Source organism: Streptomyces sp. NPDC059002 (genome assembly GCF_042740435.1).
Taxonomy (GTDB): domain Bacteria; phylum Actinomycetota; class Actinomycetes; order Streptomycetales; family Streptomycetaceae; genus Streptomyces.
This window is the reverse complement of record NZ_JBHYJI010000018.1, coordinates 53,174-107,963: the sequence shown is the minus strand read 5'-3', so window position 1 is coordinate 107,963 and position 54,790 is coordinate 53,174. Positions and strand designations below refer to the sequence as shown.

The window sequence follows — 54,790 nt, the reverse complement described above, 5'->3', positions numbered from 1 at the left end:
TGGGGATCACTGCTTCTTTCGAAAGGGAAGTGCGAGGGTCGCTGATTGGCCGCGGTCAGCGGCCCGTCTTGGGGGCCTTCCAGCGGGCGATGCCGCGAGCCGCCAGGTTGAGGATCATGATGAAGGCGATGAGCGCGAGGGCCGCGGCCCAGGCCCGGTCGTACGCCGCGTCGTTGCCCGCCTGGTACTGCTGGTAGATGTACAGCGGCAGCGATGCCTGCGAGCCCTCGAAGGGGTTCGTGTTGATCAGGGGGTTCACCCAGACCAGCAGCAGGACGGGCGCGGTTTCACCGGCGATGCGGGCGACCGAGAGCATGATGCCGGTCGTGATGCCGCCGATCGCGGTGGGCAGGACGACCTTGAGGATGGTCCGCCACTTCGGTACGCCGAGGGCGAGCGAGGCCTCGCGCAGCTCGTTCGGGACGAGCTTGAGCATCTCCTCGGTGGAGCGCACGACCACCGGCATCATCAGGATCGCGAGCGCCATGGCGCCGGCCCAGCCGGAGAAGTCGAAGCCCAGGATGAGGATCCAGAAGCTGAGGACGAACAGGCCCGCGACGATCGACGGGATGCCGGTCATCACGTCGACGAAGAACGTGACGACCTTGGAGAGCTTCCCGCGGCCGTACTCGACGAGGTAGATCGCGGTGAGCAGGCCGATCGGCACGGCGATCACGGAGGCCAGGAGCACCTGCTCCAGGGTGCCGATGATCGCGTGGTAGATGCCGCCGCCGGGCTCGTCGTCGGCGACGACGCCCATCGAGTGGGTCAGGAAGTAGATGTCGAAGACCTTGATGCCGCGCTGCACGGTCTCGTAGACCAGCGAGGCCAGCGGGACGACGGCCAGCAGGAACATGACCCACACCAGCGAGGTGGCGAGGCGGTCCTTGGCCTGGCGGGCGCCCTCGACGGTCCTCGCGATGACGTACGACGCGACGATGAAGAGGACGGCGGCGATCAGGCCCCACTGGACCCGGCTGTGCAGTCCTGCCCCGGCCCCGACGGCGACGGCCGCGGCGGCCGAGCCGAGGGCGACGGCCAGCGGCGTCCAGCGCGGCAGGGTCGCGGCCTTGAGGGTCGAGGCCCGCTTGACGAGCGGGTTGGGCGGGGTGGGTGTCGTGGTGCTCATGCGTTGGCCCCCGAGTACTCCTTGCGGCGGGCGATGATCATGCGGGCCGCGCCGTTGACCAGCAGCGTGATGATGAAGAGCACCAGGCCGGAGGCGATGAGCGCGTCCCGGCCGTACTCGCTGGCCTCGTTGAACTTGCTGGCGATGTTCTGCGCGAAGGTGCCGCCGCCGGGGTCGAGCACGGACGCGCTGATGAGGAAGGTCGGGGAGAGCACGGTGGCGACGGCGATCGTCTCGCCGAGCGCGCGGCCGAGGCCCAGCATCGAGGCGGAGATGATGCCCGAGCGGCCGAAGGGGAGCACCGACATGCGGATGACCTCCCAGCGCGTGGCGCCGAGGGCCAGCGCGGCCTCCTCGTGCATCTTCGGGACCTGCAGGAAGACCTCGCGGCTCACGTTCGTGATGATCGGCAGGATCATGATCGCGAGGAGGATTCCGACGGTCATCAGGGAGCGCGGGGCGCCGCCCTGGTACTCGAAGATGCCGGTCCAGCCGAAGTAGTCGTCGAGCCAGCTGTAGAGGCCGGTGAGATTGGGGGCGACCACGAGGGCGCCCCACAGGCCGTACACGATCGAGGGCACTGCGGCGAGCAGGTCGATCACGTACGCGATGGGGGCGGCCAGCTTGCGCGGCGCGTAGTGCGAGATGAAGAGCGCGATGCCGATGGCGACGGGGACCGCGATCGCGAGGGCGATCAGCGAGCTCACCACGGTGCCGAAGACCAGGACGGCGATGCCGAAGTACGGCTTGCCGCCGGTGGTGGCACCGGCCGGGTCCCACTCGAAGGTGGTGAGGAAGTTGCCGGTGTTGTCGGCGAGCGCCAGGGCCGTGCGGTACGTCAGGAACGCGGCGATCGCGGCCATGATCACGAGGAGCGTGATGCCGGATCCCCGGGAGAGGCCGAGGAAGACCCGGTCGCCGGGGCGGGTGGCGCCGCGGGCGACGGCCTTGCTCACCGGGGCCGCCGGCCGCACGTCGTCGACGGGGCGGGGTGCGGTCGTATTGCTTGGTATGTCCATGGGGGTTCTCCGGTCTGCGGAGGCGCCGTGCGCTGGGGCAGGCGCTCCGTGGCGGCGGTGCACCGGACGGTGCGGCCGGCCCGGTGGTGGATACGGGGGGCCGGCCGCACTCGGTTCAGCTAGCTCAGGCTCGCGACGGTGGAGCGGACCTTGGTGATGATCTCGGAGGGGATCGGCGCGTAGTCGTTCTCCTTGAGGACGTTCTGGCCGTCCTCGCTGGCGATGTAGGTCAGGAAGGACTTGGTCGCGGCGAGCGTGTCCTTCTTGTTGCCCTTCTCGCAGACGACCTCGTACGTCACCAGGGTGATCGGGTAGGCGCCCTCGGCGGTGGGCTTGTAGTTCAGCTCCAGGGCGAGGTCCTTGCCCTTGCCGACGACCTTGGCCTCGGAGATGGCCTTGGAGGCGTTGTCGACGGTGGCCTTCACCGGGTCCTTGGCCCCGGTCTTCAGGTCGACGGTCTGGACGCCGTCACCCGCGTAGGAGAGCTCGAAGTAGGAGATGGCACCGGCGGTCTGCTTGACCTGGCCCGCGACACCGGCGGAGCCGTTCGCGGACTGGCCGCCCTTGGCCTCCCAGGACTTGCCCGGCTCGTACGGCCAGGCGCTGGGGGCGGCGCCCTTGAGGTACTTGGTGAAGTTGTCCGTGGTGCCGGACTCGTCCGAGCGGTGGAACGCCTGGATCTTGGTGCTGGGGAGCTTGGCGTCGGGGTTGAGCTTCTCGATCGCCTTGTCGTCCCAGGTCTTGATCTTGTCGTTGAAGATGTCGGCCAGGGTCTTGGCGTCCAGGACGAGGTTGTCCACGCCGGGGACGTTGTAGCCGATGGCGATCGGGCCGCCGACCATCGGCAGGTCGATGGCCTGGCTGTTCGTGCAGATCTTCTTCGACTTCTCGATCTCTTCGGGCTTCAGCGCCGAGTCGGAACCGGCGAACGCGGTCTGGCCCTGCAGGAACGCGGTGATGCCGGCGCCCGAACCCGTCGGGTTGTAGTTCAGCTGCACGTCCTTGCAGTTGGTCGTGTAGACCTTCCGCCAGGCGTCGATCGCGTTCTTCTGCGCGGACGAGCCGGAGGCCGCGAGCTGGCCCTTGGCGTCGTCGCACTTGATGTTGGCGTTGGCGTTGGTCTCCTTGCCGCCACCGCCGTTGCCGCTCGTGTCGTCGGAGCCGCACGCCGTGAGGGCCAGGGCGCCGGAGACGGCGATGGCGCCGAGAGAGAGGGCGCGGAGCCGGTTCTTGCGCTGAAGCTTCACTTTCGGGTCTTCCTTCCGGGAGCCGCCGGCCCTTTGCTGGCGGCGTGCGATGTCGTACGTCGATGCCTTGCGGCGGTATGTCTCGCCAAGACCTCTTCGGTGTCTTGTAAGCCCGAAATTAGGCAGGGCAAGTGAAGCGGCCGATGGGCACGAGTGAACGGGGGGTGAACCTCGGCGGTCGGCCTGGTTAGGCGATGGGCCACGGAAAGTAGCGTGCTGGCTACGCTGGGTTAAGCGTGCTGAGCAGGGCGTCGACCAGCTGGCGGTCGCGGAGCTGCGTGAGGCGGTTGCGGGCCGCGGCCGGGGGCAGCCAGAGGATGCGGTCGACCTCGCGGTTGGGCGTGAAATGGCCCGTCGTGGCCTCGGCGGCCCAGTACGTGACTTCCTTGGGGCGGCCCTGGGCGAGGTAGCGGACCGTGGGCAGCGGGGCGCCCGGGGCGCAGCGGAAGCCCGTCTCCTCCTCGACCTCGCGCAGCGCTCCGGCAAGGGGCTCCTCGGAGCGCTTCAGCTTGCCCTTCGGGTGCGACCAGTCGTCGTACTTGGGCCGGTGGACCAGGCAGATCTCCAGGCCCCCGTCGACGGAGGAGCGGCGCCAGAGGACGCAGCCCGCCGCGCGGACGGTGCCCTTGCCGTTGTTGCCGTTGCCGCCGCTCTCGTCGTCCTTGTACGTCACCGCGTACTCACCGCCTCGTGGAGCCAAGCCTGCTGGAACGCGAACCTCGCCGCCTCGACCTCGTGGCGCTGGTCGGCGTGCAGCACGCCGAGGGCGTACGCCGTGGCCGGGGCGATCCGGGGGGTCCTGGCCGCGTGCGCCGCGGCGGCCGCGGCGGCCGCCGCCTCGCGGTGGACGTTCAGGGCGTGGCTGGCCTCCGTGATGCGGGGGTCCTGGCCCGCGTGGCCGAGGAGGACCTCCTGGGCGTACCGGTGCAGGCGCAGCAGCGAGCGGACCTTCAGCCAGGGGGCGTCCTGGGCGTCCGGGGCGGTGTCCGACGCGAGGCCGTGGACGAGGGCGCCCGCGTTGTAGGGGTGGCCCGCCTGGCCCAGGGGCAGGGCGGAGACGGCCTCGGTGAGGTCCGACTCGGCTTGCGCGGCAAGGGGTTTGAGGTCCTCGCCGGTGCCTCGGAGGGGGACTTCGCTGGCCAGGACCGCGACGTTGTCTGCGACGGCGTGGAAGCGGGAGGAGCCGAAGGCTTGCAGGGCGGTGGAGTGGGCCCTCGTTCGGGCGAGTGTCAGTTGCCGCTCCAGGAGCGCGGCGGCCTTGGCTGCGCCGACCGCCAGGCCGCGAGGGGTGCCCGCCTCCGTATGGGCGCCCTGCACCGGGGGCTGTGCCCACCCGTTCCGCCCTGCGGAACGACTGCCCACAGCGGTCTCTACTGCTGGCGGTGGTACCGGAGGCTGGCCCGACAAGCGGTGGAGGGAGTCCAGGAGGCGGTCCAGGCGGGTGGCGTAGGCGTGTTCCTGGGCCAAGGTGCCGGAGAGCCAGGCCAGTTCGGGGCGCAGGGACGTGGCCCACTCCGGGTCGAGGAGGGGGCGGAACGTGTGCAGGGTGGCGCCGATGCGGCGGGCGGCGCGGCGCAGGGCGCGGGCCGCCTCCAGGGCCTCCTCCGCGCCCTGTGCGTCCGTCGTGGACTCGCGGTGCACCCGCAGCGCGCGGAGGAACTCCGTCGCCTGGGCCTGGAGGTGGGCGGCGAGGAGTTCGCCCGCGTCCCCTCCGGGGCCCGTCCCCGTACCCGTCATCTCATGGTGTTGCTGTGCCACGCCGGCGCCTCCGGGCGTCTATGAGCATCTCCTGTACGTTCCGCAGGGGCTGGCCTTCCGGGTCCACCGAGTGGCGGGTCCAGTTGCCGTCCGCGCCCAGGTGCCAGGAGGCGGTGGTGTCCGACATGCCGGTCTCCAGGAGCCGGCTGAGGGCCGCACGGTGCGCCGGGTCCTGGACCCGGACCAGTGCCTCGATGCGGCGGTCGAGATTGCGGTGCATCATGTCGGCGCTGCCGATCCACACCTCCGGTTCGCCGCCGTTGCCGAAGGCGAAGACGCGGGAGTGTTCCAGGAAGCGGCCGAGCACGGACCGTACGCGAATGTTCTCCGAGAGCCCCACGACGCCGGGCCGCACCGCGCAGATGCCGCGTACCCACACGTCCACCTCGACGCCGGCCTGCGACGCCCGGTACAGCGCGTCGATCACGGCCTCGTCGACCATCGAGTTGACCTTGATGCGGACGTAGGCGGGGCGGCCCGCGCGGTGGTGCTGCATCTCCTTGTTGATGCGGGAGACCAGGCCGTCGCGCAGGGACTTGGGGGCCACGAGGAGGCGGCGGTAGGTCTCCCTGCGGGAGTAGCCGGAGAGGCGGTTGAAGAGGTCGGAGAGGTCCGCCCCGACCTCCTGGTTGGAGGTCAGCAGGCCGAGGTCCTCGTAGAGGCGGGCCGTCTTGGGGTGGTAGTTGCCGGTGCCCACGTGCGAGTAGCGGACCAGGGAGTCGCCCTCCTGGCGTACGACGAGGGAGAGCTTGCAGTGGGTCTTCAGGCCGACCAGGCCGTAGACCACGTGGCAGCCGGACTCCTCCAGCTTCCTCGCCCACTTGATGTTGGCCTGCTCGTCGAAGCGGGCCTTGATCTCCACGAGGACGAGGACCTGCTTGCCGGACTCGGCGGCGTCGATGAGCGCGTCGACTATCGGGGAGTCGCCCGAAGTCCGGTACAGCGTCTGCTTGATGGCGAGGACGTCGGGGTCGGCGGCGGCCTGTTCGAGGAAGGCCTGCACCGAGGTGGAGAACGAGTCGTACGGGTGGTGCAGGAGTACGTCGCGTTCGCGAAGGGCGGCGAAGATGTCGGGTGCGGACGCCGACTCGACCTCGGCGAGGTCGCGGTGGGTGCCCGCCACGAACTTGGGGTACTTCAGCTCGGGCCTGTCCAGCTTGGCGATGCTGAAGAGTCCGGTCAGGTCGAGCGGTCCCGGCAGCGGGTACACCTCGGCCTCGCTGATCTTCAGCTCGCGCACCAGCAGGCTGAGGATGTTCGGCTCGATCGACTCCTCGACCTCCAGGCGCACGGGCGGGCCGAAGCGGCGCCGCATGAGCTCCTTCTCCAGGGCCTGGAGCAGGTTCTCGGCGTCGTCCTCCTCGACCTCCAGGTCCTCGTTCCTGGTGAGCCGGAACATGTGGTGCTCCTGGATCTCCATGCCCGGGAAGAGCTCCTGGAGATGCGCGGGCGCGGCGATGACGTCCTCTATGGGGACGTAGCGCTGCGGGGAGGCCTCAAGGAAGCGGGAGAGCAGCGGCGGAACCTTCACGCGTGCGAAGTGCTGGTGGCCGGACACCGGGTTACGCACGACGACGGCGAGGTTCAGGGAGAGCCCAGAGATGTACGGGAAGGGGTGCGCGGGGTCCACGGCCAGCGGGGTGAGGACCGGGAAGATCTGCTGGCGGAAGAGCGTGAAGAGCCGGGACTGCTCCTTCTCGGTCAGTTCGTTCCAGCGGACCAGGTGGATGCCCTCGTCGGCGAGGCCGGGGGCGACGTCGTCCTGGTAGCAGGCGGCGTGCCGGGCCATGAGTTCGCGGGAGCGGTTCCAGATGAGTTCCAGGACCTCGCGGGGCTGCAGGCCCGAGGCCGAACGGGTGGCGACGCCGGTCGCGATGCGGCGCTTGAGACCGGCCACGCGGACCATGAAGAACTCGTCCAGGTTCGAGGCGAAGATCGCCAGGAAATTCGCCCGTTCGAGGAGGGGGGTGTGGGGATCCTCGGCGAGCTCGAGCACGCGCTCGTTGAAGGCGAGCCAGCTGCGCTCCCGGTCCAGGAACCGGCCCTGGGGCAGTTCCGCGCCGTCGTGCCCTATCTGGGCGTCCTCGTCGTACGCGTCGAGATCGGCGTCGATGTCGGGGTCCAGGTCGGAGACCGTGGCGGCGATGGTGTGGGGCCTGTGCGCGGCGATCGAGCCGACGGAGGGCTGGGCGTGCTGGACCTGTCCTTGCGTGTTCGGCTGGCTCATGGACCCATTCTTCCGCGCGGGCATGCCGACGGGCGCGTCGGAGAGCGCGGGAGAGAGGCGGAGCTTCCCGTTCACTGAGGATGGCTTCCCGGTTTCCGGGGAAGGGTCGGGCACGGCGGGCTGCATTGAGTGAGCGTCGCAAGCCTGTCTGAATCGCTGGTTACGGCGACATGACGTGCGGGACATCGACCGACGACCCCCGGGCGTCTACACGGCGGGGGCCGTCGGCCGATCGTACGGTTCAAGCCGATCGTACGGTTCAAGCCGCGCGGCGGCTCGTGGGGTTCAGGCCGTGCGGCGGCGCAGCAGCCGGAACGCGGCGTAGATCGCGGCGGCCGCGAGGGCCAGCACGATGCCGGTCTCCACGAGCTGGAGCGGCCAGAAGTGCGACGCGGGGTGGAACTCGTTGTACCAGCCGGTGACTTGGTGCTCGGCGAGGCACTGCTGGTAGCCCTCCGCCCTGTCCGTGCACAGCGACTCCGGCAGTCGGCCTCCGTCGGCGGTGAGCATGCCCCGGCCCACCGGATAGCCGGAATCGGGGGTGGCCATCGGGTACGGGCGCGACGAGGTGACCGTTTCGGTCGCCCACAAGTGGGCCCGCGCCAGCGGCAGCGCGATCACCGCGCCCGCCGTGACGGCCGCCGCGGCCGCCATCGCGGGCAGCGTGCGGCGCAGCAGCAGCCCGACGAGCGCGCCGATGGCGAGGCCCAGCAGGGCGTATCCGACGCCGACCGTGCCCACCGAGCCGTACATGGCCCGCTCGTACCAGGGCGCCCGGACGTATTCGAGCTCGGGCCCCGTGGTCCACGCCCAGCGCTGGACCGCGGTGAACAGGACGGTTCCCGTCACCACGAGCGCGGCGCACACGGTGAGTCGGGCGGCGAGCCAGCGGGCCGGGGTGACCGACTGCGTCCAGGCCCACTTGTACGTGCCCGACTCCAGGTCCTTCGCGACGAGCGGGCCCGCGACGAACGCCCCGATCAGACAGGGCAGCGCGAGCATGGCCATGCCCGCGTAGTCGAGGTTCCTGCCGAACTGGTACTCGGCGTCGAGATAGCCGCGGACCGATCCGCCGCAGCCCGGCGTGGTGTTCCTGATGACGCAGTCGGTCGCCGTGAACACGTCGGCGGCGTGGGCCACCCACAAGCGGTCGGCGGCCAGCGCGGCGGTGCCGAGTGCGAACAGGCCGACCAGGAACCACAGGGCCGTGCGGTGCTGGCGCAGCACCATGCGGTACGGGCCGGGGAGGGCGAAGGCGGCGCGCAGGCCCGGCCGCTCGGTGGGGGCCGTCGTCGTCGCGGTCACGCGGACACCTCCAGTTCCCGCGGCGTGCTGCCGGGGGAGAGGAGCGGCGGCGCGTCCGGGGTGCGCAGATGGGCCAGCAACAGCTCCTCCAGAGAAGGCTCTTGGACGTCCCAGTCGTCGCCGACCGGTCCTTCGGGGCGGATCAGGGCCGTCAGGCCGCGTCCGGTGGCGCGGGACTCGACGACGATGTGCGGGTGCAGGCGGTCGACCGGGCCGCGTCCGGTGACCAGGCGGTGCGCGCCGATCAGATCGTCGATGCCGCCGCCGAGCCGGACCCGACCGTCGGAGACGAGCAGCAAGTGGTCGCAGGCCTCGGCGAGTTCGCCGATGATGTGCGAGGACATCACGACGGTCGTGCCGTGCTCGGCGGCGACGGCCATGAGCGCGCCCATCAGCTGGTGCCGGGCGAGCGGGTCGAGGTCGGCCATCGGCTCGTCGAGGAGCAGCAGCTCGGCGCGCTTGCCGAGGGCGACGGCGAGCGCGACGCGGGTGCGCTGGCCGCCGGAGAGCGTACGGACGCGGGCTTTCGGGTCGAGTCCTCCGCCGCCCATGACGCGCTCGGCCGCCGCCATGTCCCAGCGGCCCGGGTTGAGTTCGGCGCCGAGCCGCAGGGTGTCCGCGATGGTCAGCTGCGGATAGAGCGGCTTGTCCTGGGCGACGTACGCGACGCGGGCGCGGGCCTTTGCGGGGCTGGTGCCGAGGACGGTGAGCGTGCCGTCGGTGGGGCGGCCGAGGCCCGCGGCCAGGGCGAGCAGGGTCGACTTGCCCGCGCCGTTCGGGCCGACGACCGCGCAGACGCGCCCGGCGGGCAGGCGGAACGCGCAGTCCTTCAGGGCGTCGCGGTGTCGTCCGTAGCGTTTGGTCAGTGCGGTCGCCTCTATGGCGGTGTCGGTCATGTCAAGTCCCCCCTGGTCACATGCTCTTGGGTCTGCGCATCGCTGAACTGTTCTTCCAGTACGGCTGTGAAGAGCGCCGCCACGTCGTCCTTCTCCAGCCCCGCCCGCCTGGCCCGCGCCGCCCACTCGGCGAGCTCCCCCCGGAGCGGCGAATCGGCCGGTGCCGCGCCCAGCGTCCGGCGGACGAACGTGCCGAGGCCGCGCCGTGCCTCGACCAGGCCCTCACGCTCCAGTTCGCGATAGGCCTTCAGCACCGTGTTCGGGTTGATGGCCGTGGCCTCGACGACCTCGCGGGCCGTGGGCAGCTTGTCGCCGGGTTCCAACAGGCCGAGGCGGAGTGCCTGTTGGGTCTGCTGGACGATCTGGAGGTAGGTGGCGACGCCGCTGCGCCGGTCGATGCGGTACTCGACCACTGCCTTCCACCACCCTTTCACTAATTGAGTAGTGAAAGGGTGGTGGAAGGTGGGGCGTGCCGTCAAGTGGGAGGTTGTGCGGGGGTTTCGGGGAGGGCGGCGGCAGCGGCGGAACCGGGTTTCGGGGAGCGGCCGTCGATCTTGTAGCGTCTGCCGCTCAGCATTGACGTGAACACGTACGAAATTCGGGGGTTCCACCATGTCCCAGCAGCGCCAGTCACCCCTGGTGAAGGTCGCCGCCCTGCTCATCGCGGCGGTCGTCGCGGGCGTCTGGATGTACACGAGCCGGGGCAACACCACAGGCCCGGACAGCGAGAGCGCCAAGCAGCCCGCGGCCGCGGAGATCGGTGACTGCGTGCAGAACACGGGGTCGCAGGACAGCCCCGACATGGAGGTCATCGACTGCGGCGACGCCAAGGCCGAGTACAAGGTCGCGAGCCAGGGCCTTGCCGAGTGCGAGCCCGGCCAGTCCCGCTACGAGCAGACGCGGCGCGGGCGGGTGCAGTTCTCCATGTGCCTGACCGAGGTCGGCGCGAAGTAGCGCGGGCGGTACGAGGGCCGTACCCGGGCGGTACGACGAAGGGCGCGGTGTTCCACGGGGGGAACACCGCGCCCTTCGTGGGCTCTTGGGCGGCCGGGTCAGGACTCCGTGCGGTACATCAGGTCCGTCTCGTGCGTGACGAAGCCGAGCCGTTCGTAGACGCTCACGGCCGCCTTGTTGTCCGCGTCCACGTACAGCATCGCCGTCGGCAGACCCGCCTGCGCGAGATGGCGCAGGCCCGTCGTGGTCAGCGCCTTGCCGAGGCCGCCGCCCTGGGCGCCGGGGCGCACCCCCACGACGTACACCTCGCCGAGCCGCTCCTCCGCGTGCACCTTCGTCCAGTGGAAGCCGACCAGTTCGCCGTCGCTCTCGCGCTCGGCGAGGAAGAACCCCGCCGGGTCGAACCACGGCTCCGCCTTGCGGTCGTCCAGGTCGCGCTGGGTCAGCGAACCCTGCTCGGGGTGGTGGGCGAACGCCTCGGCGTTCACCGCGAGCCAGGCCGCGTCGTCCTGGCCGGGGACGAAGGTCCGCACGGAGACACCGTCGGGAAGCACCGGCTCCGGCAGGTCGAGGTCCGCCAACGGGCGCCGCATCTGCCGCAGTTCGCGGAAGAGCGCGAGGCCGAGGACCTGCGCGAGGTGCCGGGCCGCCGCGTGCCCGCCGTGCGCCCACACCCGAAGGCGCCGCCCGGACTCGCCGAGCAGCGCGGAGCCGAGCGCCCTGCCGTGCCCGCGGCCGCGGTGCGCGGGATGCACGACGAGCTCGGCCGCGGGGGCCTCCACCGGGTCGGTGTCCTCCAGCTGCGCGTACCCGACGAGGCGGCCGTCGACGCTCAGCAGCAGATGCCTGACGCCCTCGCGGGCGCCGCCGCGCAGCTGCAGCCTGCCCTGCTCGGAGACCGCCTGCTGACCGTCCGAGCGGGCGGCCTCCGCGAGGAGCCCGAGCACGGCGTCGGCCTGCGCCGCGGTGAGCGCGGCGAGGGTGTCGATCTTGCGGAGGGGAGCGGGGGCGGCGGCCTCGGCGGGGCGGTCGTCAGTCATGTCCCCGAGCGTATTCTGGCGGGGCGGCTTGGGGGTGGGATTGGGGTGTGGGGTTGGTCGCGCTGCGGGCCTGCCCCCCCCCGGCGCGGGGTCGGCTTTGGCTTCGCGCTTGCGCGCTTGTCCTCAAGCGCCGGACGGGCTGATATCGCGCTGCGCGGGCTGAGCGCTCCGCGGGAAGTGCGGTCCGCATCTGCGGGTGCGTCGTGGCTGGTCGCGCCCACGCGGCGGAGCCGCACATGTCACAGGCCCGCGCCCCTTCGGGGCGCGACCCCCAATGGCAATCAGGATGTAACCGGCAACCCTCTGTTGTGCTACGCGCGTTGAACCTAGGCTGCGGGCGGCGGGAACGCCTTCTTGGTCGGATTACTTTCACCCTCAGGGGGACACGTGTCAGCCACACGTCAGCCACGTCGGCCCGGGCGTCGTGCCTATCGGGTGCTTGCGGCGGCCGCATCGCTCGCCACGGTGGGGGCGTTGGCCGCGGCGCTGCCCGCGAGTGCGGGGGCGGAGCATGCAGGTGGGGGCAAGAAGCGCACGGTGGATGTGCAGTTGCTGTCGTTCAACGACTTCCACGGGAATCTGCAGCCGCCGGCCGGGTCGTCGGGGCAGGTGACGGAGAAGCAGGCGGACGGGACCGAGAAGAAGATCGACGCCGGTGGGGCGGAGTACCTCGCCACGTCGCTGCGGACCGCGCGGAAGGGGCACCCCTACAGCGTGACCGCGGCCGCGGGTGACCTCATCGGGGCGAGCCCGCTGCTCTCCGGGCTCTTCCACGACGAGCCCACCGTCGAGGCGATGAACAAGCTCGACCTGGACGTCACCAGCGTCGGCAACCACGAGTTCGACGAGGGGGCCAAGGAGCTGGCCCGGATGCAGAACGGCGGCTGCCACCCCAAGGACGGCTGCTTCGAGAAGGATGCGAAGGGCCAGGGGAAGACATTCGAGGGGGCCGACTACCCCTATCTCGCCGCGAACGTCACCGACGAGAAGAGCGGCAGGCCCATCCTCAAGCCCTACTCGGTGTGGAAGCACAAGGGCGTGAAGATCGGCTTCATCGGCGTGACGCTGGAGGGCACTCCCGACATCGTCTCCGCCGACGGGGTCAAGGGGCTGAAGTTCCACGACGAGATCGAGACCGTCAACAAGTACGCGAAGATCCTCGACAAGCAGGGCGTGAAGTCCATTGTCACGCTCATCCACGAGGGCGGTTCCCCCGCGAGCCAGGCGTACAACTACGACTGCGACTCCCCGGGCGCGGGCGACGGCATCTCCGGGCCGATCACCACCATCGCCAAGGGCATCTCGCCCAAGGTCGACGCCCTCGTCACCGGGCACACGCACGCCGCGTACGTCTGCACGATCCCGGACCCCGCGGGCAATCCGCGCATGGTGACGTCGGCGTCCTCGTTCGGGAAGCTCTACACGGACACCACGCTGACGTACGACCGCAGGACCAAGGACATCGTGCGGACGAGCGTGCGGTCCGCGAACCACGTCGTCAGCCGCGAGCAGGCCAAGGCGCCCGACATGACCTCGCTCATCCAGCGCTGGGACAAGCTGGCCGCGCCCGTCGCCAACAAGCCCGTCGGCTACATCTCCGCGGACATCCCGGGCCGTGGCGCCGGAGTTCCGGAATCCCCGCTCGGCGACCTCATCGCCGACGCACAGCTCGCGCACGCCAAGTCCGTCGATCCGGAAGCCGATCTGGCGCTGATGAACCCGGGCGGCATCCGCTCGGACATCGTGTACAAGGCGAGCGGCAGCGAGGGCGACGGCGTCGTCACCTACGGCGAGGCGTTCACCGTGCAGCCGTTCAGCAACACCGTCAATCTCGTCGACCTGACCGGCGCGCAGCTCGTGACGGCGCTGAAGCAGCAGGTGAGCGGGCCGAACGAGGCCTCGCCGAAGATTCTGCAGATCTCGGACGGGCTCACGTACACGCTGGACATGACCAGGACCGGCGCCGACCGCGTCGTGGCCGACTCCATCAAGCTGAACGGCAAGGCGATCGACCCGGCGGCCACCTACCGCGTCGCGCTGAACTCCTTCCTCGCGGGCGGCGGCGACGGTTTCCCCGAGCTCGGCAAGGGCACGAAGCCGCTCGTCGGCGCGGACGACCTGAAGGCGTTCAACGACTACCTGACCGCCAACTCCTCGGCGGACAGGCCGATCGCGCCCCCGAAGGCCGACCGCATCAAGATCGTGAAGTGACGCAGCTGACGTTCCGGTGAACCGACCCGCTCCGACCTGGGACGGAAGCGACTCAGGTAGTGGCCTAAACCGTTGGTTACCGGGAGTCAGGCTTGGGGTGGGGTGTGAACGTATGGTGAGATCGGCCGATGCGTTCCCCCCACCGCATAGCCGCGCATCCTTCGGATGCGCCTATTGACGACGACCGCTCCGGAGACACCGCTCAGCTTCCGGCTTCCTCGTACAGCAATCCGTACGACGAGCTGGCCGCCCTCGCGCCCAACCCCCTGGAGGAGTTCCTCCACGAGGAGAAGGACGAGCCCGAAGCGGACGCTCCCTGGACGCCGCCCAACCACCGCCGCGGCAGCCGCCGCCGCAACCGCTTCGCGGGTCTGCCGCTCGCCGCGAAGGCCGTCGTCGCCGTCCTCGTCGCCACCGCGTTCCTCGCGCTCGGCGACCGCTGGGCCCTCCTCTACGCCGAGCACGAGGCCGCGGAGAAGCTCAAGGACCAGATGAAGCTGAGCGCGGCGCCCGAGGTGGAGATCGAGGGATTCCCCTTCCTCACCCAGGTGTTCGACAAGCGCGTCGACAAGGTGAAGGTGACCGTCCCCGACGTCGCCGCCGACCGGATCTCCCTCGCCAAGGTCTCCGCGACCGCCACGGACGTGACGATCGACGGGGACGGGCCGACCTCCTTCACCGGCGCCCTCATCGGCGAGATGAACGGCGAGGTGCTGCTCTCCTTCGAGGACCTCAACCGCGAACTGGGCGCCTCCCAGGTCACGTTCACCGGCCACGGCCGCGACCAGGTCCTCGCACGCGGCACGCTGCCCGTCGCCGGGCACGACCTGAAGGTGCGCGCCGACGCCCGCATCCAGCGCAACGGCGAGCGCGGCATCTCCACCGACATCGGCGGCATGAGCCTGCAACTGGGCGACCTGGCGACGTACCGGCCAGGGACGCGCGAGAAGGAGGGCCTGCACCTGTCGCGCAGCTCCGCCGAACGCGTCAGCGAGGAGACGGCGAAGGCGAAGGCGCTCCTGTCCGTCCCCGCGATCGTCGAGCGGCTCGGCGTCCCCGACTCCGTGGTCCGCGAGGCACTGCAGAGCGACGCCAAGCTGAACGAGCTGACCGGTGCGCCGCGGTTCGTGAACGACGTGATGGGCCTCAACCTCATCGACGTGGCGATGGGCCACCCCTGGCTGCTCAAGAAGCTCGGCCTCGACCCCGCCCTGCTCAAGGGCCTCTCCGAACTCACCCGCCCCGTCCTCGCCGACCGCCTCACCCTCGCCTTCCAGCTCCCGAAGCTGCCGGGCGAGGGGACGATGGCGCTGCAGGACGTGAGCGTGGAGAAGGAGGGGATCAGGGTGCGGATCGCGGGGTCGGGTATCGGGCTCGGCCGCTAGGCCGGGCCCCGTCAGGGGCGCGGGGCTCTGACATGTGCGGCTCCGCCGCGTGGGCGCGCCCAACCACAGTGCGCCCGCAGCCAGGAACGCACCTACTCCCGCCGCCCGTCGCGCAGCGACAGCCGTTCACCCCGAAATCGGTCCCGCAGCCGCCGGTCATGGCTGACGACCACCACCGTGCCCCGGTACCGCGCAAGCGCCACCTCCAGGTCCTCGACCAGCGCGGGGGAGAGATGGTTGGTCGGCTCGTCGAGGAGGAGCAGATCCAGCGGACGCGTGACGAGCCGGGCCAGCTCCAGGCGCCGCCGCTGCCCCACGGAGAGCGCGCGCACGGGCAGCCCGAGGTCCGCCGCGCGGAAGAGGCCGAGGCCGAGCAGCTCGTCGTGCCGCTCGGCGCCGCCGAACGCGTCGAGCACCGAACGTCCGTCCCGCGACGGCCAGTTGTCCTGTCGCAGGAGCCCGACCCGGGCCGGTCGCCGGACCTCGCCCGACGCCGGTGCCAGCTCCCCGGCGAGCACCCGGAGCAGCGTCGACTTGCCTGCCCCGTTGGGCCCGGTGACCAGCAGCCGCCCGCCCGCGCCGATCGTCAGCGTGCCCTCGATGTCGAGCCGTCCCGGTACGCGTACGCCGGTGAGCGCCACGTCGCCCGCGGCCCCGCCGTCGACGTGCGCGGTGAAGCGCAGGGGCCGCGGGGGCGGCGGCACCGGGTTCTCGGTGAGGCGCTGCAGCCGCTCGCGGGCGTTGCGGATCCGGCCCATCGCGCCATGCGCACGTGACCTCGCGCGGAAGGCACCGGCCCCGCTGAAGGCGGCGGGAGCCTTGCGCGGGATCGCGGAGAGCAGCCCGATGTTGGAGTCGGCGAGCGCGGAGTGCCGGGCGACTTCGGCGCGCCACTCCTCGTACTCCCGTTCCTTGCGGGCCCGTTCGGCGGCCTTGGCGGTCAAGTGGCCCGCGTAGCCGTTGCCGTAGCGGCGTACGGTCCGTGCGTCGCCGTCCACCTCCAGGATCGTCGTCGCGACGCGGTCGAGGAACGCGCGGTCGTGGGTGACCGCGACCACCGTGCCGCGGTGGGCGAGCAGATGGTCCTCCAGCCAGCGCACGGCCTTGTCGTCGAGGTCGTTCGTGGGCTCGTCGAGGAGCAGCAGCTCGGGAGCGGCGGCGAGGGTGCCCGCGAGGGCGAGACGGGAGCGCTGCCCGCCGGAGAGCGTGGCCAGCGGCCGTGCGCGGTCCAGCGGCGCCCGCTCGCCGAGGTGGCGCAGGGTGACCTCGACGCGCCGGTCGGCGTCGTGCCCGCCGCGCGCGTCGAACTCGGCGACCAGGGTGGCGTACTGGTCGTACGCCGCGGGGTCCGCGCCATCGAGGGACGACCCGGCGGCCCCGATCCGCCGTTCCAGGGACCGCAGTTCGGCGAGTGCCGTGTCGATCGCGTCGCCGACCGTCGCGGTGTCCGGCAGGCCGGGGGTCTGGGCGAGGTGCCCGATGCCGCCGGGGGCGGTGACGGTGAGGGTGCCGTTGTCCGGGGGCTCCTGCCCGGCGATGAGCCGCAGCAGGGTGGACTTCCCCGAGCCGTTGTCCCCGATGACGCCCGCCCGTTCGCCGGGGCGGACGGCGAAGGAGACGCGGTCGAGGACCACGCGCTCCTCGTAACGCTTGGTGAGGTCGGTGAGGGTGAGCTGGGAGACGGCGGGCGAGGCGGTGACTGGGTACAAGTAGGTCCTCTTCGGTGGGCGGCAGGGCGGTGACTCTTTGGTGAGACGACGCGTCTCGCTTGAAAGAATGTAGCGCTTCGCGGCACGTCCGGCAAGACGTTCCGTCTCGTTCGAGTGAGATTCGAGTGAGATTCGAGTGGGATTCGAGTGAGAAGCGGGAGGCGCGCGCGTCCTAGCCCGGCAGGGACTCCACCGGTTCCGGCAGGTCCTCCGGCGGGGGAGTCGGCGCCCCCGGCAGCTGGACCGTCACCACCGTGCCGCCGCCCTCCGCGGCCTCCAGGCGCACCTCGCCGCCGGACTGCCGCACCGTACGGTCCACGATCGAGAGACCGAGCCCCGACCCCGGCAGGCTCCGCGCCGACGGCGAACGCCAGAACCGGTCGAAGACGTGCGGGAGTTCGTCCGCGGGGATGCCGGGCCCGTGGTCCCGCACCGTGAGCCGGCCGCGGTCCAGCGTGACCTCCACGGTGCCGCGCCGCGGGCTGAACTTCACCGCGTTGTCGAGGATGTTGACGATGGCCCGCTCCAGCGCGGGCGGCTCCACGCGTACGTACCAGGGCGCGAGCTCCGCGGTGATCGTCAGCTCGGGGCCGCGCAGCCTGGCCCGGTCGATGGCGGTCCTTGTCACGTCGTGCAGGGCGACGACCTGGACCTTGGCGCCCCCGTCGCCCGTGTCGGGGCGGGACAGCTCCTGCAGGTCGCCGATGAGGACGGCGAGTTCGGTCATCTGGGCGGTGACCGAGGCGAGCAGCGCCTTGCGGTCGTCGGGCGGGATGGCCCGGCCGGTCTCCTCGCTGCGGGCGAGCAGTTCGATGTTCGTGCGCAGCGAGGTCAGCGGCGTACGCAGCTCGTGGCCCGCGTCGGCGATCAGCTGCTGCTGGAGGTCGCGCGAGGAGGCCAGCGAGGCGGTCATGGAGTTGAAGGACTCGGAGAGGCGGGTGATCTCGTCGTCGCCGTCGACGGGGATGCGGAGGTTCAGGTCCTCGGTGCGGGCGACGTGTTCGACGGCCTCGGTGAGCCGGTCGACGGGGCGGAGTCCGGTGCGGGCCACCCAGAGGCCGGCGGCTCCGGCGCCGAGTACGCCGACGCCCGCGACGAAGACGAGCACGAGGATGAGATTGCTCAGGGTGTCATTGACCTCGCTGAGGGGGCGGGCCATGGAGACCGCGAGACCGGGGCGGCCGTCCAGCGGGTAGGTCAGGACGCGGTACTTCTCACCGTTGGACGCGGTGGCGTTGTGGTACGTCTGCGTGGCCAGGCCCTGCGCGACCTCGGTGTCGGCGGACTCGACCCTGAGGGACTGCTTGCCGATGATGACGCAGTGGCCGCCGCTCTGGTCGACGACCTGGACGGTCTCCTTGAAGATGTCGGGGTTGTCCTTGCCGCCGCTGATGATCGTGCGCGCGCAATTCCCCTCCGCGTCGACGAAACCGGAGACCTGGGCCGGGGTCAGCTTGGCCTCGCTCAACGCGTCGTCCAGCGAATTGACCAGCACGTTCCGCACGACGAACCAGCAGGCCACCGCGCTCGCCGCCACCGCGACCGCCACGGCGGCCGTGACGAGCAGCGCGAGCCGCGAGCGCAGCGGGAGCCCGCGGAACCGTCGGACGACCCTGTTCACTCGCCGCCCCGCAACACATACCCCACACCCCGCACCGTGTGCACGAGCCGAGGTTCGCCGCCCGCCTCCGTCTTGCGGCGCAGGTACATCACGTACACGTCGAGGGAGTTGGAGGACGGCTCGAAGTCGAAGCCCCAGACGGACTTGAGGATCTGCTCGCGGGTGAGGACCTGCCGCGGGTGCGCGAGGAACATCTCCAGGAGCGTGAACTCCGTGCGGGTCAGCTCGACCGTCCGCCCGCCCCGCGTGACCTCGCGCGTCGCCAGGTCCATGCGCAGATCGGCGAAGGAGAGGGTGTCGCCCTCCGTGGCCCGGCCCGCGGCCGCCGCGTACGAACTGCGGCGCAGCAGCGCCCTGATGCGGGCGAACAGCTCGTCCAGTTCGAAGGGTTTGACCAGGTAGTCGTCGGCGCCCGCGTCGAGTCCCGTGACGCGGTCGCCGACGGTGTCGCGGGCGGTCAGCATGAGGATGGGCGTGGTCGTCCCGGTGGCGCGCAGCCTGCGCGCGGCGGTGAGGCCGTCCATGCGGGGCATCTGGATGTCGAGGACGACGAGGTCGGGGCGGTGGGCCGCGGCCTTCTCCAGGGCGTCGGCGCCGTCGACGGCGACCTCCGTGCCGTATCCCTCGAAGGCGAGACTGCGCTGGAGCGCCTCCCGCACGGCGGGTTCGTCGTCCACGATCAGGATGCGCTGCTGCTCGCGGTCACCGGTGCGGTCGCCTTCGGCGGGGCTCATGGGCTTCGGACTTCCTCGGGTCAGGGGGCGGAACGGGGCCGGTATCAGCCTCGCACGCGGGCGCGGGCGGTGCGGGCCGCCGCGGGTCGTACGCGGGTGGAGGTCGCCACCTCGGGCGCGCGGACCTCCTGGGTGCCGTGCAGCTCCTGCGCCACGGCCAGCGGGAGGCCGAGCCCGGCGGGGTCGGTGTCGGGCCTGCCCCAGCCGACGGTGACGGCGAGCGCGTGCCGGGCGCGGTTGACGGTGACGCTGGTGAAGGTGGTGCCGGACATGGCGGCCTCCTGGGGGTGAGGTGCGGGTGGGTCAGGTCTTGGAGCCGGACCGCAGCTTGCTCAGGTCGTCCTTGACGGTGTCGATCGGGATGGCGAAGCCGAGGCCGACGCTGCCGGACGCGGATTCCCCGCTGCCCTGCGACGAGGAACTGGGCGAGTACATCGCGGAGTTGATGCCGATGATGTTGCCGTTCATGTCGATGAGGGCGCCGCCGGAGTTGCCGGGGTTGAGCGAGGCGTCCGTCTGCAGGGCCTTGTACGTGGTCTTCGACGAGCCGGTGTTGCCGTTGAACTCCTGCCCGCCGAACTCGAACGGCCAGCCGCCGCCGGGGCTCTGCGGCTGCTCCTGACCCTCGCCGGTGGAGACGGTGACGTCGCGGTCGAGGGCGGAGATGATGCCGCTGGTGACGGTGCCGGTCAGGCCCTCGGGGGAGCCGATGGCGACGACCTCGTCGCCGACCTTGACGTTGCCGGAGTTGCCGAGGGTCGCGGGCTTGAGCCCGGAGGCGTCCTTCAGCTGGATGAGCGCGAGGTCCTTCTTGCTGTCGGTCCCGACGACCTCGGCGTCGTACGTCTTGCCGTCGTTCGTCCGCACCTTGATCGACGTGGCGCCGGAGATGACGTGGTTGTTGGTGATGATCTCGCCGTCGCTCTTGGTGATCACACCGGAGCCGGTCGACTTGCCCTGCCCGGTGGTGGCGCTGATCTCGACGATGCTGGGGCTGACCGCCTCCGCGACACCGGAGACGGTGCCCTTCTTGCTGGTCGGCACGACGTCCGTGCTGGTGGCGGAGGAACCGCCGTCCTTGTCGGTCAGCGTCTGCACGGCGAACGCGGTCCCGCCGCCCACCGCGGCCGCCGCGATCGCGACGGCCGCGAGCAGGGCCACCGGGCCCCTGGCGCGACGGCGCCGCTCGGGTGCGGGCGGCTGCGGGGCTTCCGGCGCATAGGCGGGCGGGGGCGGGAAGGCGCCCTGCGTACCGCCGGGCGGCACAGGCGCTGACGACTGCTGCTGGTGGTACTCGCCGCTGTGGCGGAAGGTCTCGGTCATGTCATTGAGACTGTCCGCCGTACATGAGAGCTGCCTGAGTACGTCCTGAGAAGCCCGGCAGAAGTGCGTATGCCCGTTATAAAGACGGGCGGAGCGCCTACTGGCAGCCGCAGGACTGGCGCACCACGAGCCGGGACGGGAACAGCTTCAGCCGCTCACGGCGCGACCCCGCGACCCGCAGCCCGTCGTCGAGCACGAGGTCGACCGCGGCGCGCGCCATCGCGGGCCGGTCGGAGGCGACCGTCGTCAGCGGCGGGTCCGTGAGCCCCGCCTCCTTGACGTCGTCGAAGCCGGCGACGGCCAGCTCGCCCGGCACGTCGATGCGCAGCTCGCGGGCCGCCCGAAGCACGCCGATCGCCTGGTCGTCCGTGGAGCAGAAGATCGCGGTGGGCCGGTCGGGCCGGGCGAGGAGTTCGAGGCCCACTTGATACGCGTCGTAGCGGTTGTACGGGGCTTCGAAGAGCCGCCCCTCCACCGACCGCCCGGCTTCCCGCATCGCGCGCCGCCAGCCCTCGACGTGGTCGGAGACGGGGTCGCCGACGGTCGGGGTGTCGGCCGTGCCGCCCACACAGGCGACGTACTCGTGGCCGTGCTCCAGGAGGTGCCGGGTCGCGAGCTGGGCGCCGCCGACGTCGTCCGTGACGACCGCGACGTCGTCGATGGCCTCGGGCCGCTCGTGCAGCAGGACCACGCGCGCGTCCCACGCGTCGATCTCGGCGGCCGCCTGGTCGGTCAGGCCGTGGCTGACGAGGATCAGCCCGGAGACCCGCATGCCGAGGAAGGCGCGGAGGTAGTGCGTCTCGCGCTCCTCCACATAGTCGGAGTTGCCGACGAGCACCATCTTTCCGCGCTCGGACGCCGCCTGTTCGACGGCGTGCGTCATCTCCGCGAAGAACGGCTGGCGCGCGTCCGGCACGATCATGCCTATGAGGTCCGTGCGCCGCGAGGCCATGGCCTGGGCAACCCGGTCGGGCCGGTAGCCCAGCTCCTTGATCGCGGCGAGTACCCGCTCGCGCGTGGCCGGGGCGACCGGCCGGGGTCCGTTGTTGATGACGTAACTGACGACCGCGGTCGAAGTACCCGCCAGTCGTGCGACGTCATCCCGAGTCACCTTGGCCACGCGCGGAGTCTACGCGGATGGAACTACCGCTGGGCAGGGCGTACGGCAGCTTCCTTGGGAGCGGATTTCGCGGGGGCCGCGGCGCCCTCCGTCTTCTTGCCGCCGTTCTCCTCGGCCCGGGGAGCCGCGGCCTTCGCCTTCTCCTCGTCGGCGGCGCGTTCGACCTTCTCCGGGGTGACGAAGCGATAGCCGACATTCCGGACGGTGCCGATCAGCGACTCGTGCTCGACGCCGAGCTTCGCCCGCAGCCGCCGCACGTGCACGTCGACCGTGCGCGTACCGCCGAAGTAGTCGTAGCCCCACACCTCCTGGAGGAGCTGCGCGCGCGTGAAGACCCGGCCCGGGTGCTGCGCCAGGTACTTGAGCAGCTCGAACTCCTTGAAGGTCAGGTCCAGGACCCGGCCCTTCAGCTTCGCGCTGTACGTCGCCTCGTCCACGGAGAGGTCGCCGTTGCGGATCTCCATCGGGGAGTCGTCGGCGGTGATCTGCTGGCGGCCCATCGCGAGCCGGAGCCGCGCCTCGACCTCGGCGGGGCCCGCCGTGTCGAGGAGCACGTCGTCGATGCCCCAGTCGGCGGTGACGGCCGCGAGGCCGCCCTCCGTCACGACGAGGACCAGCGGACAGCCGGGCCCCGTGGAGCGCAGCAGCTGACAGAGGCTGCGCACCTGCGGAAGGTCGCGGCGCCCGTCGATCAGGATGACGTCGGCACCGGGGGTGTCGACGAGAGCGGGCCCCTCCGCCGGGGCGACGCGCACGTTGTGAAGGAGCAGGCCGAGGGCGGGGAGCACCTCCGTCGACGGCTGGAGGGCATTGGTCAGGAGCAGCAGAGAGCTCATCGCTGCCCACCTGCCCGGGTCGACTGACTGTGGTGCACGTTTCGCTCGCCCATAACGTCGGTTCCTCCTCGGTCCCTGCGAGGACGTTTACGGCACTGCTTCGTACTGCGTTCAATGCGTACGCCGCGACTTCCGCGCCCTGGCAGCCGCGACGCATTCCGTGTCTCACGATGCGGTCGTATACGGCCGCCTCAGAAAGCACGAAAGGACCCGGGGGCTTCGCTGCCCGGATCCTCTGCCCAGCAGAATAGCCCACATGACTTCCGGTCCGGCAGGTCGAGCCGAGCGATCTTCTGTGCCTCCGATCACTCGGGGGCAGGGTCGCGTTCAGCAGCGCGCCATGCTTCGTACACGCGACGGCGTGGCCGTCGAAGCCGCCTACGACCCGGGTCCCGATCCCGCGGGCGAGCTCGCGTTCGTCGTCGCGCACGGCTTCACCGGTGACCTGTCGCGGCCCCACGTGCGCCGCATCGCGGGCGTCTTCGCCCAGCGTGCGGCCGTGATCACCTTCTCCTTCCGGGGGCACGGGGCGTCCGGCGGGCGCTCCACGGTCGGTGATCTGGAGGTGCTCGACCTGGCGGCGGCCGTGGAGTGGGCGCGCTCGCTCGGGCACGCGCGCGTGGTGACCGTGGGCTTCTCGATGGGCGGTTCGGTCGTACTGCGCCATGCCGCGTTGCACAGGGGGCGCACGGAAGCGCGCACCGACGCCGTGATCGCGGTGAGCGCCCCGGCGCGCTGGTACTACCGGGGGACGGCGCCGATGCGTCGGCTGCACTGGGTCGTCACGCGCCCGGCGGGCCGCTTCGTCGGCCGCTTCGGGCTTCGCACCCGGATCCACCCGCACGAGTGGGACCCCGTGCCGCTCTCGCCGGTCGAGTCGGTCCCGCTGATCGCGCCGACCCCGCTGCTCGTCGTGCACGGCGACCGGGACCCGTACTTCCCCGTCGACCATCCCCGGATGCTGGCCGCCGCCGCGGCGGGCGGGGCCGAACTGTGGCTGGAGGAAGGCATGGGGCACGCGGAGCACGCGGCCTCCGACGAACTGGTCGGGCGGATCGCCGCGTGGGCCACGGCATCATGGACGTCGGCAACCGCCGACTGAGAGGAGCGTCGCATGGTGAACGGCACCATTCGTTACTGGGCCGCTGCCAAGGCGGCCGCGGGCGTCGCGGAGGAGCCGTACGCCGCGGCGACGCTCGCCGAGGCGCTGGACGCCGCGCGTGAGCGGCACCCCGGGGAGCTGGTCCGGGTCCTGCAGCGCTGTTCGTTCCTGATCGACGGCGATCCCGTCGGGACCCGCGGTCATGAGACCGTACGGCTGGCCGAGGGCGGCACGGTCGAGGTGCTCCCGCCGTTCGCAGGAGGATGAGCGCCATGTCCAATCAGCCGTACGAGGGGTACGAGGGGTACGACCCGTATCAGCAGCAGTACCCGTACCCGTACCCGGAGCAGCAGCAGCCCCCGCAGCAGCAGTACTACGTGGATCCTCAGCAGCAGCAGTACGCACAGCCGTACCCGGAGCCGCAGCAGTACTACGCGGAGCCCCAGCAGTACACCCAGCAGTGGCAGGGGCAGACCTGGGAGACGCAGATGCAGCCGCCGCCCGCCGCCGCGGTGGACATGACCGAGACCGCTTATCTGCCCCCGCAGACGGACGCGTCGTACGACCCGGTGCCGCCCGCCCCGGGACCCGGCGACGGGCAGCCCGCGGCGGCCGACACCTCCTACGGGCCCGCCACCACCACCGGCAATCCGCGGATAACTGATGCCCAGCGGGCCCGGGCCGAGGGGCGGTCGCCCATCATCGAGCCCGGGATGCAGCCCGCCGCGCTGACCGCGCTGCTCGGGCTGCTGCTCGCGGGCGGCGCGGCCGTCGGGTCGTACGCGCTGCTCGTGCCGTTGGTGATCCTGCAGGCCGTGACCGCCGCCGGGTGGTTCCGGCTCAATGGCATGTGGCCCGCCCGGCAGGGCATCGCGCTGGCCTTCCTCGGCGGTGTCGTCGCCGATGCCGCGCTGCTGGGCGTCGGCAAGGAGAACGCGCCCGCCGCGATCCTCGGCACGCTCGGGGTGTGGGTGCTGCTGGTGCTCGTGCTGCAGCTGCGCAGCCACGCGGGTGCCGACGAGCGGATGTACGGGCTGATGGCCACCCTCGCGTCCGCCGCGCTCGCGATCATCGCCACCGGGCATCTCGCGGCCGCGTCCGACGCCGTGACCGTGGGGAGCATCGCCGTCGCCGTCGCGATCCTGGCCCGCGCGCTGCCGCTGCCCACCACCGCCTCCGTCGTCGTCGCGCTGCTCGCGGCCGCCGGGGCGGGGGTCGCCGTCGGCGGCATGACGGACCTGGGCAGCAAGGGCGCGCTGCTGGCGCTCGGCGCCGGGGTCTGCGCGCTGATCGGGCACCGCGTCGCGAGCTACGACTACCCGTCGCGGTTCGTGCACATGACGGCGGGCGTCGCGCTGCCGCTCGCCGCGGCCGCCCCTGCCGTGTATCTGCTCGGCCGTGCCATCGGCTGATCGTCACAGCTGATCGACAGGTCCCCGGCCGAGCCCTTCGGCCGGGGACCTGTCCTTTAGGCTCGCGGAAACGACTGTTGACGCGGGGGACAAGGTGGGGGAACACCGGACATGAGCAAGCGCGCCGTACGAATACTTCTGATCGTCGTCGTGATCCTGGGGGGTCTCTTCGTGGCGGCCGACCGGATCGCCGTGAACTTCGCCGAGGGCGAGGCGGCGGACAAGATGCGTACCAGCGAGGGCCTCAGCCAGACGCCCGACGTTTCCATCAAGGGTTTCCCCTTTCTGACCCAGGTCGTGGGCGGTGAGCTGGACGACGTGGAGGTCGGGATCAAGGACTACGACGCCAGGTCCGGTTCGGACTCCATCCGCATCGACGATCTGAAGGCCCACATGAAGGGCGTGAAGTTCTCCGGCGACTACAGCTCGGCGACCGCCGCGACGGCCTCGGGCACCGCGCGCGTCTCGTACGACGAGCTCCTGAAGGCCAGCAAGTCCGAGCCGGTCGAGCTGCCGCTCGGCGCCACCGGCAAGGTCGTCGGCCTCTCCGACGGCGGCAACGGCAAGATCAAGGTCGAGGTCGAGGTCAGCAAGGGCGGCGTGAAGCTGCCCAAGCCCGTGTACGTGCTGAGCTCGGTCCGCGTCGAGGGCGACAACATCAAGGTCCACGCGGACGAGATCCCGAAGAAGCTCTCGGTGCTCGGCGTGGACATCCCGCTGCCCGAGGGCACGGCCCGCAACGTCACCGACTTCGAGCAGAAGATCGAGGACCTGCCGGCCGGGATCAAGCTGGAGAAGGTCGAGGCGGCGCCGGACGGCGTGGAGATGTCCGTGACGGGCTCGGACGTGCGGCTGGCGGGCTGACCCCCGCCCCCATGGCGGTTCGTCCGCAGTGCGAGACGAAGCTGTCCGGCGGGCGGATGTGACGGGGACGACATCGGACCCCGGGGCCCTTCCCGGCGGCCTCGGGGTTCAACGATTCCCACATCGTGGACGATCGTGTCTCACCATGCGGAGCACCGGTGACACAGCCGCCCCTCCGTCCCTACGATCGGACGCATGCAACGACAGGCGGACCTCACGAAGCGGCGGGCAGTGGACCTGTGCCGCGTCGCCGCCATGCTCTGTCGCACTTTCTAGGGTTCCCCTTCCGGCGGGAGCCCGACCCCCGCCCCCAAGCTCTTAAAGAGCAGGGGGGACCCCCGCCCAGGCCTGTTGACGCCTTTCCGGCAGGCCTCCCCGCGCCGTACGTACGCCACCCGTGCCTCCCTGCACCACCGGCCCGTACCGGCCGCCCCCTCGTGCACCGCAGCACAGCCGCACCGCCGTAACTGCCCCGGAGGAGAGAAGCATGAGCCGCAGCGACGTCCTGGTAGACGCCGACTGGGTCGAGGCCCACATCGAGGACCCCAAGGTCGCCATCGTCGAGGTCGACGAGGACACCTCGGCGTACGACAAGAACCACATCAAGAACGCGATCCGCATCGACTGGACCAAGGACCTGCAGGACCCGGTCCGCCGCGACTTCATCGACCAGGAGGGCTTCGAGAAGCTCCTGTCGGCGAAGGGCATCGCCAACGACACCACCGTCGTCCTCTACGGCGGCAACAACAACTGGTTCGCCTCGTACGCCTTCTGGTACTTCAAGCTCTACGGCCACCAGGACGTGAAGCTCCTCGACGGCGGCCGCAAGAAGTGGGAGCTCGACTCCCGCGACCTGGTCGACGGCGCGCAGGTCCCGAACCGGCCCGCCACCGACTACAAGGCCAAGGCCCAGGACACCTCGATCCGCGCCTTCCGCGACGACGTCGTGGCGGCCATCGGCGCCAAGAACCTGGTCGACGTGCGCTCGCCCGACGAGTTCAGCGGCAAGCTGCTCGCCCCGGCCCACCTCCCGCAGGAGCAGTCGCAGCGCCCGGGCCACGTCCCGTCCGCCCGCAACATCCCGTGGTCCAAGAACGCCAACGACGACGGCACCTTCAAGTCGGACGACGAGCTCAAGGCCCTCTACGAGGACGAGCAGGTCGACCTGGCCAAGGACACCATCGCGTACTGCCGCATCGGTGAGCGTTCGGCCCTGACCTGGTTCGTCCTGCACGAGCTGCTCGGCCAGACCAACGTCAAGAACTACGACGGCTCGTGGACCGAGTACGGCTCCCTCGTCGGCGTGCCGATCGAGCTCGGCGCCAACAAGTAAGCAAGACCGACCTTTCTTTCCCCTAGGAGTACGCATGTGTGGAGCAAAGGCCGGCGGCCCCGACGCTTCGACGATCAAGCCCGGTGAGACCACGATCCAGGGCCAGGTGACCCGCGACGGCGAGCCCGTCACCGGTTATGTGCGCCTGCTCGACTCGACCGGCGAGTTCACCGCCGAGGTGCCCACCTCGGCGACCGGTCAGTTCCGCTTCTACGCCGCCGAGGGCACGTGGACCGTCCGGGCGCTGATCCCCGGCGGCACCGCGGACCGCACGGTCGTCGCGCAGACGGGCGGCCTCGCGGAGGTCGCGATCGCGGTCTGAGTCACCCGACCGCACCATGATCGGCTGAAGGGCCGCACCCCAGGGGGTTGGACGCCACTGGAACGGGGTGCGGCCCTTCGGCTGTGTCCGCGGGGCTACCGACGACGACGCTTGCCGTCCAGCTCGTCCCACCACTCGTCCGACTTCGGATCCCCGCTGGGGTCGTCCCACCAGCGGTCGTCGGGCCCCCGACGGTTCGCCGTCATCGCGGCCAGCGGCGGGATCACCATCGCCACGACGCACATTCCGACGGCGACGGGGATCGACCAGAGCCGCACGACGCCCCAGGCCAGGACGAACAGGCCGATGCACGTGCCCATCATGGCGAAGTACAGATGGCGCCTTCGCGCGTACATGCATCCAGCGTACGTCCCGAGGGCCCTCACAGAGAGGGACGGGCGCCGCCCGACTACAGTGGGACCGGCTCTGATACCTGCCCCAACCGCTCACCGAGGAGCACCCCGTGCTTGAGGCCTTCTTCTCCGCCCTGCTGGTTCTCGTCTGCGTCGGCGTTCTCGCCTTCGCCGGACTGACCGTGAAGAAGCTGTACCAGGGCCAGCGCTGACCGCCCCCACCTCCACCACCACAGATCGCCTGAGCTTCCCATGATCGAGATTCCTTCCGACCTGAACCCCGACCTCGTCCCCCTCGCCTTCCTCCTCGGCAACTGGGCCGGCGCGGGCGTCACCGACTTCCCCGGCGCCGAGAAGGCGAATTTCGGCCAGGAAGTCTCCTTCACCCATGACGGCCGGGACTTCATCGAGTACCGCTCGTACACCTGGGTGCTCGACTCGGAGGGCAACAAGGTCAAGCCCCTGGAGACCGAGTCCGGCTTCTGGCGCATCGGCAAGGACCGCAAGGTCGAGGTCGTGATGGTCCGCGACGACGGCGTCGTCGAGGTCTGGTACGGCGAGCTGGCCGACCAGAAGCCGCAGATCGACCTGGTCACGGACGCCGTCGCGCGCACCGCGGCCTCCGGCCCCTACACCGGTGGCAAGCGGCTCTACGGCTATGTGAAGGGCGACCTGATGTGGGTCGGCGAGAAGCAGACCCCCGAGGTGCCGCTGCGCCCCTACATGTCGGCGCAGCTGAAGAAGGTCGTCACGCCCGAGGAGGTCGCCGACATGGCGCGGAACCTGGGCGACCTGCCGGACGACGGCATCGCCTTCTTCAAGTAGACCTAGACTCTCAGGTGTGGCGAGCACCGACTCCAGGAGCACCGACTCCGACTGGAAGAGCGATCTGCGGCAGCGCGGCTACCGGCTGACCCCGCAACGACAGCTTGTCCTCGAAGCCGTCGACACCCTTGAGCACGCGACCCCCGACGACATCCTCTGCGAAGTGCGCAAGACGGCGTCGGGGGTCAACATTTCCACGGTGTACCGCACCCTGGAGCTCCTGGAGGAGCTGGGGCTCGTCTCGCACGCCCACCTCGGGCACGGGGCGCCGACGTACCACCTCGCGGACCGGCACCACCACATCCACCTGGTCTGCCGCGACTGCACGAACGTCATCGAGGCCGACACGGAGATCGCCGCCGACTTCACCGCCAAGCTGCGCGAGACGTTCGGCTTCGACACCGACCTCAAGCACTTCGCGATCTTCGGGCAGTGCGCGGACTGCGCGGGACAGGGCCCCGCCGACAAGCGGGACCAGAAATAAATCCGGCGCCCGCCTGGTCGTAGTCTTTGTGAACATGAAGAGCCCCCTGCTGTCCCTGCCCGGCGCCGTTCCCGCCGAGGGCGTGGACGAAGGCGTCGCCGCCCACTACGGCGAACTGTTCCGCGAGCAGCGCGCCCTCGCCGACGGCACCGGTTTCGTCGACCTCTCGCACCGCGGCGTGGTCACCGTCACCGGCTCCGACCGGCTGAGCTGGCTGCACCTCCTGCTCACCCAGCACGTCAGCGAGCTGCCGACGGGACAGGCCACCGAGGCGCTGATCCTCTCCGCCAACGGCCACATCGAACACGCCCTCTACCTCGTCGACGACGGCGAGACCATCTGGGCGCACGTCGAACCCGGCACCCAGGACGCGCTCATCGCGTACCTGGAGAGCATGAAGTTCTTCTACCGCGTCGAAGTCGCCGACCGCACCGCCGAGTTCGCGGTGGTGCACCTGCCCGCGGGCTCGATCGCCACGGTCCCCGACGGCGTCGTCGTGCGCGAGACCGCCCACGGACGCGACCTGTTCCTGCCGCGCGCCGACCTGGAGTCGTACGCCGAGGCGAACGGCCCCGCCGCCGGGCTCCTCGCCTACGAGGCGCTGCGCGTGGAGGCCCACCGGCCGCGGCTCGGCTTCGAGACCGACCACCGCACCATCCCGCACGAACTGGGCTGGATCGGCACCGCGGTGCACCTGCAGAAGGGCTGCTACCGCGGGCAGGAGACCGTCGCCCGCGTGCAGAACCTGGGCAAGCCCCCGCGCCGCCTGGTCTTCCTGCACCTGGACGGCAGCGAGGTGCACCTGCCGGTGGCCGGGACCCCGCTGCACCTCGCCAGCGAGGGCGCCGAGGGGCGCAAGCTGGGCTTCATCACGACCGCCGTACGCCACCACGAGCTGGGCCCGATCGCCCTCGCGCTGATCAAGCGGAACGTGCCGGTGGACGCGGAGCTGATCGCCGGGGACACCGCCGCCGCCCAGGAGGTCGTGGTCGAGCCGTAGCCCGGCGCCGCGTCACATCTCCAGCAGCACGGTGAACGGTCCGTCGTTCGTCAGGCCCACCCGCATCTGCGCCCCGAAGCGGCCCGTCGCCACCGTCGCCCCGAGGGCGCGCAGCCGGGAGACCACCTCGTCGACCAGGGGCTCGGCCACATCGCCGGGGGCCGCCGCGTTCCATGTGGGGCGGCGGCCCTTGCGGGCGTCTCCGTAGAGCGTGAACTGGCTGATGACCAGGAGCGGCGCGTCGATGTCGCTGCACGACTTCTCGTCGGCCAGCATGCGCAACGACCACAGCTTGCGGGCCAGTTGGGCCGCCTTCTCCTTGGTGTCGTCATGCGTGACGCCCACCAGGACGCACAGGCCCTCGCCGCTGATCTCGCCGACCGTCTCTCCCGCCCGTCTCCCTCCACCACCCTCAGCCGAGGACCTGCGGTCCGCCCTCTCGCTTTCCACGACGACGCTCGCGCCGTCGACCCTCTGCACCACTGCTCGCATGCCGCCATCATGCCGTGCCGTGCACGGCGCCCGGCACATGCCTCCGATCCCCCCATCCGGGGCCGATTCCGGGCACTCATTCACATAGCGGCCACTCGGGGTGGCACGATGCTCACACGCGGTGTACCGCGTCGGCCGGTCGAGGGGACGGGTAGAGCCACATGAGCACACCAAGCACCGGGCAGTCGCCCGGTCGTATCTCGCTGCTGCGCACGCCGCTTCCGCGGCCGCCCGCGCAGCGCACGGGCAGCCCGCAGCTGCCCGACGTGCCCGAGCACGACCTGGCGGCGCTGCGCCTCCCGGAGCTTCGCGAGCTGCGCAGGGCGGCGCAGCAGGACGAGGCCGACCTGAGCTATGTGCGGCGGCTGCTGCAGGGCAGGATCGACATCCTGCGGGCCGAGATCGCGCGCCGCAGGGATCCGCTGGCGCCGGAGCCCGAGGCGCCGGTCGTCGACCGGCTCCCGGAGATCCTCACGGACGCCCCGGCCCGGCACCGCTCATCGGCCAGGCACGTCACGCTCGGCACCCCGCACAGCGAGGAGTACCGCCTGCTCGCCACCGAGATGCTCGCCGAGGTCGAGCTCTCCGACCTGGCGGCACGCACCGACGACGAGCTGCACACGGCCATGGGCCGCCTCGTGCGGTACGAGCAGCAGGTGTCCCGGCGGCGGCAGTTGCTCCAGCGGACCACCGACGACTGCAGCGCGGAGATCGCCCGGCGGTACCGGGAGGGGGAGGCGCAGGTCGACGACCTGTTGTCGTGAGGCAGGCGCGCGGTGGTCGCGGGGCGGGCGGGCGGGAAACCCGAGTGCGGGGCGTCATGGGCCCGCCCTAGCGTGGGCCCATGAGTGATGTTGACGTACGAGCCGTCGCCGACGCCGAGTTGCCCGCCTGGCTCAGGGCCGTGCAGGCCGGGTTCCTGCAGTCCTTCGCCGCGATGTCGGACGAGGCCGTGGCCAACCTCCGCGGCCGCCGCCCGCCCACCCGGACCTGGGGCGCGTTCGACGGCGGCCGCGTCGTCGGCACCTTCCGGTCCTTCGGCCAGGAGGTCACCGCGGTGGGCGGCGCGCCCGTCGCGGCCAACGCGGTGTCGGGAGTGACGGTGGCGCCCACGCACCGCCGCCGCGGCATCCTCAACCGGATGATGGCCGTCGACCTCGCCGCGGCGAAGGAGCGCGGTGACGTCGTCGCCACGCTGGTCTCCGCCGAGTACCCGATCTACGGCCGGTACGGCTTCGGGCCCGCGACCTGGGTCACCGACTGGTCCGTCGACGTGCTCCGCTCGGGGCTCGACCCGCGCTGGTCGGGGCCCGACGAGCCCGGCGCCAGGATCGACCTCGTCGACGGCGACGACGTGCGCAAGGTGGGACCCGAGCTGCACGAGCGGCTGCGCGCGGTCCGGCACGGCGTGATCAACCGCGACGAGGACTGGTGGCTGCGCAACACCGGGCAGCAGGCCACCCGCGAATTCCCTTGGCAGGAGCCCTTCTACGCCCTCTACCGCGACCCGTCGGGCCGCGTCGACGGACTGGTCGCGTACCGCACCACGAACGACGAGTGGGACGGCTCCCGGCTGCCGCAGAACACCGCGACGGTGCTCTCGATGACCGCCGTCACGCCCGCCGCCGAGCGCGCCCTGTGGCACTACGTCTGCGCGATCGACAAGGTCATCACCGTCGAGACCGGCTGGCTGCCCCCGGACGACCTGCTTCCGCAGCTGCTCCCCGACCCGCGCGCCGCCCGCGTCACCCGGCACGCGGACTGGCTCTGGGTGCGGATCCTGGATGTCGTACGGGCCCTTGAGGCGCGTACGTACGCGGTGCCCGGCTCCCTCGTCCTGGAGATCGCGGACGGGGCGGGGCTCGCCGGCGGGCGCTACCGGCTCGACGCGACGCCGGACGGCGCGGCCTGCGTGCCGACCGGCGCGTCCGCCGAACTCACCCTCGACGTGGCGGAGTTGGCGGAGCTGTGGCTCGGGGACGCGTCCGCGGTGCGGCTCGCGGAGCTGGGGCGGATCACGGAGGGGCGGGCGGGCGCCGCGGCCCTGGCGGACGCGCTGTTCCGTACGCCGAGGCGGCCCTGGTGTCCCGACTTGTTCTGACGAGTGCCGGGGGTGCCGGTGATGGTCCGGGGCACTCCGGCGAGTGCCCGGGGGTGTCCGGGGTTCCCAGGCCCGGACACCCTCCGGGGGGCGTCTGAGCCCCGGCCATCCGCGTACCGGGGCTCAGACTTCCTGATGACTGACCGGACTCCCGGCTCCCCTCCGGATGGGAGCCCGGTCAGCCCGACCTGGTCAGCCCGACTGGGCGAGCAGCAGGACGAGGAGCGCTGCCCCGACCCCGCTGAGCTTGGTGTTCTTGGCCTTGATGCCCACGGTGAGCAGGACGAAGGCGACGATGCCGAGCGGTCCGTACTTCCACTGGATGAGCTGCTCGAATCCGATGGCGAGGGCGGCGACGACGATGGCGATGAGCGGCATGACGTTCCCTCCTTCGGGATCGGGGTGACGGACCCCGTTCAGCCGGTGACCAACTGGCCTGCCTCCGCGGGTGCTTCGCGTCGGTGGGCGATGGCTGGTGGCCAACCCCGGAGGGGTCGGACCATGTCGCCAAAGTTGGCTACCAACTTCAACTGACTTATCTCCGCTGAGGGACGACTCATAACCACCTTCCCTGCAACTCCCCAAAGATGGCGCGAAGTTGTACCGTTTGGTTGTGAACCCGGAACATGCCTCAGTCAATGGGCGGAAGAGGCCCCAGAGGTCCCACCGCGAAGTGGCCGACGTGCTGCGCGACCGGATCAGGTCCGGTTCGCTGCGGCCGGGACAACGCATGCCCACGCAGGCCGAACTGGCCGACGAGTTCGGTGTGGAGCGCGGCGCCGTGCGGGAGGCGCTGCGCATCCTGCACCGCGAGCATCTCCTCGCCAATGTGTCCAAGGGCAGCCCCGCCACGGTCGCCGAGGTGTCCGAGCGCACGCTCGCGGGCCCCGGCGCGGTGCGGCCGCAGCCCACGATGGTCGGGCTCGCCCCGCGCATCGCCGCCGCCTTCGAGGCGCCGCACGTGGAGATAGACGCGCTCTGCCTCACCTCCATCTCCCTCACCATGGCGATCGGCGAACCGCTGCGGCAGATCCACGCCGGACAGCGGAAACCGGCCAAGGTCGACGTCCGGGTGCTCCTGCCGAGCCGCGACATCGACCTCGCCTTCCCGGCGCCGGTCGACGGCGGGGACGACGAGGAGGGCCAGGTGCACCGGCGCTGGCTCGACCAGCGCAACGCGCAGGGGCAGGTCCTGCGGCACAACCTCCTCGCGCTGCGCACCTCGCACGGGATCGATGTGTCCGTGCAGTTCCGGGCGCTGCCGTTCACGCCGCCCGTGAAGCTGTACCTGATCAACGGCGCGGAGGCGCTCTTCGCCTACTACACGCTCACCAAGCGGGACGAGGAGATCGGCCAGGAGTCCCTGGAGATGTACGACGCGCAGGGCACACAGTCGATGCTCTTCCCGTTCAAGCAGGGGGACGGGCTGCGGGACACGACGTTCGTCGAACAGTCCCATCTGTGGTTCAACGCCCTCTGGAATACGATCAGTCAGGACCTGGAGCTGGCGGCGGGCTAGGTCGGACATCGAACGCCCCGGCCGCCGGCTTGGTCAGATCGCGGGTCCTGTCATCATCAGGGCGAGGACTACGGCACCGATGGAACTGCACGTGGGGTTCTTCGCCTTGACGCCGACGGTCAGCAAAAGGAGACCGATGATGCCCATCGGGCCGTACTTCCACTGGACGAGCTGTTCGACGGAGACGGCGACCACGGCTGCGAGGAGGGCTATGACGGGCATGGTGGTTCCTCCTTTTGCCATCTTGAGTCAGTTGGCAACCAACTCTGCTTGAGTTGTCCCCACTTGGTCGGACCCTATAAACAACTTCCCTTCAACTGCCCAGAGATGGCGGTCAGTTGTATCGTCTGGTCGTGACCGAGGAGAACGTGGCAGTGAACGGCAGCAGAAAACTCTCACCCCAGGACATCGCCGACACCCTCCGCGACCGCATCCGGGCGGGCGAACTCAAAGCGGGAGACCGCCTGCCGACCCAGGCCGAACTGGCCGAGGAGTTCGGCGTCGAACGCGGCACCGTACGCCAGGCGATGAAGGCACTGCAGGGCGAAGGCCTGCTCTCCAACGTCAGCAAGGGAAGCCCGCCGCGGGTGGCGGCGGCGGTCACGGAGACGACCGTGAGCGAGGGGCCGCAGCCCTCGATGGTCGCGCTCACGCCGCGCCTCACCGAGGCGTTCACGAAGCCCCATGTGCGGATCGACGTGGTGTCGTACACCGCGCAGACCCTGATGGTCGCCATCGGGGAGCCGCTGAAGCTCATCCACGCGGGAGAGCTCAGTCCCGAATCCATCCATCTGCGGGTCCTGCTGCCGAGCAGCGAGATCGATCTGGCGTTCCCGGTGCCGGTGGAGGGGGACGCGGAGGGCCGGGAGCGGCTCCACGAGCACTGGCTCAACCAGCGCAACACGCAGGGGCAGGTGCTCCGCCACAACCTCCGTGCCCTGCGGCAGTCGCACGGCATCGACGTCCATGTCGCCTTCCGTGCCCTGCCGTTCACGACGCCGATCAAGCTGTATCTGCTGAACGGGGCCGAGGCGCTGTTCGCGTACTACACGCTGGAGCGGCAGACCGTGGATCTGGAGGACGGCGGACCGAGCCGTGGGTCGTTCAAGTACGACGCGGGCGGCATCAAGGTGCCGCTCTTCTCCTTCGCGCGGAAGGGGGAGGCGGCCTCGCGCGACACCATGTTCGTCGACGAGTCGCAGAAGTGGTTCGACGCACTCTGGGAAACCATCACCATGGACCTGACACTCTCTTAGGTGACTTCTGATTCGACGCAGTCTGACGCGGCAAGGTCCAAGGCAGTCGATGAAGAGACCGAGAACCTTCGGTCTCTGATCGATTCTGTCCGCTTCGTGCTGTTCGACTTCGACGGCCCCATCTGTGACCTCTTCGCCGGGCACGCGGCGAAGACGGTCGCGGAGGACCAGGTCCAGTGGCTGGCGGAGCGGGGCCTGCGCGGCCTGCTCACCGGCGGACTCGACGAGGAGCCCGACCCCTACATCGTGCTGCGCGCCGTCGACCGCCGCCGCCCTGGCAGCGATCTGGTCGCCGAACTGGAGGAGCGCCTCACCCAGCAGGAGGTGAACGCCGTGGCGTCCGCCTGGCCGACCGCGTACGTCGACCCGCTGATCCGCACCTGGACGGCCGTCGGCGCCCGGCTCGCCATCACCACGAACAACTCCCCGCGTGCGGTGGCCCGTTACCTCACCTCGCGCGGCATCGCGGAGTGCTTCACCCCGCACATCTACGGCCGCACCCAGGACCTCCGTCTGCTCAAGCCCGACCCGCACTGCGTCCTGCGCGCCCTGAGCGCCATGGGCGCCGACCCGAAGAGCACCCTGATGATCGGCGACGCGCCCTCCGACTACGTGGCCGCGCGGCAGGCCGGAGTGCGCTTCCTCGGCTACGCGCGTAACGAACGCAAAGCACGGCGGCTGCGCGCGGCCGGTGCCGCGCATCTCGTCTCCTCCCTGGAGCCGCTCCTCAGGGTTGTATACGCCGTGGGCGACACGAAGGCCCCGTAAAGGAGCAGGCTGAGCCAGCAAACGCCGCGCCGCTGTCCACAATGCGGCAACTGGCATAAACGGTTCCGTGCACGGGCTACCCTCTGCCCTCATGCCGTCACCTCCGCCTCGATCCCCCCACGAGGCGCCGAAGAGCGGTCGCCGCGAGTCGCTGATCAGACGCCTCGCCGACGCGCACAGGGACCGCCCCGACCGTGAGGTCGTGGCCGGGTACCACAACATCAACTACGTCGTGCCGCTCGGCTGGAGCCTCGCCCTGCTGCTGCGCACGATGCCGTTCCGGGCCCGGGTCAAGTGCCGGATGCCGCGCGACGCGGTGGAGGTGGTGCCGCGCATCTGGCCCAGCGAGACCGAACTGCTCGCGGCGGTGAGCCGCCACCTCAAGGAAGTCCCGCGCTGCTTCCGGGACTTCGGCGACTGGTCGCTGCACTCCTACCGTGCGGGGCGGGTGCTCTCCGAGCTGGTGCCCGTCGGGCCCGTCGGCGATCCGCTGCTGCGGTCCTTCGCCGAGTTCTTCGCCAGGACGGCCGCGGTGCCGGAGGAGGAGCTGCCGCCCAGGCCCGCGGGCTGGCCCGAGCCGGGGCAGAGCCAGCGGTTCCTCGACTGGCTGATCGGCTTCACCGAGGACCGGGTGCACCGCCCGAACCGATGGCGCTTCGGCGACCTCTTCGAGGCGGTGGGCATCCGTGCCGACGCCATGACGGCCTTCAGGGACGACCCGGGCCGCCCGCCGCTCACCCCGCGGCCCTTCTGCCTGCTGCACACCGACGTCCACCGGGCCAACGTCGTCGTCGACCGCAAGCAACTCGCGGTGATCGACTGGGAGTTGGCGATGTACGGCGACGCGTTGCACGACCTCGCCACCCATCTCGTACGCATGGACTACGAGAAGGACGAGGAGGCCCGGATGCGGCAGTTCTGGGCCGAGGAGATGGAGCGCGCGGGCCACGCCGACATGACGGAGGGCATGGCCGACGACCTGCCCGTCTATGTGGAGTTCGAGTACGCCCAGTCGGTCTTCCCCGACGTCATGCGGGCGGCCCTCGACCTGCTCGCGCTGCCCGAAGAACCGGCCGGCGAGGAGTTCGCCCACGCGGCATGGCGCGTCTGCCGGGCGTTGCGGCGCGCGGCCGAACCCCTGAAGCTGAAGGAAGTACCCGACGAGGGTCGCGCGGAACGGGCGTTGCGCGACTGGTACGACGGGCCGTACGGCCGCGCGCAGGAGGAGGCGCGCCGCGTGGCGGACGACGCGCGGCACGGCCGGGACGGCGGGGTCTTCGGCGAATGGGGAGTGGTGGAGGACGAGACGTACGGGGGGCCGGGCGAACGGATGCCCGACCCGGTGGACGGGGAGTCCGAGGTCGGCGAACTCGCCGAAGTGCAGCGGATGTTGGCCGACCCTGCCGGAAGCTGTGTGCTGTTCGACTTCGACGGGCCCATCTGCCGGCTGTTTCCGGGGGGTGCGTCGCGGCCCGATGACGACGAGCTCTGGGAGCGGGCCCGCGCGCGTGGCGTCCACGACATGATCGGCGCCGTGGAGCAGCGGTCCACGGACCTCTACGACGTGCTGCGGGAGGCCGCGCGGCGGCAGCCGGGCAGCGACGAGGTGGCGGCGCTCGAGGCGCTCCTGACGGACGGCGAGGTCCTTGCCGCGCAGCGGGCCCCGGCCACCCGGGGCGCCCACCGGTTCATCCGTGAGCTGTGGGCGCGGGGCTGCCGGATCGCCGTCGTCACCAACAACTCCCCGCGCGCCGTGGCCTCCTACCTCCACCGGCACGGCCTGACCGACGCGTTCGGGCCGCACATCTATGGGCGTACGCGGGAGTCGGACCGGCTCAAGCCGGACCCCGATCCGCTGCTGCGGGCGCTGCGCGGGCTCGACGCGGAGCCCGGTGACGCGGTGATGATCGGCGACACGGTGGCCGACCTCGTCGCCGCGCGGGAGGCGAAGGTCCGCTTCGTCGGGTACGCGCGCGACGCCGACAAGGTCGAGTCGCTGCGGGCCGCGGGGGCCGAGGCGGTCGTCCGCGCGATGGGGCCGCTGATCCGGCTGCTCGACGAGCCGCCCGCCGCTGCCTGGTGAGACGGGCGGGCGCGGGGCGGGGTCACGCGTAGCGCCGCAGGCCCGTCCGGAGTTGGGTGAATGCCTCGGCCGCCGCCTTCGCCGCGTCCGGGGCGGCCTCGGCCGCGGATTCGCCCGCCGTGATCCGGCGCCAGTTCTCCCCGGCGAGGATCCGCTGGACGGCGACGATCTGGGCCGCGGCGATGCGGGCCTCCAGGGGGGTGCCGCCGTGGGCGTTCGACAGGGCGGCGGCCAGGGCCTGTTCGGAGCGGTCCTGGTAGCCGTACAGGCGGGCGACCAGGGAGGGGGTGCCGTAGAGGAGCCGGTGGAAGGCCAGGACGCCGTCCGCGTCGTTGAGGCCGGTGACCGGGTCGCGGCGGGTCAGGCCGTCGAGGAAGTGGTGTTCCAGGGCGTCCAGGGCGGAGTGCCCGGCGGCGCGGGCGGTGACGACGCGGGCCGGCTCGTCCTCGTGGTCGGCGAAGCGGTGCAGTACGAGGTCCTCTTTGGTCGCGAAGTAGCGGAAGAGGGTCGGCTTGGAGATGTCCGCCGCGGCCGCCACCTCGGCGACGGAGACCTTCTCGAAGCCCTTCTCCAGGAAGAGGGCGATCGCCAACTCGGAGACCGTCTCGTACGTCTGCTGCTTCTTGCGTTCGCGCAGGCCGCCGGTGGTCCCGGTCTGCTTCGTCTTGCCGCCGCTGCTGGTCATGGGGGAAGTGTACCCCGCGGGTGAAACCTGGTTACAAATTTAACTCGGTTACATTATTCTCGGTCGTATGACGACGACGCCCGAAGACCTCGCCCAGGAACGCAGCTATCACGACGCCTGCCGCGCCGCCCTCGCCGCCATGGTCGAAGGCGCCCAGGAACAGGTCGTCGTCGGAGCGGACGTCTCCGCCTCCGGCGCCGACGCGGAGGTGCTCGGCTATCAGTTCAGGAGCCGGGCCAAGGCCATGCGGGAGCTTCCCGAGGCGCCGCTGTTCTTCGGACGGCTCGACTTCGCCGGGGACGGGCCCGCGGGGGACGAGGCCGGTGACCACCGCGCGCAGCGGTACCACATCGGCCGTCTGCGCATCACCGAGCATCCCTCGGCCCCGCCCCTGGTCGTCGACTGGCGGGCGCCCGTGTCCCGCGCCTTCTACCAGGCGGGGGCCCGCGATCCGCAGGGCGTCGCGGTGCGCCGCCGGTTCGGCTGGGCGCCCGGCAGCAAAGGGGATTCCGCCGATCTGACAGGACTGGAGGACGAGCACCTCACCTCCGGCGTGGACAGCGCCGGGAGCCGCATCCTCGCCGGGGAGATCGAGCGGCCGCGAGTGGGCCCGATGCGGGACATCGCCGCCACCATCCAGCCCGAGCAGGACGATCTCGTACGCGGTGAACTCGCCGCCTCCGTCTGTGTGCAGGGCGCGCCGGGCACCGGCAAGACCGCCGTCGGCCTGCACCGGGCCGCGTATCTGCTCTACACGTACCCGCAGCGCGTGCAGCGTGCCGGGCTGCTCGTCCTCGGCCCCAACCGCACCTTCCTGCGCTACATCGCCGAGGTGCTGCCCTCGCTCGGTGAGACCGGGGTGCGGCAGTCCACCGTGCGGGACGAGATCGGGCGGCATCCGGTGCGGGCCGAGGACACCGGGGCCGCGGCCGTCGTCAAGCACGACGTGCGGATGGCGGAGGTGCTGCGGCGCGCGCTGTACGCGCGCGTGGTGGCGCCCGTCGAACCGGTCGCGGTGCCCGAGGGGTCGTACCGGTGGCGGCTTCCGCTGGATGTCCTGGAGCGCATCGTCGAAGGGGTGCGGGCCGAGGAACCGCCGTACGCCATCGGGCGCGAGCGGGTGCGGACGCGGGCCGTGCGGGCCGTCCAGGAGCAGGCCGAGCGGCGTTCGGGGGTCAGGAACAACACCTGGGTGCAGAAGGTGTCGCGGGCCCGTTCCGTGAGCGCCTTCGTGGACGCGAGCTGGCCGAGGGTCCGGGCGGACGAGCTGCTCGCCGGGCTGCTCTCGGACGGTGCCGCGCTCGCCGCCGCGGCCGACGGGGTGCTGAGCGCGGGGGAGCAGGCCGCGATCCTGTGGGACAGGGCGCCCCGCTCGTACAAGTCGGCGAAGTGGTCCGACGCCGATCTCGTGCTGATGGATGAGATCGAGGGGCTGCTCGAACGGCCCGCCGGATACGGGCACATCGTCGTCGACGAGGCGCAGGATCTCTCGCCCATGGAGTGCCGGGTGATCGCACGGCGCGCGGACTTCGGTTCGCTGACCGTGCTCGGTGATCTCGCGCAGGGCACGACGCCGTGGGCCGCCCGCAGCTGGCCCGAACTCCTGGCGCACCTGGGCAAGCCGGATGCCTCCGTGACCCCGCTGACCACCGGGTTCCGGGTGCCGCGGGCGGTCGTGGGGCTCGCCAACCGGCTGCTCGGGCAGCTCGACGTGGCGGTGCCGCCCGCCCGGTCGCTGCGCGCGGACGGGGAGTTGGCGGTGCGGGAGGTGCCGGACGTGGTGGCCGCCGCCGTCGACGCCGTGCGGGGCGCGCTCCGCAGGGAGGGGTCCGTCGGGGTCATTGCTGCCGACGGCCATGTCGGGGAGCTGCGTGCCGCACTGGCCGACGCGGGCATCGAGGCCGCGGACCCCGACGAGCCGGGCGCGCGCGTGACGGTGCTGCCCGCCTCCGTCGCCAAGGGCCTGGAGTACGACCATGTCGTCGCCGTCGAACCCGCGGCGATCGCGGAGGGGGAGCTGCGCGGGCTCAACCGGTTGTACGTGGTGCTGACCCGGGCGGTGTCACGCCTTGATGTGCTGCACAGCCAGCCGTTGCCGTGGGCCGGTGACTGAGCGCTCCGCTGGTAGTGCGGTTCTGAACCTGCGGGCCGGTGGGGGCTGGCCGCGCCGTTCCCCGCGCCCCTACGGGGCGCTCAGCGCTCTATGACCGCCTCCATGACCGCCTTCGCGATCGGCGCCCCCAGCTTGCCGCCCGCGATCTCCTCGCGGGCGATGTTCATGTCGGAGGGGTCGACGAAGACGGCGACCGCGACGGGCGAGGAGCCGTCCTTGTTCTTGGCGTAGGAGACGAACCAGGCGTACGGGCGCTCGTCGTTGACGTTCGCGCCGTGCTGCGCGGTGCCCGTCTTGCCGCCGACGGTGACGCCGTCGATCCGCGCCTTGTTCGCGGTGCCGTTCTCGACGGTGTTCTCCATCATGTCCTGCACCGTCTGCGCGGTCTTCCCGGAGACCGCCTGGTTCAGGGTGTCGGGGGAGGCCTTCTCGATCGTCGAGAGGTCGGGGCCGCGCAGCTCCTCGACCATGTAGGGCTTCATGACCTTGCCGTCGTTGGCGATGCCCGCGGTGACCATCGCCATCTGCAGCGGGGTGCTGGTCAGGCTGCCCTGGCCCATGCCGGTCAGCGCGGTCTGCGGCTTGTCGAGGTCCTTGGGGTAGCTGCTGGCGACGGCGCGCACGGGGACGAACTGCTCTTCGTTGAAGCCGAACTTCTCCGCGGTCTCGCGCATCCTGTCCTTGCCGACCTTGAGCGCGACGTCGAGGAAGACGTTGTTGCAGGACCACTGCATGCCGGTCTTCATCGAGACCTTGTCGCACTGGGAGTTGGGCACGTCGTTGCCGATCATGGTCGAGCTGAGCGGCAGCTTGTACGGGGCCCTGGCGCCGGTCGGCTCGTTCACGTCGGTCACCACGCCGTGTTCGAGGGCGGCGGCCGCGGTGAGGATCTTGAAGGTGGAGCCGGGCGGGTAGATCTCGCGCAGCGCCCGGTTGTTCAGCGGCTTGTCCTTGCGCTTGCCGAGCTCGGCGAACTTCTTGCCCTCGGCCTCCGAGATGCCGGCGAAGACCGAGGGGTCGTACGAAGGAGTGCTCGCCAGAGCGAGGATCTTCCCGGTGCGGGGGTCGAGCGCGACCACCGCGCCCTTGGCGTCGAGGTCCACGAGGCCCTGGTAGGCGGCCTTCTGCGCCTTGGGGTCGATGGTCGTGACGACGTCGCCGCCCTGCTGCTTCTTGCCGGTCAGCATGTCCAGGGTGCGCTTGATGAAGAGCCGGTCGTCATTGCCGCTGAGGATGCTGTTGTGGACGCCCTCCAGGAAGGTGCTGCCCTGGGCCTGCGAGAAGTAGCCCGTGATCGGCGCGTACATCGGGCCTTCCTTGAAGACCCGCTTGTACTTGAAGTCGGAGCCCGGTGTCTCCTTCGAGCCGGTGATGGACTTGCCGCCGACGATGATGTCGCCGCGCGGGTGGGAGAAGGCCTCGATCTGCACGCGGCGGTTGTTCTTGTGGTTCGACAGCTCGTCGTTCTCGGCGAACTGGACCCAGGTCGCGCGCAGCAGCAGCGCGAGCGTGAGGACCCCGCAGAAGACGGCTATGTGGCGCAGTGGCCGGTTCATCTGGCTTCTCCCGAACGACAGAGTGCTGACGCCTCATCCTGTCCGCGGGGCCGCCCCAATGGGGCGGCTGTTGCAGAACGGTCACACGAAAATGGCCACTATCGGCCGAAATTGGCTTGTCCCTGGCCTTGGGCGGTGCCGCGGAGCACCTCGATCACGCTCGCGTAGCTGTCACCGCCGTGCCCCGCGGCCGAGGCCCGCCGCATGGTGGCCTTGAGGAGTTCCGGCAGCGCGTTGTCCACGCCGCGGTCCGCCGCCGCGTGGATGAGGTGGTCGATCGTCGCGATCTGTACGTCGACGGTGGCGTCGTCGCCCGGATAGCGGCCGGCGTCCACCTGGCCCGCGTACCGGGTGATGAATCCGGCGACGGCGCCGTTCAGCCAGCGCAGCGCGACGGCGGTGAAGTCCGTGGCGCTCGTCCCGTCGGCGCCCGTCACGGCCGTGCCGTGCAGCCAGCCGGTGAACGTCGCCCACATCAGGCCGAGGAGTGCCGTGTCGTAGAGCGAGGCGAGGCCCGCCTCCGTGCCCAGGTGGATGGGTTCGCCGAGCGCGGCGAGCACCGGGCGGTACGTCGCGAAGACCTCGGCCGAACCGCCGTAGAGGAACATCATCTCCGGGTTGCCGACGCCCTCGGGCGTCGTCATGATGCCGCCGTCCAGATAGCCGAGACCGTGCGAACCCGCCCACGCGGACATCGCGTTCGCGCCCTCCGGGGAGTTGGAGGTGAGGTTGATCAGGGACTTGCCCGTCAGGGCGCCCGACTCCGCGAGCGGGTCGAGGACCGTGCGCAGGGCGTCGTCGTCCAGGACGCAGGCGAGGACGAGGGGGCTCGCGGCGACCGCGTCTGCGGGACTGCCGGCGAGCCGTGCGCCCCGCTCGACCAGGGCCTTCGCCTTCTGCGGTGTGCGGTTCCAGACGGTGGTGGGGTGGCCGCGGTCGAGGAGGGCGGCGGCCAGGGCGGCGCCCATGTTGCCGAGGCCGATGACGGTCACGGGGGTGAGGTCGGTGTGCGTGCTCGGGTTGGTGTGCGTGTTCGGGTTGGTGTCCGCGTTCATGAGGAGAACGCTCGCAGGGCGCGCGGACGCGGGACAGTGACAGCAGTGACGGTGATCACCAAAATCCCGCCACGCCTCGCCGGGCGGTTCGCCGCTCGTACGCTCGGGGCATGAGCGCTGGAACCGTCGCGGTGGTCGTCACCGAGGAGATCGGGCTCCCGACCTGGGAGCTGTACGAACTGAGCATCCCTCTCACGGTGTTCGGCAAACCGCAGCCGGATCTCTCGGAGCACTGGTACGACATGCGGCTGTGCTCGGTGGATGCGGCGGAGGCGCCGGGTGCGGCGGATTCGGGTGGGCCGGGGGGCGTCGGTGGTGGTGTCGGCATCTCCCTGCGCACCCCGTACGGCCTGGACGGTCTCGTCGGGGCCGACACCGTCGTCGTGACGTCGGTGCCCGACCCCTGCGTCGAGGAGGGCGAGCCGCTGCCGCCCGGCCTCGCCGACGCCCTGCGCCGCGCCCACGAGGCGGGCTCCCGCATGGTGTCGCTGTGCACCGGCGCCTTCGCGCTCGCCGAGGCCGGGCTCCTCGACGGCCGCCGTGCCACCGCGCACTGGATGCACACCGCCCAACTCGCCGCCCGCTACCCCGAGGTGACGGTCGACGACTCGGTCCTGTACGTCGACGACGGCGACGTCCTCACCAGCGCGGGCCTCACCGCGGGGCTCGACCTCTGTCTGCACCTGGTCCGCAGGGACCTCGGCGCGCACGTCGCGAACCAGCTGGCCCGGCGGATGGTGGTGCCCGCCCACCGCCCGGGCGGACAGGCGCAGTTCGTCGACCTGTCGGTGCCCGCGACCGACGACGAGGGCCTGGGACCCGTACTCGCATGGGCCCGTGCGCACCTGGACCGGCCGCTGACCGTCGACGACCTGGCGCGCCGCGCCGCGATGAGCCCGCGCACGCTCTACCGCCGCATCCAGGCCGCCACCGGCACGACGCCGCTCCAGTGGCTCCTGAACCAGCGGCTCGTGCGGGCCCAAGGCCTCCTCGAATCCACGGACCTGCCGGTCGAGCGGATCGGCGAGCTCAGCGGCCTCGGCACGGCGAACAACCTCCGCCACCACTTCCTCAAGCAGGTCGGGGTGTCGCCGGGGGACTACCGGCGGGCCTTCTTCAGCCGCCGCGCGGCTTGACCGTGCCGTCAGCCGCGTCGTCAGCCGTGCCGTCAGCCGACCATCAGTACCCCCGAAGCGCCCCGCGGCACAGTCGTCCCTGTCAGCAGCCGACGGAACCACGCGGCGAGAGAACGCGACAGGGAGCACCGATCATGACCACCGCCACCGCCACCGCCGTCACCACCGTCCCCACCGCCATCGCCGCCGCAGAGTCCCCCGCTGCCTCCCCCCTCCTGCACCCCGCCCGCCTCGGCGGGCTGAGCCTCCCCAACCGTCTCGTCATGGCCCCCATGACACGCAACCGCGCCTCCGCCGACGGCGTCCCGCTGCCCGTCATGGCGACCTACTACGCCCAGCGCGCCACCGCGGGCCTGATCGTCGCCGAGGCCGCCACGCCGAACGCCGTCGGGCAGACGTACGCCAACATCACCGCCATCCACAACGACGCGCATGTGGCGGGCTGGCGGCGGGTCACCGACGCGGTGCGGGACGCGGGCGGGCGGATGTTCCTCCAGTTGCAGCACGGCGGGCGGGTCGGGCATCCGGACAACAGCGGCCGCACCCCGGTCGCGCCGTCGCCGGTGGCGCTGCCGGACACCATCCACACGCCCAGCGGGCACCAACCGGCCGTCGTACCGCAGGAGATGACCCTCGACGAGATCCACGGCACCGTCGCGGACTTCGCGGCCGCCGCCCGTCGCGCGATCGACGCCGGGTTCGAGGGCGTGGAGGTGCACGCGGCCAACGGCTACCTCCTCCAGCAGTTCCTCGCGAAGAACACCAACCAGCGCACCGACGCCTACGGAGGCCCGGTCGCCCACCGCGTCCGGTTCGTCGTGGAGGTGGTGCGCGCCGTCGCCGAGGCGATCGGCCCCGAGCGGGTCGGCGTGCGCATCGCGCCCGGCATCACCGTCAACGGCATCGAGGAGGGCGACACCGAGGACATCTACCCGGTGCTCGTCGGCGCCCTCGCGGAGATCGGTGAACTCGCCTACCTGCACGTGGTGTTCGCCGACCCCGACACGGCGCTCTTCCGGGAGATCCGCGCGAACTGGCCCGGTGCCCTGATCGCCAACCCGGTGCTCGGCTGGGGCGGCCCGCTGCCCGCCGACGGCGGCAGGAGCGCGGGCGAGCGGCTGCTCGCGGCGGGCGCCGACCTGATCTCGCTGGGCCGCGCCTTCCTCGCCAACCCCGACCTGGTCGAGCGGATGCGCGTCGGCGCCCCGCTCAATCCGCTCCGGGACAAGGGCCTGATGTATGTGGGCGGGGCCGACGGGTACACCGACTACCCGCCCCTGAGCCTGGCCCGCTAGGCCCTCACACCGCCCCGCCGAGCGCCGCCGCCACGCGGTCGAGGACCGCGGGCGCCGGTGTGTACGGCACCCGCAGATGGTGGGTGAGCGTGGCGTCCGGCGCGAAGCGGGGTCCCGCGGTGAGGCCGAGGCCCGCCGCGCGGACCCGTTCGACGACGGTGTCGGCCCGGGTGCCCGAGAGCCGCAGCCAGAGCGCGAGCCCGCCGTCCGGCACCGTGAAGTCCCAGCGGCCGTCCCCGGCGAGCAGGCCGCTCAAGTGGTCGCGCTGGGCGCGCAGTTCGGCCCGGCGGAAGCGCAGCAGCGCCGCCGCGTCGGCGAGGAGTTCGACGGCGATCAGCTGCTGCATCGGCGCGGCGGCCAGCGGCGCGCACAGCGGATTGCGGCGCAGCGCGCCGACGAGGGACGCGGGCCCGCGGATCCAGCCGACGCGCAGCCCGCCCCACACGGTCTTGCTGAGCGAGCCGATGAGCACGGCACGCCGGATCCGGGGCAGCGGGCGCGGCTCGTCGCGCAGGTCCAGTTCCCGCATGGTCTCGTCCGCGACGACGGTGACCTCGTGCCGGGCGGCGAGTTCGGCGACGGTCCTGCGGGTGCCCGCGTCCATCAGGGCGCCGGTCGGGCTCTGGAAGTCCGGTACGAGATAGGCGAGTTGGCCGCGCGCCGCGGTGAACGCGGCGTCGAGCTGGTCGGGGTCCCAGCCGTCGGTGGTGACACGGCAGCCGGTCAGGCGCGCGCCCGCGCCGCGCAGCACGTGCAGCGCGTCGAGGTAGGTGGGCACCTCGACGGCGGCGACGCGCGGCCTCGACTCGGCGCAGAGCAGGGCGAACGCGGACCGCGCCCCGGACGTGACGAGGATCTGCTCCGGCCGGGTGGGCAGCCCCTCGCGCGTGTGCCGCCCGGCGATCAGGGCCCGCAGCTCGGGCAGTCCCGCGCCCGGCTCCCCGTCCTCGGCGAGCAGCAGACCGGCCCGCTCCACGGCCCGCAGCGTCGCGGCCCGGTAGGCGTCCTGGGGCGCCGCGGGCACGGCACGGCGCAGGTCGATGGGGCCGGTGCGGCCCGTCGCGGAGAGCGGGGCGTACGTCTCGTGGCCCGTGTTCTCGTACGACGACGTGGGCAGCCGGAGCGTGCTCGCGCTGCCGTGCCGGGTGTCGACCCAGCCGTCGTCGCGCAGCCGGGCGAGCGCCGCGGTGACCGTGCCGCGGCTGACGCCGAGCGCGGCCGCCAGCCGGCGTTCCGCGGGCAGCGCGGTGCCGGTGCGCAGCCGGCCGTCGAGCACGGCGTCGCGTACGGCACCGGCGAGCGCGGCGATCAGCGGCTCACCGTCCCTGCGCCACTCGCCCAACGCCCTGGCCAGCTGTTCGTCTCCCATGCGCATACGGCAAGTGTCGCCGAGACCTGGTCCAGTTGCCCAGGATTGGACCAGGTGCGGCCGGTGCGGGCCCGCCTAGCGTGACCCCGTACCCGATGGACGGAGTCCGCCATGCATCCCCGGCTCGCCGCCGACCTCGACCGGCTTCCCCAGCTCCTCGACGCCACGCGGCACCGCGCCGGCGTGCTCCTCGACGGACTCGACGAACAGCCGGTCCGCCCCGCCCAGAAGGAACCGGAGGCCGCCGAACCGCCCGAGCACGGCGCCGGATTCCAGGCGGCGCTCGACGAGTTCACCGCCCGCTGGGAGCCCGGCCTCTCCGCCAGCGCGGGCCCGCGCTACCTGGGCTTCGTGACCGGCGGCGTCACGCCCGCCGCGCTCGCCGGGGACTGGCTGACCTCGACCGTGGACCAGAGCCCCAACTCCTCCCTGGACGCCGCGGGCCAGCACCTGGAGCACGAGACCGTGGCGTGGCTGCGCGGCTTCTTCGGCCTCTCGGACGCGCACGAAGGGACCTTCGTCAGCGGCGCCACCATGTCCAACACCGTCGGTCTCGCCGTCGCCAGGGAGTGGCTGGGGGAGCGGCTCGGGGTGAGCGTGGCCGACGCGGGGGTCGGCGCGCTCGGCCGGGTGCGGGTCCTCTCCGGCAGCCCGCACTCCAGCATCGCCAAGGGCCTTTCGATCCTCGGCGTCGGCCGCGGCGCCCTGGTCCCGGTGGCGACCCTGCCGGACCGCGAGGCCGTCGACCTCGCGGCACTCGAAGAGGCGCTGCGCGCGGCGGACGGGCCCTGCGTGGTCGTCGCCAACGCGGGCACCGTCAACACCGTCGACTTCGACGACCTGCGGGCCGTCGCCGCACTGCGCGAGCGGTACGACTTCTGGCTGCACGTGGACGCCGCGTTCGGCGCCTTCGCCGCGCTCTCGCCCGACCACGCCCACCTGGTCGACGGGCTCGAACTCGCCGACTCCGTCTGCGTCGACCTGCACAAGTGGCTGAACGTGCCGTACGACAGCGCCGTCCAGTTCACCCGGCGACGCGACCTGCAGGCACGCGTCTTCCAGAACGCCGCCGCCTACCTCGGCCCGCTCGGCGAGAACCCCGACTTCGTCCACCTCACCCCGGAGAACTCCCGTCGGCTGCGGGCGCTCGCGGCCTGGTTCACGCTGCGCGCCTACGGCAGGGACGGCCACCGCGAGATCGTCGAACGCTGCGTGTCCTGCGCCCGCGCGCTGGGCGAGGCCGTCGAGGAACTGCCGGGACTGCGGCTGCTCGCGCCGGTCCGGCTGAACGTCGTCTGCTTCACCTTCACCGAGGAACCCACCGCCGAACGCCTCGCGGCCCTCGCCGACGCGGTCGCCGACGAGGTCTTCCTCACCCCCACCGTGTACGCCGGACTCCCCGCGCTGCGGGCGGCGTTCAGCAACTGGCGTACGACCGAGTCCGACACCCGCAGGATCGTCGACGCCCTGCGCCGGGCCCTGTAGGCGGCGGTACGGACGAGGCGCCGAAATCAGGTGGCGGGCAGGGGAAGGCCCCTCTAGCTTGAGCGCCCGTGACTGATCACCTCGAAGCGCAGGAGCCGACGCGGTCCGAAGCGGGGGAGCCCGCATCCCCAGGGGAGGGGCTGTCACGGGAAGGGCTGTACTCCCGCCCGTACCTGGCGGCCACCACCGCCATCGCCGCGGTGATGTTCCTGACCGGCTTCGCCGCGCTCGCGGTCGTGCCCACCCTGCCGGTGGCCGCGCGGGACCTGGACGGGGTGGCGCTCTACCCGCTGGTGGCGGGCTGCTTCGTGGCCGCGAGCCTGCTGGGCGGGGTGGTCGGCGGCGACTGGGCGGACCGGGCGGGCGCGCGCAGGCCGCTCGCCGCGGGCGTCGCGCTCGCCGTGGCCACGCTGCTGATCTCGGCGGCCAGCACCTCCGTCTGGCAACTGGCCGCGGGCCGCTTCCTGGACGGCCTGGCCGCCGGAATGATCGCGGTGGCGGTCAACACGGCCGTCGCCCAGACCTACCCCGACCGCCTGCGACCGCGCGCCCTCTCCCTGATGAGCACCTGCTGGATCATCCCGTCCCTCGCGGGCCCGCCGCTCGCGGGCCTGGTGGCGGACGTGTGGTCGTGGCGGGCCGTGTTCTACGGGCTCGCGGCGGTGACGGTGCTCCCGGCCGTGGGCGTGGTGGTGCTGTTGCGCGGGGGCGCGGCTGCGGGGGCGTACGCGCAGGCCGGTCGGCGGGGAGAGCGGGGAGAGGCGCGGGCGCGGCCCGGGCTGCTCGTCGCCGTGGTGGTGAGCGTGGGCGCGGCGCTCGGGCAGTACGCCGCGTCCGGCTGGGATGTCCGCCATCTCCTGTGCGGGGCGGGCGGGTTCGCGATGCTCGGGGTGTTCGCGGCGCGGCTGCTGCCGCCGGGCACCTGGCGTGCGGCGCGCGGCCTGCCCGCGTCGGTGCTGCTGCGCGGCCTGGCCTCCGGCGCGTTCTTCACGCTGGAGGCGTTCGTGCCGCTGTACCTCGTCACGGAACGGCACGTGGCACCGCTGGTGACCGGCCTCGCCTTCACCGGGGCCGCGGTGGCCTGGGCGGCGGCGTCCTGGGTGCAGGGGCATCTGCTCGCCGGGTGGCCGCGGCACCGCCTCGTGGTGGTCGGCGCGCTGATCCTGGCGGCGGCCGTGGCGCTGGCCGCGGTGGGCACGCTGCCGGGCCTGCCGGTGCCGGACGCCCTGGGCACGCTGCCCGGCCTGCCGGGGCCGGACGCCCTGGCCACGGCCGCGGCCGCGTCGGCCATGCCCGCGGCGGCCGTCGGCATGGGCCTGCTGACCCCCTCGCTCACCCTCCTCTCCCTCGGGCACAGCCCGCCGGACCGCCAGGGCTACGCGAGCAGCGCGATGCAGACCACCCAGAACCTCGGCCAGGTCACGGTGATGGCCCTCGCGTCGGCCCTGTTCACCGCGACCGCGGCCGTCACGTCGGCGGACGGGTCCGGCTACGGCTACCCCGCGGCCTTCGCGCTCCTGCTCGCCCCGGCGCTCCTGGTCGTCCTGCTGGCGGCCAGGGCACGGGCGACCTGACCGGGCGACCTGACCGGACGACGTGACCGGGCGACCGGACCGGACCTACTCCAGGAACCCCGCCACGACCGCGACGAACCTCTCGGGGTCGTCGAGCCACGGGAAGTGCCCGGCCCCGGCCTGAACGGTCAACTCCCCTTGCGGAAAGAGCCCGTTGAGCTCCTTCATCGCGCGCGGCGGGGCCGCCGGATCGACCTCCCCGGTGAGCAGCAGCACCGGCCGTACGAAGCGGGCGAGTTCCGCGCGGGTCGCGGGCGGATCGAACGCCCCGTCGGCACCGAACGCGGCCACGACGTCGCCGTTCATCTGCTCCGCCTCGGCCGCCTGATGCCGCCGGGCGACCGCGTCCCAACGGCCGTACGAGAAGGGGGCGATGGCCTGCCAGCTCGCATCGGTGGCCCGCCCGGCCACGGCCTCGCGCAGGGCCGCGTACGCCGCGGGGAACCACGGCTCGCCGGCGCGCAGCCGCGCCGTGGCGAGCCGGTCGTCCCCGGTGATCCCGATGCCGACGGCCCGGACGCTCGGGGTGATCAGCGCGAGCCTGTCGACGCGTCCGGGGTGACGCCCCGCGTACCGCAGCGCCAGGTTCGCGCCGCCGCTGTGTGCGAGCAGGTCCATCCGGTCGAGGCCGAGGTGCCCGCGCAACGCCTCCACGTCGTCGACGAGCCGGTCGCAGCGGCAGGACGCGAGGTCGTCGGGGAGCCCGGAACGCCCGGTGCCCCGCAGGTCGAGCCGGATCAGCCGCCGGTGGGCGGAGACCCCGCCGAGGTCACCGAGATACACGGAGTCCTGCGGCCCGCCGGGCAGACAGACCAGGGGGCGCCCCTCGCCGAGGACGTCGTAGGCGAGACGGGTTCCGTCGTACGCGGAGAAGTACGAGGGGACGTACGAAGGGACGTACGAAGAAGAGTCGGTCATGGGAAAGGTCCTTTCAGCGGTGTTCGGGAAAAAGCCGAAACGCTGTCAGGGACGTCAGTGACGTCAGGGTCGCGGGGGGAGGCAAACGCCACCGGGACCGGGCTGCCCGAGGGCACTCCCGACACCACACCGCACCACACGCACCACCCGCGTCAGATGAACCGCACCGCCGCGAAGGGGGAGAGCACCCAGCCTGATACAGCGTTGATGGGTCTCACCTCCTCGGGTCCTCGCCGGTCACATGCGGGGGCGACGCTATCAGGCGGGCCCCGCTCCGCCGGGGCCGTTCCTGACCGGCCGGGTGCAGATCTTGGCGACACAGGCGGGGATCGCGGCCCCGTCCGCGTGGTCGCGGGCCCGGTACGCGCTGGGGCTCTCGCCGACCAGCTCGGTGAACCGCGAACTGAACGAGCCGAGCGACGTACACCCGACCTCCATGCAGACCTCCGTCACCGACAGGTCCCCGCGCCGCAGCAACGCCTTCGCGCGCTCGATCCGGCGGGTCATGAGATAGCTGTACGGCGTCTCCCCATAGGCGGCCCGGAAGCTCCGCGAGAAGTGCCCCGGCGACATGAGGGCGTCCCGCGCGAGCGCGGGGACGTCCAGCGGCTGCGCGTAGTCACGGTCCATCCGGTCACGGGCCTGCCGCAGCCGGACGAGGTCGGAGAGAGGCACAAGAACACGGTACCGAGCACGGCCGACAGCGCGGACCCGTCCGGGCCCGCCGTCTCAGTCGCACGTGCCGCTGCCGCTGTAACAGGGCGAGTACCCGGCTCTCGGGGTGGGCGCCGGGCCCGGGTGGGTGCGTTCGTACTCGTGCTGGGAGACCACGAGCAGCGCGCCGAGCGTTCCCGCGACGAGGAGCTGCGACACCACGGTCCACGGCGCGCGGGACAGCGCCGCGAGCACGGCGACGACGAGCGCGGCGACGAGAAGATGCGCCGTCCACGCGATGCCCGCGAGCCGCGCGGCGTCGATCCTCGCCTGGTCCCCCTGCGCGGCCCAGACCTCCATCCCGTGCCCGAAGAGCCCCGCCACAAAGACGACGGCCTCGACGACGAACAGCAGGATCCCGACGGCGACGTCCGCGCGCACGGACGTCCTGCCGGACCAGGGCAGACGCCGCCGTGCCGGGGGTTCGGGGAGCGCACATGTCATGACGACACCTTGCCGGGGCGGATCGGGGGTGCGCATGAGTACGGGCACTCAGGTCGGCACGCGTGGCGTGGCGCACTTTTGCAAGCAGGCGCTTGCAATAGTTAGCAAGGGTGCTGCACCATCGAGACATGGCATCGCTCAACGTCGGCAATCTCGGTGAGTACCTGCGCGAGCAGCGGCGCAACGCGCAGCTGTCGTTGCGGCAGCTCGCCGACGCCGCCGGGGTGTCCAATCCGTATCTGAGCCAGATCGAGCGCGGCCTGCGCAAGCCGAGCGCCGAGGTGCTTCAGCAGGTCGCCAAGGCCCTGCGGATCTCCGCGGAGACGCTCTACGTACGGGCCGGGATCCTCGACGAGAAGGAGCGGGACGAGCTGGAGACGCGTGCCGTCATCCTCGCCGACCCCTCCATCAACGAGCGCCAGAAACAAGTGCTGTTGCAGATCTACGAGTCGTTCCGCAAGGAGAACGGCTTCGAGACCTCGTCGTACGCGGATGAGGACACCGACACCGTTGAAGGCCCCCGCACGGCCGACGGCAGCGATGCCCCGCAGCAGGATCCTCAGGACCTGCGGCACTCGAAGGACCCGAAGGACCCGAAGAACCCGAAGTACCCGAAGAACCCGAAGCAATCACCCTCAAGCTGAACCAGCTGACGCGAATCCGGGAGGACCATCGTCATGGCCATCGCCGACGACCTGCGCAAGACCCTCAGCAACCCCACCCCCGCCTACTTCGTCGCCGGGTCCGCGGACCTCGCCTTCCAGCAGGCGAAGAAGGTGCCGGGCATCGTCGAGCAGCTGATCGCCGAGGCGCCGTCCCGCTTCGACGCCGTGCGCAACACCGACCCCAAGACCGTCCAGGACAAGGCCGCGGGCCGCGCCAAGGAGGCCCAGGAGACCATCCAGGCCAAGGTCACCGAGGTGCTCGGCACGCTCGACACCGACCTGAAGAAGCTCGGTGAGACCGCCCAGGACCTCGCGCTGCGCGGTGTCGGCGCGGCCGCCGAGCTCGCGGTCAAGGCGCGTGAGAAGTACGAAGAGGTCGCCGAGCACGGCGAGCAGGCCGTGAAGAACTGGCGCGGCGACGTCGCCGAGGAGATCTCCGAGCTGGCCGAGACGGTCGAGCCGGACGAGGAGCCCGCGGCGGGCGAGGCGGGCGAGGCACAGGGCGCCAAGACGTCCGAGGGCTCCGCGGAGACGGGGTCCGCCGAGCCCAGGAGCGCGGCCGCCCCGGCGAAGAAGCCGGCCGCGAAGAAGACCACGACCCGCAAGACGACGGCGAAGAAGACCACGCCGCCCGCCAAGTAGGACGCCTCCGCAGTGTGTACGGGGCGGGCACTCATCGCGTGCCCGCCCCGTTGACGGGGTAGCGGGTACCGTGGCCGCGTAATCGTTGAGCCGAGACTGGTGGTGGACGTTGTGCTGATGCAAGGGTTCGCGAACTTCATGTGGCTGCTGTCGCTGGCCCTGATCGTTTTCAGCGGATTCGCGCTCATCGACGCCGCCGTCCGGCGCGAGGACGCCTATCGGGCCGCGGACAAGAAGACCAAGCCGTTCTGGCTGATCATCCTCGGGCTCGCCTTCATCGTGAACCTGCTGTTCCCGATCCTGTCGTTCCTGCCGATCATCGGCCTCGTCGCGACCATCGTGTACATGGTCGACGTGCGCCCCGCGATCCGCCAGATCACCGGCGGCGGCCGCCGCGGCGGCTCCAGCAGCGACGGCCCGTACGGGCCGTACAACGGGGGCCGGTAGCGGGGGTCGCGGCCGCGTCGCGCCGACGTCGGGCCGCGCTGCGGTCAGATCGCGCCGCCTTCGGGCCGCGCCGTCGTCAGGCGCAGTGACCGCCAGCCCGCAGCCGCTGCCGGGCCGCGCCGCTGCCGGGGCGCGATGCCGTCAGCCCGCACCGCCGCTAAGCCGCAGTCGTCGTCAGTCCCGCAGACGTCGGGCCGCACCGCCATCGGGCCGCAGTCGCCGTCGGTCCGCACCTGCCGCCAGACCACGCCGCTGCTAAGCCGC

At 71.5% G+C, this 54,790-nt stretch carries 57 protein-coding genes (1 of these 57 only partly in view); 27 read left to right on the top strand and 30 right to left on the bottom strand.

Annotated features, from left to right (window positions below; all coding sequences use genetic code 11):
- The 10 genes from pstB to ACFWZ2_RS18755 all read right to left on the bottom strand — a co-directional run.
- A protein-coding gene (pstB, locus tag ACFWZ2_RS18800; RefSeq protein WP_384546954.1) for a phosphate ABC transporter ATP-binding protein PstB crosses the window boundary here: on the bottom strand, position 1 shows a 1-nt sliver of it. 776 nt of this gene lie to the left of the window's left edge; just 1 of its 777 coding nucleotides falls inside the window; the start codon is cut by the window's left edge — 1 of its three bases falls inside, at position 1; the stop codon falls past the left edge of the window.
- A gap of 54 nt (positions 2-55) precedes the next feature.
- Positions 56-1,129, bottom strand: a complete 1,074-nt coding sequence (pstA, locus tag ACFWZ2_RS18795) for a phosphate ABC transporter permease PstA (RefSeq protein ID WP_384546952.1) — start codon at positions 1,127-1,129, stop codon at positions 56-58.
- Positions 1,126-2,148: a phosphate ABC transporter permease subunit PstC gene (gene pstC, locus ACFWZ2_RS18790; protein WP_384546950.1), complete on the bottom strand. Its 1,023-nt coding sequence runs from the start codon at positions 2,146-2,148 to the stop codon at positions 1,126-1,128. Before pstC ends, pstA begins: the two co-directional genes overlap by 4 nt.
- 119 nt (positions 2,149-2,267) lie before the next feature.
- Positions 2,268-3,395, bottom strand: a complete 1,128-nt coding sequence (pstS, locus tag ACFWZ2_RS18785) for a phosphate ABC transporter substrate-binding protein PstS (protein WP_384546948.1) — start codon at positions 3,393-3,395, stop codon at positions 2,268-2,270.
- 220 nt (positions 3,396-3,615) lie between these two features.
- Entirely contained in the window at positions 3,616-4,068 is a 453-nt protein-coding gene (locus ACFWZ2_RS18780) for an NUDIX hydrolase (RefSeq protein WP_384546945.1), read from the bottom strand.
- Positions 4,065-5,153, bottom strand: a complete 1,089-nt coding sequence (locus tag ACFWZ2_RS18775; protein WP_384546943.1) for a CHAD domain-containing protein — start codon at positions 5,151-5,153, stop codon at positions 4,065-4,067. Before ACFWZ2_RS18775 ends, ACFWZ2_RS18780 begins: the two co-directional genes overlap by 4 nt.
- Positions 5,134-7,506: an RNA degradosome polyphosphate kinase gene (locus ACFWZ2_RS18770; protein ID WP_384546941.1), complete on the bottom strand. Its 2,373-nt coding sequence runs from the start codon at positions 7,504-7,506 to the stop codon at positions 5,134-5,136. Before ACFWZ2_RS18770 ends, ACFWZ2_RS18775 begins: the two co-directional genes overlap by 20 nt.
- A gap of 159 nt (positions 7,507-7,665) precedes the next feature.
- Positions 7,666-8,685, bottom strand: coding sequence for a hypothetical protein (locus ACFWZ2_RS18765; RefSeq protein ID WP_384546939.1), 1,020 nt, complete (start codon positions 8,683-8,685; stop codon positions 7,666-7,668).
- Positions 8,682-9,581, bottom strand: a complete 900-nt coding sequence (locus ACFWZ2_RS18760) for an ABC transporter ATP-binding protein (protein ID WP_384546937.1) — start codon at positions 9,579-9,581, stop codon at positions 8,682-8,684. The genes ACFWZ2_RS18765 and ACFWZ2_RS18760 overlap by 4 nt, the downstream gene beginning before the upstream one ends.
- On the bottom strand, positions 9,578-9,994 hold the full coding sequence (locus tag ACFWZ2_RS18755) for a GntR family transcriptional regulator (protein WP_384546935.1): 417 nt from the start codon (positions 9,992-9,994) through the stop codon (positions 9,578-9,580). The genes ACFWZ2_RS18760 and ACFWZ2_RS18755 overlap by 4 nt, the downstream gene beginning before the upstream one ends.
- 199 nt (positions 9,995-10,193) lie before the next feature.
- On the opposite strand from ACFWZ2_RS18755, the gene ACFWZ2_RS18750 reads away from it, so the two are divergent.
- Positions 10,194-10,535 (top strand): hypothetical protein, encoded by a 342-nt coding sequence (locus tag ACFWZ2_RS18750; RefSeq protein ID WP_384546933.1) that lies wholly within the window; start codon positions 10,194-10,196, stop codon positions 10,533-10,535.
- 98 nt (positions 10,536-10,633) lie between these two features.
- On the opposite strand, the gene mshD is transcribed toward ACFWZ2_RS18750, so the two are convergent.
- Positions 10,634-11,575, bottom strand: coding sequence for a mycothiol synthase (gene mshD / locus ACFWZ2_RS18745; protein ID WP_384546932.1), 942 nt, complete (start codon positions 11,573-11,575; stop codon positions 10,634-10,636).
- Positions 11,576-11,962: 387 nt separating this feature from the next.
- Between mshD and ACFWZ2_RS18740 the strand changes: the two genes are divergently transcribed.
- Both ACFWZ2_RS18740 and ACFWZ2_RS18735 read left to right on the top strand, forming a co-directional pair.
- Positions 11,963-13,786, top strand: coding sequence for a bifunctional metallophosphatase/5'-nucleotidase (locus ACFWZ2_RS18740; RefSeq protein WP_384546930.1), 1,824 nt, complete (start codon positions 11,963-11,965; stop codon positions 13,784-13,786).
- Positions 13,787-13,914: 128 nt separating this feature from the next.
- Entirely contained in the window at positions 13,915-15,171 is a 1,257-nt protein-coding gene (locus ACFWZ2_RS18735) for a DUF2993 domain-containing protein (protein ID WP_384546928.1), read from the top strand.
- A 92-nt stretch (positions 15,172-15,263) separates the two neighbouring features.
- Here the strand turns inward: ACFWZ2_RS18735 and abc-f are convergent, their stop codons facing one another.
- The 7 genes from abc-f to ACFWZ2_RS18700 form a co-directional block, all read right to left on the bottom strand.
- Positions 15,264-16,880 (bottom strand): ribosomal protection-like ABC-F family protein, encoded by a 1,617-nt coding sequence (gene abc-f / locus ACFWZ2_RS18730; protein WP_384546926.1) that lies wholly within the window; start codon positions 16,878-16,880, stop codon positions 15,264-15,266.
- A gap of 172 nt (positions 16,881-17,052) precedes the next feature.
- On the bottom strand, positions 17,053-18,501 hold the full coding sequence (locus ACFWZ2_RS18725; protein WP_384546924.1) for a sensor histidine kinase: 1,449 nt from the start codon (positions 18,499-18,501) through the stop codon (positions 17,053-17,055).
- Complete coding sequence (locus ACFWZ2_RS18720) at positions 18,498-19,235, bottom strand: response regulator transcription factor (RefSeq protein WP_384546922.1); 738 nt, start codon at positions 19,233-19,235, stop codon at positions 18,498-18,500. Before ACFWZ2_RS18720 ends, ACFWZ2_RS18725 begins: the two co-directional genes overlap by 4 nt.
- A 44-nt stretch (positions 19,236-19,279) precedes the next feature.
- Positions 19,280-19,507: a hypothetical protein gene (locus ACFWZ2_RS18715; protein WP_384546920.1), complete on the bottom strand. Its 228-nt coding sequence runs from the start codon at positions 19,505-19,507 to the stop codon at positions 19,280-19,282.
- Positions 19,508-19,538: 31 nt separating this feature from the next.
- Entirely contained in the window at positions 19,539-20,558 is a 1,020-nt protein-coding gene (locus tag ACFWZ2_RS18710; RefSeq protein ID WP_384546918.1) for a S1C family serine protease, read from the bottom strand.
- Between the two features lie 97 nt (positions 20,559-20,655).
- The gene (locus tag ACFWZ2_RS18705; RefSeq protein ID WP_384546916.1) at positions 20,656-21,678 is read right to left on the bottom strand and encodes a LacI family DNA-binding transcriptional regulator; all 1,023 of its coding nucleotides are present in this window, start codon (positions 21,676-21,678) and stop codon (positions 20,656-20,658) included.
- Between the two features lie 23 nt (positions 21,679-21,701).
- Complete coding sequence (locus tag ACFWZ2_RS18700) at positions 21,702-22,514, bottom strand: response regulator transcription factor (protein ID WP_384546914.1); 813 nt, start codon at positions 22,512-22,514, stop codon at positions 21,702-21,704.
- Between the two features lie 256 nt (positions 22,515-22,770).
- On the opposite strand from ACFWZ2_RS18700, the gene ACFWZ2_RS18695 reads away from it, so the two are divergent.
- The 7 genes from ACFWZ2_RS18695 (at position 22,771) to ACFWZ2_RS18665 (ending at position 27,547) form a co-directional block, all read left to right on the top strand.
- The gene (locus ACFWZ2_RS18695) at positions 22,771-23,616 is read left to right on the top strand and encodes an alpha/beta hydrolase (protein ID WP_384546912.1); all 846 of its coding nucleotides are present in this window, start codon (positions 22,771-22,773) and stop codon (positions 23,614-23,616) included.
- A gap of 12 nt (positions 23,617-23,628) precedes the next feature.
- Positions 23,629-23,883, top strand: a complete 255-nt coding sequence (locus ACFWZ2_RS18690) for a MoaD/ThiS family protein (protein ID WP_055533908.1) — start codon at positions 23,629-23,631, stop codon at positions 23,881-23,883.
- Between the two features lie 5 nt (positions 23,884-23,888).
- Positions 23,889-25,028 carry a hypothetical protein gene (locus ACFWZ2_RS18685; RefSeq protein WP_384546909.1) on the top strand — a complete coding sequence of 380 codons (1,140 nt, stop codon included), beginning with the start codon at positions 23,889-23,891 and terminating at the stop codon, positions 25,026-25,028.
- 111 nt (positions 25,029-25,139) lie between these two features.
- Entirely contained in the window at positions 25,140-25,892 is a 753-nt protein-coding gene (locus tag ACFWZ2_RS18680; protein ID WP_384546907.1) for a DUF2993 domain-containing protein, read from the top strand.
- A 195-nt stretch (positions 25,893-26,087) separates the two neighbouring features.
- Entirely contained in the window at positions 26,088-26,168 is an 81-nt protein-coding gene (locus ACFWZ2_RS18675; protein WP_351007875.1) for a putative leader peptide, read from the top strand.
- 211 nt (positions 26,169-26,379) lie between these two features.
- Positions 26,380-27,225, top strand: coding sequence for a sulfurtransferase (locus tag ACFWZ2_RS18670; protein ID WP_384546906.1), 846 nt, complete (start codon positions 26,380-26,382; stop codon positions 27,223-27,225).
- A gap of 34 nt (positions 27,226-27,259) precedes the next feature.
- The gene (locus tag ACFWZ2_RS18665) at positions 27,260-27,547 is read left to right on the top strand and encodes a DUF1416 domain-containing protein (RefSeq protein WP_030784848.1); all 288 of its coding nucleotides are present in this window, start codon (positions 27,260-27,262) and stop codon (positions 27,545-27,547) included.
- A 95-nt stretch (positions 27,548-27,642) separates the two neighbouring features.
- Here the strand turns inward: ACFWZ2_RS18665 and ACFWZ2_RS18660 are convergent, their stop codons facing one another.
- Complete coding sequence (locus ACFWZ2_RS18660; RefSeq protein WP_384546903.1) at positions 27,643-27,903, bottom strand: DUF3099 domain-containing protein; 261 nt, start codon at positions 27,901-27,903, stop codon at positions 27,643-27,645.
- Positions 27,904-28,152: 249 nt separating this feature from the next.
- Between ACFWZ2_RS18660 and ACFWZ2_RS18655 the strand changes: the two genes are divergently transcribed.
- From ACFWZ2_RS18655 to ACFWZ2_RS18645, 3 genes are read left to right on the top strand one after another with little or no spacing between them, the layout of a single operon-like run.
- Positions 28,153-28,725 carry an FABP family protein gene (locus ACFWZ2_RS18655; protein WP_384546901.1) on the top strand — a complete coding sequence of 191 codons (573 nt, stop codon included), beginning with the start codon at positions 28,153-28,155 and terminating at the stop codon, positions 28,723-28,725.
- A 16-nt stretch (positions 28,726-28,741) separates the two neighbouring features.
- Complete coding sequence (locus tag ACFWZ2_RS18650; protein ID WP_384546900.1) at positions 28,742-29,209, top strand: Fur family transcriptional regulator; 468 nt, start codon at positions 28,742-28,744, stop codon at positions 29,207-29,209.
- Between the two features lie 34 nt (positions 29,210-29,243).
- Positions 29,244-30,209: a YgfZ/GcvT domain-containing protein gene (locus tag ACFWZ2_RS18645; RefSeq protein WP_384546898.1), complete on the top strand. Its 966-nt coding sequence runs from the start codon at positions 29,244-29,246 to the stop codon at positions 30,207-30,209.
- A gap of 12 nt (positions 30,210-30,221) precedes the next feature.
- Here ACFWZ2_RS18645 and dtd read toward each other — a convergent pair whose 3' ends face one another.
- Complete coding sequence (gene dtd, locus ACFWZ2_RS18640) at positions 30,222-30,701, bottom strand: D-aminoacyl-tRNA deacylase (RefSeq protein ID WP_384546896.1); 480 nt, start codon at positions 30,699-30,701, stop codon at positions 30,222-30,224.
- Positions 30,702-30,862: 161 nt separating this feature from the next.
- Here dtd and ACFWZ2_RS18635 point away from each other — a divergent pair, with 161 nt between their 5' ends.
- Both ACFWZ2_RS18635 and ACFWZ2_RS18630 read left to right on the top strand, forming a co-directional pair.
- Positions 30,863-31,465 carry an ABC transporter substrate-binding protein gene (locus ACFWZ2_RS18635; RefSeq protein ID WP_384546894.1) on the top strand — a complete coding sequence of 201 codons (603 nt, stop codon included), beginning with the start codon at positions 30,863-30,865 and terminating at the stop codon, positions 31,463-31,465.
- Between the two features lie 80 nt (positions 31,466-31,545).
- Entirely contained in the window at positions 31,546-32,802 is a 1,257-nt protein-coding gene (locus ACFWZ2_RS18630) for a GNAT family N-acetyltransferase (RefSeq protein WP_384546892.1), read from the top strand.
- Positions 32,803-32,994: 192 nt separating this feature from the next.
- Here ACFWZ2_RS18630 and ACFWZ2_RS18625 read toward each other — a convergent pair whose 3' ends face one another.
- Positions 32,995-33,180, bottom strand: a complete 186-nt coding sequence (locus tag ACFWZ2_RS18625; protein WP_384546890.1) for a hypothetical protein — start codon at positions 33,178-33,180, stop codon at positions 32,995-32,997.
- Between the two features lie 229 nt (positions 33,181-33,409).
- Here ACFWZ2_RS18625 and ACFWZ2_RS18620 point away from each other — a divergent pair, with 229 nt between their 5' ends.
- Positions 33,410-34,321 carry a FadR/GntR family transcriptional regulator gene (locus tag ACFWZ2_RS18620; protein ID WP_384547056.1) on the top strand — a complete coding sequence of 304 codons (912 nt, stop codon included), beginning with the start codon at positions 33,410-33,412 and terminating at the stop codon, positions 34,319-34,321.
- Between the two features lie 33 nt (positions 34,322-34,354).
- Here ACFWZ2_RS18620 and ACFWZ2_RS18615 read toward each other — a convergent pair whose 3' ends face one another.
- Positions 34,355-34,543: a hypothetical protein gene (locus tag ACFWZ2_RS18615; RefSeq protein ID WP_384546888.1), complete on the bottom strand. Its 189-nt coding sequence runs from the start codon at positions 34,541-34,543 to the stop codon at positions 34,355-34,357.
- A gap of 125 nt (positions 34,544-34,668) precedes the next feature.
- Here ACFWZ2_RS18615 and ACFWZ2_RS18610 point away from each other — a divergent pair, with 125 nt between their 5' ends.
- The 3 genes from ACFWZ2_RS18610 to ACFWZ2_RS18600 all read left to right on the top strand — a co-directional run bounded on the left by ACFWZ2_RS18610 (position 34,669) and on the right by ACFWZ2_RS18600 (position 38,428).
- Positions 34,669-35,577, top strand: coding sequence for a winged helix-turn-helix domain-containing protein (locus tag ACFWZ2_RS18610; RefSeq protein ID WP_384547054.1), 909 nt, complete (start codon positions 34,669-34,671; stop codon positions 35,575-35,577).
- Between the two features lie 96 nt (positions 35,578-35,673).
- On the top strand, positions 35,674-36,345 hold the full coding sequence (locus tag ACFWZ2_RS18605) for an HAD family hydrolase (protein WP_384546886.1): 672 nt from the start codon (positions 35,674-35,676) through the stop codon (positions 36,343-36,345).
- A gap of 91 nt (positions 36,346-36,436) precedes the next feature.
- Complete coding sequence (locus ACFWZ2_RS18600; protein WP_384546884.1) at positions 36,437-38,428, top strand: HAD family hydrolase; 1,992 nt, start codon at positions 36,437-36,439, stop codon at positions 38,426-38,428.
- A gap of 22 nt (positions 38,429-38,450) precedes the next feature.
- Here ACFWZ2_RS18600 and ACFWZ2_RS18595 read toward each other — a convergent pair whose 3' ends face one another.
- On the bottom strand, positions 38,451-39,113 hold the full coding sequence (locus ACFWZ2_RS18595) for a TetR/AcrR family transcriptional regulator (protein WP_384546882.1): 663 nt from the start codon (positions 39,111-39,113) through the stop codon (positions 38,451-38,453).
- Between the two features lie 67 nt (positions 39,114-39,180).
- Here ACFWZ2_RS18595 and ACFWZ2_RS18590 point away from each other — a divergent pair, with 67 nt between their 5' ends.
- The gene (locus tag ACFWZ2_RS18590) at positions 39,181-41,226 is read left to right on the top strand and encodes a HelD family protein (protein WP_384546880.1); all 2,046 of its coding nucleotides are present in this window, start codon (positions 39,181-39,183) and stop codon (positions 41,224-41,226) included.
- Positions 41,227-41,306: 80 nt separating this feature from the next.
- On the opposite strand, the gene ACFWZ2_RS18585 is transcribed toward ACFWZ2_RS18590, so the two are convergent.
- Together ACFWZ2_RS18585 and ACFWZ2_RS18580 are read right to left on the bottom strand one after the other, a co-directional pair.
- A complete protein-coding gene (locus tag ACFWZ2_RS18585; RefSeq protein ID WP_384546878.1) occupies positions 41,307-42,782 on the bottom strand; it encodes a peptidoglycan D,D-transpeptidase FtsI family protein in 1,476 nt (491 codons plus the stop codon).
- Between the two features lie 98 nt (positions 42,783-42,880).
- Entirely contained in the window at positions 42,881-43,837 is a 957-nt protein-coding gene (locus ACFWZ2_RS18580) for an NAD(P)-dependent oxidoreductase (RefSeq protein ID WP_384546876.1), read from the bottom strand.
- 110 nt (positions 43,838-43,947) lie between these two features.
- Here ACFWZ2_RS18580 and ACFWZ2_RS18575 point away from each other — a divergent pair, with 110 nt between their 5' ends.
- Positions 43,948-44,973 carry a GlxA family transcriptional regulator gene (locus ACFWZ2_RS18575; RefSeq protein WP_384546874.1) on the top strand — a complete coding sequence of 342 codons (1,026 nt, stop codon included), beginning with the start codon at positions 43,948-43,950 and terminating at the stop codon, positions 44,971-44,973.
- A 272-nt stretch (positions 44,974-45,245) separates the two neighbouring features.
- Positions 45,246-46,268: an alkene reductase gene (locus tag ACFWZ2_RS18570; RefSeq protein ID WP_384547052.1), complete on the top strand. Its 1,023-nt coding sequence runs from the start codon at positions 45,246-45,248 to the stop codon at positions 46,266-46,268.
- 4 nt (positions 46,269-46,272) lie between these two features.
- Here ACFWZ2_RS18570 and ACFWZ2_RS18565 read toward each other — a convergent pair whose 3' ends face one another.
- Positions 46,273-47,643 carry a PLP-dependent aminotransferase family protein gene (locus ACFWZ2_RS18565; protein ID WP_384546872.1) on the bottom strand — a complete coding sequence of 457 codons (1,371 nt, stop codon included), beginning with the start codon at positions 47,641-47,643 and terminating at the stop codon, positions 46,273-46,275.
- A 105-nt stretch (positions 47,644-47,748) separates the two neighbouring features.
- Between ACFWZ2_RS18565 and ACFWZ2_RS18560 the strand changes: the two genes are divergently transcribed.
- Both ACFWZ2_RS18560 and ACFWZ2_RS18555 read left to right on the top strand, forming a co-directional pair.
- Positions 47,749-49,122, top strand: a complete 1,374-nt coding sequence (locus ACFWZ2_RS18560; RefSeq protein WP_384546870.1) for a pyridoxal phosphate-dependent decarboxylase family protein — start codon at positions 47,749-47,751, stop codon at positions 49,120-49,122.
- A gap of 203 nt (positions 49,123-49,325) precedes the next feature.
- The gene (locus ACFWZ2_RS18555) at positions 49,326-50,696 is read left to right on the top strand and encodes an MFS transporter (protein ID WP_384547050.1); all 1,371 of its coding nucleotides are present in this window, start codon (positions 49,326-49,328) and stop codon (positions 50,694-50,696) included.
- Positions 50,697-50,741: 45 nt separating this feature from the next.
- Here ACFWZ2_RS18555 and ACFWZ2_RS18550 read toward each other — a convergent pair whose 3' ends face one another.
- The 3 genes from ACFWZ2_RS18550 to ACFWZ2_RS18540 form a co-directional block, all read right to left on the bottom strand.
- Positions 50,742-51,614, bottom strand: coding sequence for an alpha/beta fold hydrolase (locus tag ACFWZ2_RS18550; protein ID WP_384546868.1), 873 nt, complete (start codon positions 51,612-51,614; stop codon positions 50,742-50,744).
- A 258-nt stretch (positions 51,615-51,872) separates the two neighbouring features.
- A complete protein-coding gene (locus ACFWZ2_RS18545) occupies positions 51,873-52,289 on the bottom strand; it encodes a helix-turn-helix transcriptional regulator (protein ID WP_384546866.1) in 417 nt (138 codons plus the stop codon).
- Positions 52,290-52,343: 54 nt separating this feature from the next.
- Positions 52,344-52,772, bottom strand: coding sequence for a DUF6234 family protein (locus tag ACFWZ2_RS18540; RefSeq protein WP_384546864.1), 429 nt, complete (start codon positions 52,770-52,772; stop codon positions 52,344-52,346).
- 128 nt (positions 52,773-52,900) lie between these two features.
- Between ACFWZ2_RS18540 and ACFWZ2_RS18535 the strand changes: the two genes are divergently transcribed.
- The 3 genes from ACFWZ2_RS18535 to ACFWZ2_RS18525 all read left to right on the top strand — a co-directional run bounded on the left by ACFWZ2_RS18535 (position 52,901) and on the right by ACFWZ2_RS18525 (position 54,526).
- A complete protein-coding gene (locus ACFWZ2_RS18535) occupies positions 52,901-53,416 on the top strand; it encodes a helix-turn-helix domain-containing protein (RefSeq protein WP_384546862.1) in 516 nt (171 codons plus the stop codon).
- Between the two features lie 33 nt (positions 53,417-53,449).
- Positions 53,450-54,079 (top strand): hypothetical protein, encoded by a 630-nt coding sequence (locus ACFWZ2_RS18530; protein WP_384546860.1) that lies wholly within the window; start codon positions 53,450-53,452, stop codon positions 54,077-54,079.
- Positions 54,080-54,196: 117 nt separating this feature from the next.
- The gene (locus ACFWZ2_RS18525) at positions 54,197-54,526 is read left to right on the top strand and encodes a DUF2516 family protein (protein ID WP_384546858.1); all 330 of its coding nucleotides are present in this window, start codon (positions 54,197-54,199) and stop codon (positions 54,524-54,526) included.
- A 44-nt stretch (positions 54,527-54,570) separates the two neighbouring features.
- Here the strand turns inward: ACFWZ2_RS18525 and ACFWZ2_RS18520 are convergent.
- Positions 54,571-54,790: hypothetical protein (locus ACFWZ2_RS18520; RefSeq protein ID WP_384546856.1), on the bottom strand; the 220-nt coding region annotated here is incomplete at its 5' end.

Bases quoted from the DNA above. Each gene is read 5' to 3' on its own strand.
- ACFWZ2_RS18635 (WP_384546894.1), top strand. From the start codon at position 30,863: ATGAGCACACCAAGCACCGGGCAGTCGCCCGGTCGTATCTCGCTGCTG.
- ACFWZ2_RS18770 (WP_384546941.1), bottom strand. From the start codon at position 7,506: ATGCAGCCCGCCGTGCCCGACCCTTCCCCGGAAACCGGGAAGCCATCC.
- ACFWZ2_RS18555 (WP_384547050.1), top strand. From the start codon at position 49,326: ATGTTCCTGACCGGCTTCGCCGCGCTCGCGGTCGTGCCCACCCTGCCG.
- ACFWZ2_RS18715 (WP_384546920.1), bottom strand. From the start codon at position 19,507: ATGTCCGGCACCACCTTCACCAGCGTCACCGTCAACCGCGCCCGGCAC.
- ACFWZ2_RS18550 (WP_384546868.1), bottom strand. From the start codon at position 51,614: ATGACCGACTCTTCTTCGTACGTCCCTTCGTACGTCCCCTCGTACTTC.
- pstA (WP_384546952.1), bottom strand. From the start codon at position 1,129: ATGAGCACCACGACACCCACCCCGCCCAACCCGCTCGTCAAGCGGGCC.
- ACFWZ2_RS18685 (WP_384546909.1), top strand. From the start codon at position 23,889: ATGTCCAATCAGCCGTACGAGGGGTACGAGGGGTACGACCCGTATCAG.
- ACFWZ2_RS18665 (WP_030784848.1), top strand. From the start codon at position 27,260: ATGTGTGGAGCAAAGGCCGGCGGCCCCGACGCTTCGACGATCAAGCCC.
- ACFWZ2_RS18570 (WP_384547052.1), top strand. From the start codon at position 45,246: ATGACACGCAACCGCGCCTCCGCCGACGGCGTCCCGCTGCCCGTCATG.
- ACFWZ2_RS18760 (WP_384546937.1), bottom strand. From the start codon at position 9,581: ATGACCGACACCGCCATAGAGGCGACCGCACTGACCAAACGCTACGGA.
- ACFWZ2_RS18645 (WP_384546898.1), top strand. From the start codon at position 29,244: ATGAAGAGCCCCCTGCTGTCCCTGCCCGGCGCCGTTCCCGCCGAGGGC.
- ACFWZ2_RS18525 (WP_384546858.1), top strand. From the start codon at position 54,197: ATGCAAGGGTTCGCGAACTTCATGTGGCTGCTGTCGCTGGCCCTGATC.
- ACFWZ2_RS18580 (WP_384546876.1), bottom strand. From the start codon at position 43,837: ATGAACGCGGACACCAACCCGAACACGCACACCAACCCGAGCACGCAC.
- ACFWZ2_RS18735 (WP_384546928.1), top strand. From the start codon at position 13,915: ATGCGTTCCCCCCACCGCATAGCCGCGCATCCTTCGGATGCGCCTATT.
- ACFWZ2_RS18720 (WP_384546922.1), bottom strand. From the start codon at position 19,235: ATGAGCCCCGCCGAAGGCGACCGCACCGGTGACCGCGAGCAGCAGCGC.
- ACFWZ2_RS18590 (WP_384546880.1), top strand. From the start codon at position 39,181: ATGACGACGACGCCCGAAGACCTCGCCCAGGAACGCAGCTATCACGAC.
- ACFWZ2_RS18600 (WP_384546884.1), top strand. From the start codon at position 36,437: ATGCCGTCACCTCCGCCTCGATCCCCCCACGAGGCGCCGAAGAGCGGT.
- ACFWZ2_RS18660 (WP_384546903.1), bottom strand. From the start codon at position 27,903: ATGTACGCGCGAAGGCGCCATCTGTACTTCGCCATGATGGGCACGTGC.
- pstC (WP_384546950.1), bottom strand. From the start codon at position 2,148: ATGGACATACCAAGCAATACGACCGCACCCCGCCCCGTCGACGACGTG.
- ACFWZ2_RS18670 (WP_384546906.1), top strand. From the start codon at position 26,380: ATGAGCCGCAGCGACGTCCTGGTAGACGCCGACTGGGTCGAGGCCCAC.
- ACFWZ2_RS18565 (WP_384546872.1), bottom strand. From the start codon at position 47,643: ATGCGCATGGGAGACGAACAGCTGGCCAGGGCGTTGGGCGAGTGGCGC.
- mshD (WP_384546932.1), bottom strand. From the start codon at position 11,575: ATGACTGACGACCGCCCCGCCGAGGCCGCCGCCCCCGCTCCCCTCCGC.
- ACFWZ2_RS18680 (WP_384546907.1), top strand. From the start codon at position 25,140: ATGAGCAAGCGCGCCGTACGAATACTTCTGATCGTCGTCGTGATCCTG.
- dtd (WP_384546896.1), bottom strand. From the start codon at position 30,701: ATGCGAGCAGTGGTGCAGAGGGTCGACGGCGCGAGCGTCGTCGTGGAA.
- ACFWZ2_RS18530 (WP_384546860.1), top strand. From the start codon at position 53,450: ATGGCCATCGCCGACGACCTGCGCAAGACCCTCAGCAACCCCACCCCC.
- ACFWZ2_RS18540 (WP_384546864.1), bottom strand. From the start codon at position 52,772: ATGACATGTGCGCTCCCCGAACCCCCGGCACGGCGGCGTCTGCCCTGG.
- ACFWZ2_RS18655 (WP_384546901.1), top strand. From the start codon at position 28,153: ATGATCGAGATTCCTTCCGACCTGAACCCCGACCTCGTCCCCCTCGCC.
- ACFWZ2_RS18585 (WP_384546878.1), bottom strand. From the start codon at position 42,782: ATGAACCGGCCACTGCGCCACATAGCCGTCTTCTGCGGGGTCCTCACG.
- ACFWZ2_RS18690 (WP_055533908.1), top strand. From the start codon at position 23,629: ATGGTGAACGGCACCATTCGTTACTGGGCCGCTGCCAAGGCGGCCGCG.
- ACFWZ2_RS18630 (WP_384546892.1), top strand. From the start codon at position 31,546: ATGAGTGATGTTGACGTACGAGCCGTCGCCGACGCCGAGTTGCCCGCC.
- ACFWZ2_RS18710 (WP_384546918.1), bottom strand. From the start codon at position 20,558: ATGACCGAGACCTTCCGCCACAGCGGCGAGTACCACCAGCAGCAGTCG.
- ACFWZ2_RS18695 (WP_384546912.1), top strand. From the start codon at position 22,771: ATGACTTCCGGTCCGGCAGGTCGAGCCGAGCGATCTTCTGTGCCTCCG.
- ACFWZ2_RS18595 (WP_384546882.1), bottom strand. From the start codon at position 39,113: ATGACCAGCAGCGGCGGCAAGACGAAGCAGACCGGGACCACCGGCGGC.
- ACFWZ2_RS18675 (WP_351007875.1), top strand. From the start codon at position 26,088: ATGCAACGACAGGCGGACCTCACGAAGCGGCGGGCAGTGGACCTGTGC.
- ACFWZ2_RS18700 (WP_384546914.1), bottom strand. From the start codon at position 22,514: ATGAGCTCTCTGCTGCTCCTGACCAATGCCCTCCAGCCGTCGACGGAG.
- ACFWZ2_RS18615 (WP_384546888.1), bottom strand. From the start codon at position 34,543: ATGCCCGTCATAGCCCTCCTCGCAGCCGTGGTCGCCGTCTCCGTCGAA.
- ACFWZ2_RS18575 (WP_384546874.1), top strand. From the start codon at position 43,948: ATGAGCGCTGGAACCGTCGCGGTGGTCGTCACCGAGGAGATCGGGCTC.
- ACFWZ2_RS18750 (WP_384546933.1), top strand. From the start codon at position 10,194: ATGTCCCAGCAGCGCCAGTCACCCCTGGTGAAGGTCGCCGCCCTGCTC.
- ACFWZ2_RS18560 (WP_384546870.1), top strand. From the start codon at position 47,749: ATGCATCCCCGGCTCGCCGCCGACCTCGACCGGCTTCCCCAGCTCCTC.
- ACFWZ2_RS18535 (WP_384546862.1), top strand. From the start codon at position 52,901: ATGGCATCGCTCAACGTCGGCAATCTCGGTGAGTACCTGCGCGAGCAG.
- ACFWZ2_RS18625 (WP_384546890.1), bottom strand. From the start codon at position 33,180: ATGCCGCTCATCGCCATCGTCGTCGCCGCCCTCGCCATCGGATTCGAG.